The sequence below is a fragment of the Streptomyces sp. NRRL B-1140 genome (assembly GCF_001280065.1).
In the GTDB taxonomy this organism is placed as follows: domain Bacteria; phylum Actinomycetota; class Actinomycetes; order Streptomycetales; family Streptomycetaceae; genus Streptomyces.
The window spans coordinates 168343-209231 of record NZ_LGEA01000002.1; the positions used below are offsets into that span (position 1 = coordinate 168343).

39 protein-coding genes (1 of these 39 running past the window's edge) are annotated in these 40889 nt (G+C 71.7%); 26 read left to right on the forward strand and 13 right to left on the reverse strand.

Annotated features, from left to right (window positions below):
* On the reverse strand, window positions 1-1044 hold the 5' portion of the coding sequence (locus tag ADK65_RS02730) for an LLM class flavin-dependent oxidoreductase (RefSeq protein WP_053668156.1). It extends 117 nt beyond the left edge of the window; 1044 of the gene's 1161 nt are visible here — the first part of the coding sequence; it begins with the start codon at window positions 1042-1044; the stop codon falls past the left edge of the window.
* A gap of 564 nt (window positions 1045-1608) precedes the next feature.
* Between ADK65_RS02730 and ADK65_RS02735 the strand changes: the two genes are divergently transcribed.
* The 4 genes from ADK65_RS02735 (at window position 1609) to ADK65_RS39565 (ending at window position 4779) form a co-directional block, all read left to right on the forward strand.
* Window positions 1609-2634, forward strand: a complete 1026-nt coding sequence (locus tag ADK65_RS02735; RefSeq protein WP_078955777.1) for an amino acid ABC transporter permease — start codon at window positions 1609-1611, stop codon at window positions 2632-2634.
* A 117-nt stretch (window positions 2635-2751) separates the two neighbouring features.
* Complete coding sequence (locus tag ADK65_RS02740) at window positions 2752-3981, forward strand: acyl-CoA dehydrogenase family protein (RefSeq protein WP_053668157.1); 1230 nt, start codon at window positions 2752-2754, stop codon at window positions 3979-3981.
* A 111-nt stretch (window positions 3982-4092) separates the two neighbouring features.
* Window positions 4093-4614 (forward strand): DUF6174 domain-containing protein, encoded by a 522-nt coding sequence (locus tag ADK65_RS02745; protein WP_053668158.1) that lies wholly within the window; start codon window positions 4093-4095, stop codon window positions 4612-4614.
* 42 nt (window positions 4615-4656) lie between these two features.
* Entirely contained in the window at window positions 4657-4779 is a 123-nt protein-coding gene (locus tag ADK65_RS39565) for a hypothetical protein (protein ID WP_267889702.1), read from the forward strand.
* Between the two features lie 16 nt (window positions 4780-4795).
* Here the strand turns inward: ADK65_RS39565 and ADK65_RS02750 are convergent, their stop codons facing one another.
* A complete protein-coding gene (locus ADK65_RS02750; protein ID WP_053668159.1) occupies window positions 4796-5890 on the reverse strand; it encodes a carboxylate-amine ligase in 1095 nt (364 codons plus the stop codon).
* 330 nt (window positions 5891-6220) lie between these two features.
* On the opposite strand from ADK65_RS02750, the gene ctaD reads away from it, so the two are divergent.
* Entirely contained in the window at window positions 6221-7933 is a 1713-nt protein-coding gene (gene ctaD / locus ADK65_RS02755; RefSeq protein ID WP_078955782.1) for a cytochrome c oxidase subunit I, read from the forward strand.
* A gap of 23 nt (window positions 7934-7956) precedes the next feature.
* The gene (locus tag ADK65_RS02760; protein ID WP_234352778.1) at window positions 7957-8304 is read left to right on the forward strand and encodes a hypothetical protein; all 348 of its coding nucleotides are present in this window, start codon (window positions 7957-7959) and stop codon (window positions 8302-8304) included.
* Between the two features lie 67 nt (window positions 8305-8371).
* Here the strand turns inward: ADK65_RS02760 and ADK65_RS02765 are convergent, their stop codons facing one another.
* A complete protein-coding gene (locus ADK65_RS02765) occupies window positions 8372-8980 on the reverse strand; it encodes a hypothetical protein (RefSeq protein ID WP_053668160.1) in 609 nt (202 codons plus the stop codon).
* Between the two features lie 143 nt (window positions 8981-9123).
* Here ADK65_RS02765 and ADK65_RS02770 point away from each other — a divergent pair, with 143 nt between their 5' ends.
* Complete coding sequence (locus ADK65_RS02770) at window positions 9124-10290, forward strand: serine hydrolase domain-containing protein (RefSeq protein ID WP_053668161.1); 1167 nt, start codon at window positions 9124-9126, stop codon at window positions 10288-10290.
* 59 nt (window positions 10291-10349) lie between these two features.
* Here ADK65_RS02770 and ADK65_RS02775 read toward each other — a convergent pair whose 3' ends face one another.
* The gene (locus ADK65_RS02775) at window positions 10350-11762 is read right to left on the reverse strand and encodes a glycoside hydrolase family 43 protein (protein ID WP_107092201.1); all 1413 of its coding nucleotides are present in this window, start codon (window positions 11760-11762) and stop codon (window positions 10350-10352) included.
* A gap of 59 nt (window positions 11763-11821) precedes the next feature.
* Entirely contained in the window at window positions 11822-13465 is a 1644-nt protein-coding gene (locus ADK65_RS02780; protein ID WP_053668162.1) for a glycoside hydrolase family 27 protein, read from the reverse strand.
* A gap of 462 nt (window positions 13466-13927) precedes the next feature.
* On the opposite strand from ADK65_RS02780, the gene ADK65_RS02785 reads away from it, so the two are divergent.
* From ADK65_RS02785 to ADK65_RS02805, 5 genes are all read left to right on the forward strand, one after another.
* On the forward strand, window positions 13928-16018 hold the full coding sequence (locus ADK65_RS02785; protein WP_053668163.1) for a non-reducing end alpha-L-arabinofuranosidase family hydrolase: 2091 nt from the start codon (window positions 13928-13930) through the stop codon (window positions 16016-16018).
* Window positions 16019-16116: 98 nt separating this feature from the next.
* Entirely contained in the window at window positions 16117-17082 is a 966-nt protein-coding gene (locus tag ADK65_RS02790; RefSeq protein ID WP_053668164.1) for a glycoside hydrolase family 6 protein, read from the forward strand.
* 258 nt (window positions 17083-17340) lie between these two features.
* A complete protein-coding gene (gene dhaK / locus ADK65_RS02795) occupies window positions 17341-18333 on the forward strand; it encodes a dihydroxyacetone kinase subunit DhaK (RefSeq protein WP_053668165.1) in 993 nt (330 codons plus the stop codon).
* A 49-nt stretch (window positions 18334-18382) separates the two neighbouring features.
* Window positions 18383-18982, forward strand: a complete 600-nt coding sequence (dhaL, locus tag ADK65_RS02800; RefSeq protein WP_053668166.1) for a dihydroxyacetone kinase subunit DhaL — start codon at window positions 18383-18385, stop codon at window positions 18980-18982.
* Entirely contained in the window at window positions 18975-19385 is a 411-nt protein-coding gene (locus ADK65_RS02805; protein ID WP_053668167.1) for a PTS-dependent dihydroxyacetone kinase phosphotransferase subunit DhaM, read from the forward strand. The genes dhaL and ADK65_RS02805 overlap by 8 nt, the downstream gene beginning before the upstream one ends.
* 67 nt (window positions 19386-19452) lie before the next feature.
* Here the strand turns inward: ADK65_RS02805 and ADK65_RS02810 are convergent, their stop codons facing one another.
* Window positions 19453-20175 (reverse strand): glycoside hydrolase family 75 protein, encoded by a 723-nt coding sequence (locus tag ADK65_RS02810; RefSeq protein ID WP_053668168.1) that lies wholly within the window; start codon window positions 20173-20175, stop codon window positions 19453-19455.
* A gap of 167 nt (window positions 20176-20342) precedes the next feature.
* On the opposite strand from ADK65_RS02810, the gene ADK65_RS39570 reads away from it, so the two are divergent.
* From ADK65_RS39570 to ADK65_RS02820, 3 genes are all read left to right on the forward strand, one after another.
* Window positions 20343-20471, forward strand: a complete 129-nt coding sequence (locus ADK65_RS39570) for a hypothetical protein (RefSeq protein WP_267889703.1) — start codon at window positions 20343-20345, stop codon at window positions 20469-20471.
* A 126-nt stretch (window positions 20472-20597) separates the two neighbouring features.
* On the forward strand, window positions 20598-21578 hold the full coding sequence (locus ADK65_RS02815) for a fibronectin type III domain-containing protein (protein ID WP_053668169.1): 981 nt from the start codon (window positions 20598-20600) through the stop codon (window positions 21576-21578).
* A 170-nt stretch (window positions 21579-21748) separates the two neighbouring features.
* Window positions 21749-22288: a hypothetical protein gene (locus ADK65_RS02820; protein ID WP_053668170.1), complete on the forward strand. Its 540-nt coding sequence runs from the start codon at window positions 21749-21751 to the stop codon at window positions 22286-22288.
* A gap of 111 nt (window positions 22289-22399) precedes the next feature.
* Here the strand turns inward: ADK65_RS02820 and ADK65_RS02825 are convergent, their stop codons facing one another.
* From ADK65_RS02825 to ADK65_RS02835, 3 genes are all read right to left on the reverse strand, one after another.
* Window positions 22400-22951, reverse strand: coding sequence for a PadR family transcriptional regulator (locus ADK65_RS02825; protein ID WP_053668171.1), 552 nt, complete (start codon window positions 22949-22951; stop codon window positions 22400-22402).
* Between the two features lie 28 nt (window positions 22952-22979).
* Window positions 22980-24995, reverse strand: coding sequence for an NADPH-dependent 2,4-dienoyl-CoA reductase (locus ADK65_RS02830; RefSeq protein WP_053668172.1), 2016 nt, complete (start codon window positions 24993-24995; stop codon window positions 22980-22982).
* A 187-nt stretch (window positions 24996-25182) separates the two neighbouring features.
* Window positions 25183-25551 (reverse strand): hypothetical protein, encoded by a 369-nt coding sequence (locus ADK65_RS02835; protein ID WP_053668202.1) that lies wholly within the window; start codon window positions 25549-25551, stop codon window positions 25183-25185.
* Window positions 25552-25799: 248 nt separating this feature from the next.
* On the opposite strand from ADK65_RS02835, the gene ADK65_RS02840 reads away from it, so the two are divergent.
* Complete coding sequence (locus tag ADK65_RS02840) at window positions 25800-27878, forward strand: SpoIIE family protein phosphatase (protein WP_053668173.1); 2079 nt, start codon at window positions 25800-25802, stop codon at window positions 27876-27878.
* A 6-nt stretch (window positions 27879-27884) separates the two neighbouring features.
* Here ADK65_RS02840 and ADK65_RS02845 read toward each other — a convergent pair whose 3' ends face one another.
* A complete protein-coding gene (locus tag ADK65_RS02845) occupies window positions 27885-28688 on the reverse strand; it encodes a putative protein N(5)-glutamine methyltransferase (protein WP_053668174.1) in 804 nt (267 codons plus the stop codon).
* Window positions 28689-28960: 272 nt separating this feature from the next.
* Between ADK65_RS02845 and ADK65_RS02850 the strand changes: the two genes are divergently transcribed.
* The 6 genes from ADK65_RS02850 (at window position 28961) to ADK65_RS02875 (ending at window position 34004) form a co-directional block, all read left to right on the forward strand.
* On the forward strand, window positions 28961-29437 hold the full coding sequence (locus ADK65_RS02850; protein ID WP_053668175.1) for a MarR family winged helix-turn-helix transcriptional regulator: 477 nt from the start codon (window positions 28961-28963) through the stop codon (window positions 29435-29437).
* Window positions 29438-29502: 65 nt separating this feature from the next.
* Window positions 29503-30108 (forward strand): sulfite oxidase-like oxidoreductase, encoded by a 606-nt coding sequence (locus ADK65_RS02855; protein ID WP_053668176.1) that lies wholly within the window; start codon window positions 29503-29505, stop codon window positions 30106-30108.
* The gene (locus ADK65_RS02860; RefSeq protein ID WP_053668177.1) at window positions 30101-30856 is read left to right on the forward strand and encodes a ferredoxin reductase; all 756 of its coding nucleotides are present in this window, start codon (window positions 30101-30103) and stop codon (window positions 30854-30856) included. The genes ADK65_RS02855 and ADK65_RS02860 overlap by 8 nt, the downstream gene beginning before the upstream one ends.
* A 201-nt stretch (window positions 30857-31057) precedes the next feature.
* Entirely contained in the window at window positions 31058-31639 is a 582-nt protein-coding gene (locus tag ADK65_RS02865; RefSeq protein ID WP_053668178.1) for a hypothetical protein, read from the forward strand.
* A gap of 117 nt (window positions 31640-31756) precedes the next feature.
* A complete protein-coding gene (locus ADK65_RS02870; protein WP_053668179.1) occupies window positions 31757-32725 on the forward strand; it encodes an acetylxylan esterase in 969 nt (322 codons plus the stop codon).
* Window positions 32726-32837: 112 nt separating this feature from the next.
* Window positions 32838-34004, forward strand: coding sequence for a serine hydrolase domain-containing protein (locus ADK65_RS02875; protein WP_053668180.1), 1167 nt, complete (start codon window positions 32838-32840; stop codon window positions 34002-34004).
* Between the two features lie 178 nt (window positions 34005-34182).
* Here the strand turns inward: ADK65_RS02875 and ADK65_RS02880 are convergent, their stop codons facing one another.
* On the reverse strand, window positions 34183-34914 hold the full coding sequence (locus tag ADK65_RS02880) for a class I SAM-dependent methyltransferase (protein ID WP_053668181.1): 732 nt from the start codon (window positions 34912-34914) through the stop codon (window positions 34183-34185).
* A gap of 4 nt (window positions 34915-34918) precedes the next feature.
* Window positions 34919-35482 carry a PadR family transcriptional regulator gene (locus tag ADK65_RS02885; RefSeq protein WP_053668182.1) on the reverse strand — a complete coding sequence of 188 codons (564 nt, stop codon included), beginning with the start codon at window positions 35480-35482 and terminating at the stop codon, window positions 34919-34921.
* 73 nt (window positions 35483-35555) lie between these two features.
* Between ADK65_RS02885 and ADK65_RS02890 the strand changes: the two genes are divergently transcribed.
* The 4 genes from ADK65_RS02890 to ADK65_RS02905 all read left to right on the forward strand — a co-directional run bounded on the left by ADK65_RS02890 (window position 35556) and on the right by ADK65_RS02905 (window position 39492).
* Window positions 35556-35954 carry a nuclear transport factor 2 family protein gene (locus tag ADK65_RS02890; protein WP_053668183.1) on the forward strand — a complete coding sequence of 133 codons (399 nt, stop codon included), beginning with the start codon at window positions 35556-35558 and terminating at the stop codon, window positions 35952-35954.
* A 68-nt stretch (window positions 35955-36022) separates the two neighbouring features.
* Window positions 36023-36850, forward strand: a complete 828-nt coding sequence (locus ADK65_RS02895; RefSeq protein ID WP_053668184.1) for a class I SAM-dependent methyltransferase — start codon at window positions 36023-36025, stop codon at window positions 36848-36850.
* 245 nt (window positions 36851-37095) lie between these two features.
* Complete coding sequence (gene rho / locus ADK65_RS02900) at window positions 37096-38238, forward strand: transcription termination factor Rho (RefSeq protein WP_199825561.1); 1143 nt, start codon at window positions 37096-37098, stop codon at window positions 38236-38238.
* Window positions 38239-38322: 84 nt separating this feature from the next.
* The gene (locus ADK65_RS02905; protein WP_053668185.1) at window positions 38323-39492 is read left to right on the forward strand and encodes a D-alanyl-D-alanine carboxypeptidase family protein; all 1170 of its coding nucleotides are present in this window, start codon (window positions 38323-38325) and stop codon (window positions 39490-39492) included.
* 347 nt (window positions 39493-39839) lie between these two features.
* On the opposite strand, the gene ADK65_RS02910 is transcribed toward ADK65_RS02905, so the two are convergent.
* A complete protein-coding gene (locus ADK65_RS02910; RefSeq protein ID WP_107092202.1) occupies window positions 39840-40763 on the reverse strand; it encodes a glutaminase in 924 nt (307 codons plus the stop codon).
* Window positions 40764-40889 lie beyond the last annotated feature (126 nt).

The window sequence follows — 40889 nt, forward strand, 5'->3', positions numbered from 1 at the left end:
CCGGCCGAAGTCGATGGCGTCGCCGAGCAGGTCGTAGCCACGGGCGGAGAGGATGTCCACGCCGAGGTCGTAGTAGTCCAGGAGGGCCTGGGCGACCGTCTCCGGGGTGCCGACCAGGGCGTTGGAGTTGCCCGCACCGCCGGTCGCGGCGGCGGTGGGGGTCCACAGGGCGCGGTCGTAGCGCTCCCCCGCCTCGGCGATGGCGATCAGTCGCTGCGAGCCGGTGTTCTGCGGCTGCGCGGCGCCGTTGTGGCGCTTGGTGATCGCCTCGCCACGCTCCCTGCGGGCCTTGATCAGGCCGACCGTGCGGTGGGCCTTCTCCCAGGCCAGTTCCTCGGTGGGCGCGATGATCGGCCGGAACGCCGCCTGGATGCGTGGCACATCGGTGCGGCCCGCGGCCTGTGCGGCGGCCTTCACCTTCTCGATCTGCTCGGCGGTCTTCTCCAGGGGCTCTCCCCAGAGGCAGTAGATGTCGGCCTCGGCACCGCCGGCGGCGTAGGCGGCGGGCGAGGAACCGCCGAACGACACGTTCGGGCGCGGCTGCTGGACCGGGAAGACGTCGCTGACGAAGTCGTGGAAGCGGTAGTGCTCGCCCTCGTGGTCGAACGGCTCGTGCGTGGTCCAGATCTTCTTGACGATCCGGATGTACTCGCGGGTGCGGGCGTAGCGCTCGTCCTTGGTGAGGGTGTCGCCCTCGCGACCCTGCTCCCGGTCGTTGCCGCCGGTGATGAAGTGGACGGTCAGGCGTCCTTCACTGATCCGGTCGAGGGTGGCGAAGGTCTTCGCGGCGAACGTCGGGTACGACACGTTGGGCCGGTGGGCGAGGAGGATCTGGAGCCGGTCCAGCCTGCTCGCGATGTACGCGGCGGCCGGTGCCGGGTCCGGCGATCCGGAGCCGTAGGCGAACAGCACCCGGTCCCAGCCGTGTTCCTCGTGGGCCCGGGCGAGCCGGAGTGTGTAGTCCTTGTCGAAGGCGGCGCCGGAGCGCGGCGTGGTTTCGGATCCGTCGTGGGTGGCGGCGATGCCGAGGAACTCCACGGGCATGGGTTCTGGCCTTTCCTCAAGTCGTCCGGAGCCGTGCCGGGACAGCACCGGGGCACGGCGCGCCCGCGGCACGGTCGGGTCCGACGGCGCTTCAGGGCGTGGCGATGGGGGGGTCGTGAAAGGAGTGGTGCAGTGGGGTGATGGCGCGTGGGCCTGGGCCTGGGGCAGGGTGGAGCGGCGGCAGCGCGTGTCAGGAAGGGGACTCGGCCCGCGACGGGGACACCGAGGGAGGGAAGGGCCGGTCAGACGGCCCGCTGCCGCGTCAGACGCAACACGCCGCGGACCACACCCGACCGAAGTCGATGTGGCCACGGGTGACCAGGCGCTGCTCGGCGTTCATGCGACTACTTGAGCAGGGCGACTCGCGTCTCGTCAACCACAGCCCGGATGCCGGACGGGAGTTGGGGCGAGTCGGCCCGCGGTTCTGGGTGTGGTTGACACCTGTGTGTGTCGGCGCCGTACGATCGGGCGCACCGCGTTGAGGGACGCGGCGAGCGTGATGACGCCGAAGCCTGGCTCCGGTCCCCACCCGTGCCGCGCCTCCCTCCCTTGGAGAGCCTTCTGATGGCCTCGCCTTCCGATCTCACCGCATCCTCGCCTTCCGACCTCACCGCGCCCGCTCCCGACCTGTCCGCGACCGGTCCGAAGACCCCCGGCCGGGCCCCTGCCCCGAGGGCGGACGACGACGTGCCGCGCATCGTGCCGCGCCGCAACATCGGCCGTCTGCTGGCCGCCGCCGTCGCCCTGTCGCTCTTCGCGCTGCTGGTCGACTCGGTCGTCCGCAACCAGGCCTTCCAGTGGGGCGTGGTCGCCGGGTACTTCACCAGTGCCGCCGTGCTCGACGGACTGCTGCTCACCCTCTGGCTGACCGGCGTGGTGATGGTGCTCGGCTTCCTCCTCGGCATCCCGCTGGCCGTGATGCGACTGTCCGCCAACCCGGTTCTGAGCAGCCTGAGTTGGGGGTACGTGTGGATCTTCCGGTCCACTCCGCTGCTGGTGCAGCTGCTGCTCTGGTTCAATATCGGAGCCCTCTATCCGACGCTCGGCCTAGGCATCCCGTTCGGCCCGCAGTTCGTCACCGTCAAGACGGTGAACCTGCTCGGCCCCGCCCTGACGGCCGTCATCGGCCTGACCCTGCACGAGGCCGCCTACGCAGCCGAGGTGGTGCGCGGCGGCATCCTCTCCGTGGACTCCGGGCAGACGGAGGCCGCGCAGGCGCTCGGGATCGGCAGGGCGCGGGCCCTGCGCAGGATCGTCGTGCCGCAGGCGATGCGCTCCATCGTGCCGACCGCGGGCAACATGCTGATCGGCACCCTCAAGGGCACGAGCATCGTCAGTGTGCTGGCCGTGCACGACCTGCTGTATTCGGTGCAGCTGGTCTACAACCAGACGTACCAGGTCATTCCACTGCTGCTGGTCGCCACGTTCTGGTACATCGCCGTCACGACGGTGCTCAGTGTGGGCCAGTTCTATGTGGAGCGGCGCTATGCGCGCGGCGCCGCCCGTGCGTTGCCGCCCACCCCCGCGCAGCGTCTGAGGGCCCGGCTGGCCGCGCGCCGCCATTCCCTACGTTCCCTATCGAATTACTAGGAAAGTATTGACGGGGCCTTGCGCTCCTGCGCAGGATGATGCGGATGGCCCACACATCTTTCCCATCCGTGATGCTCAACACCCCGTTCCGCATACGAACTTGAGGAGATCCCAGCGATGGGCGTTGCCATGGCGCCGTCCGGCCCCGCCGCGGAGTTCGACCAGCCGGGGGCCGGCAGCGCGCACTGGTCGCGCGTGGCACGCGAGACGGCGGAGGACCTGGCAACGGACGCCGTCGCCCGGGATCAGGCGGGCAAGCCTCCCTTCGACGAGGTGTCCCGGCTGCGCGAGTCCGGGCTTCTGACCCTCCTGCTCCCCGCCGAACTCGGGGGCGGCGGCGCCGACTGGACCCAGGCGTACGCCGTGGTCCGGGAGATCGCGGCGGCGGACGGCGCCATCGGGCAGCTCCTCGGCTGTCACTACTTCACGTCCTGGAGCGTCCGGTCGTTCGCCGATCCCGCCCTCGCCGCCCGGCTGGAGCGGCGGTCCGCAGCGGAGCGGTGGTGCTGGGGCGGCGGCCTGGCCCGCCAGGAGCCGGCGCTGACACTCACTCCGGACACGCGCGGGTACGTGCTGAACGGGCGGCAGAGCTACGCCGCGGGCGTTCTGGTCGCCGACCGACTCGTCGTGCGCGCGGTGCGGGCCGGAACTGGTGAGCCCTTCGCGCTCGTGGTCGATCCCGCCCTCGCGGGTGTGGTCGCCGACGGTGACACCGACCCCTTCGGCCAGCGGCTGGCGGCGGGCGGCAGCGCGGAGTTCGACGCCGTGCCCATCGCCGCCGCGGACGTGCTGGGCTCCCTGTCGGCGGACGAGGACGTCCTGTCGCCCCTGACGGCCCTGGTGTCACCGGTCGGTCGTCTGCTGTCGGCGCAGCTCCGGCTCGGCATGGCGGAGGGCGTGCTCGCCGAGGCCCGTGAGTACAGCAGGTCCGGGCACTCGCACTGGCATCCGGACTGGCCGGTCGGTTCCCCCCGGGATCCACAGGTGCTGACGGCGTACGGGGAGCTCACCGTGCTCACCCGCTCGGCGTCCGCACTCGCCGACGAGGCACGCCGGGCCGTGCAGGGCGGGCTGGACCGCGGCGAGGACCTCACCTACGAGGACTACGCGGAGATCTCGGTCCTGGTGGCCATGGCCGAGGCCGCCGCCTCCAAGGCCGCCCAGGAGTCCACCGCTCGCGCCCTGGACATCATCGGCGCCCGCTCCGCTTCGGCCCGGCTCGGCTTCGACCGGTTCTGGCGCAACGCCCGGACGCACACCCTCTACGAGCCCGTCGGCCACCGGCTCCAGGACGTCGGGGACTACTTCCTCAACGGGGCGCACCCACCGTTCGTCCTTCCCGTCTGACCACGCGGCGACCGAACGGACGCGCTGCGTGTCGCTCGGTGGTCGAGGCCGCCGAACGTTCCCCGAGTGGCCGGCGTCATAGCGGTAACCGTCGTCGAAGGGACGTCCGCCATGACCACCCCAGCCCGAGCCGTTTCCGGTGCCGTACTGGTCGGAGGGATCGTCTGCGCGGTCGCCGCCTGCGGCACCGCGACATCGACGTCCCCCGAGGCGGAAAGCGCACCCGGACATGTTCGGGGCGCCTGGCGGGAGCCCGCCTCCTACACCTACATGCTCCGGTCGAGCGAGGGGGAGCGAAGCCTGCTCGGCACCTTCCGGATCTCGGTCCGCGACGGCGCTGTCGTGAGGGCGGTGGGCCTGGACGACTCCGCGCGCAGGGCGGTCGAGAGCGCACCCGACGCCGTGCCCACGCTCGGCGAGCTCCTCGCGGAACTGGAGCAGGCGCGCCGGGACGACGCGGCCACGGCCGAGGCGAGATACGCGGCCGACGGACACCCTGTGCGCATCGTCCTGGACTGGGAGGAGAACGCAGTCGACGACGAGGCGCGCTACGACATCACGGCCTACGAGCCGGCGAACGCCAAGGGCACGGGGAGCACCGGGGACACGGCCGACGCCCGGCGGACCACCTGACGCCGGCCGGCTCCGCGCGGGTTCATGGGCACACTGATGTCGGTGGCCACGCACAGTGCGCCCGTCCGCCGGGCGCTCGAGGCGGACGCCGACACCGGCGGTACGCGGCTGGTCGTACACGCCCGCGCGGACATCGCTGTCGCCGCCTACGCCGCGGTGGCCTGACGAGCCGATCCGGGCGTCACGGCATCGTGCTCTGGGCGCTGATCAGCTCGGTGACCGCGCGGAGACCGCCGTGCGCGAGGGCGGCGCGCTGCCGGTCCGCGCCGGTCCCGTCCTGCAGCAGCCGGTGGACCAGGGACGTGACCTGCCGGGAGTCGCCGGATGCCTCGAGGGCGGGAGCGACGTGCCGCAAGAACTCGTAGAGCACGTCGCCGGCCCGGTGCGGGGCGCCGCCGGGGTCGAGAAGGGTGTCTCCGAGACCGTGCCGGGCTGCGTGCCACATGGCGGCCTGCAGCAGCTCGGGCGCGGTGTCGGGCAGGGGCGCGTCGGCGGCCGCTTCCGCCAGGGAGGTCTCCACGAGGGCCCGGATGAGCGCGGCGAGCATCACCGCCTCGTCCGCGCGCAGCTGGACGTCCAGGCACCGGACCTCGATGGTGGGGTACGTGGCCGAGAGGCGGGCTTGCCAGTAGAGCTGCCCGACGTCCGAGATCAGACCCGACTCCAGCAGCCGTTCCACGCGCCGGTCGTAGTCGGCGGCGTCCCGGAAGTGCGGCGGCGTGCCGCTGACCGGCCACCGGCTGAAGATCACGGTGCGCCAGCTCGCGAACCCGGTGTCGTGACCGTCCCAGAGCGGTGAGTTCGCCGCCATGGCCGTCAGCGTGGGCAGCCGGGAGCGGATCCGGTTCAGCACCTGCACACCCGCTTCCCGGTTCGGCACGGCGACGTGCACGTGCGTGCCGTTGACGAGTTGTTCCGCCACGAGCTGGGGTGCCTGGGTGACCATGGCCCGGTAGCGAGCCTGGTCGGTGACGGCGATGGGGCGGCCGTGCCGCAGCGGCGGGGTGCCGCAGACCCCGATCCGGCAGCCGTGCTGCTCGGCGGCGCCGCCGACGGCGTGCCGCAGCCTCAGCAGGTGGCCTCCGACCTCCTCCAGGGTGTCGCAGACCGGGGTGGCCACCTCGACCTGCGCCTGGAGCAGCTCGTACTGCACCTCCTGGTCCGTCACGAGGTGCCCCACGCCCGCAGCGGCGCGTACTTTGTCCGCCTGAGGTACCGGCAGGCCCGTGACCGGGTCGAGCAGCAGGTATTCCTCTTCCACGCCGATCGTCGTCATCGACCACCCTCTGTTCCGCCCGGAGGCCGGGCCGGATCCCGGCGCGCGTCCGACGCACCAGAGAACGAAGGTCACCTCTCGGAGGCCCGCTCGTGCGTGACCGAGTGCCGCGCCCGTGCCGTAACAAAACATGACACAGACGTAGAAAACGCTTGCACGAGGAAAGGCGCCGCCCACGCCCCGAGGATCTCTGACCCACCCCCTGACAAATGGATCATTCCGCCGTTCGGAGCAGGGACACCGAGAACAGGCAAAGGGATTGAACCGCACCGAATAGGTTGCCCCCGGGGGGTGACCGTCCGTGCACCGTTGCTGCTGATCGAGGACCTGATGGCGACACACACCGAACCGGTTTCCCCTGCACCCGCGGTCGAGCGGCATGGCAGAGGGAAAGTGGTCGTCTCCTGGCTGACGACCACCGATCACAAGAAGATCGGGCACCTGTATCTGATCACGTCGTTCGGGTTCTTCCTGGTCGCCGGGGCTCTGGCGATGCTCATCCGGGCCGAACTGGCCCGGCCGGGGCTGCAGATCGTCTCCAGCGAGCAGTACAACCAGGCGTTCACCATGCACGGCACGATCATGCTCCTGCTGTTCGCCACGCCCACTTTCGCCGGCTTCGCCAATGCCGTCATGCCCTTGCAGATCGGCTCACCCGACGTGGCGTTCCCGCGGCTGAACATGCTCTCGTACTGGCTGTTCCTCTTCGGCGGGCTGATCGTGCTCGGCAGCTTCCTCACCCCGCAGGGCTCGGCCGACTTCGGCTGGACCGCGTACACCCCGCTCAGCGGTGGGGAACGCACCCCCCAGGTGGGCGGTGACCTGTGGATCATGGGGCTTGCGCTGTCCGGCTTCGGCACCATCCTCGGCTCCGTCAACTTCATCACCACCATCATCTGCATGCGCGCACCGGGGATGACGATGTTCCGGATGCCGATCTTCACCTGGAACGTGCTGCTCACCTCGCTGCTGGTGCTGCTGGCCTTCCCGGTCCTGGCCGCCGCGCTGCTGGTGCTGGAAGCGGACCGGCACTTCGGCGCGCAGGTGTTCAACGCGGAGAACGGGGGCGCTGTGCTGTGGCAGCACCTGTTCTGGTTCTTCGGCCACCCCGAGGTGTACATCCTCGCGCTGCCGTTCTTCGGCGTGATCACGGAGATCATCCCCGTCTTCGCCCGCAAGCCGATCTTCGGCTACACCGGTCTGATCGGCGCCACCGTCTCCATCGCCGGTCTGTCGGTGACGGTGTGGGCGCACCACATGTTCGCCACCGGCGCGGTGCTGCTGCCGTTCTTCTCCTTCATGACGTATCTGATCGCCGTGCCCACCGGTGTGAAGTTCTTCAACTGGATCGGCACGATGTGGCGGGGTTCGCTGTCGTTCGAACCGCCCATGCTCTGGGCGATCGGCTTCCTGGTCACCTTCCTCTTCGGCGGCCTGACCGGCGTCATCCTGGGCTCCCCGCCGCTCGACTGGCACGTCACCGACAGCTACTTCGTGGTCGCCCATTTCCACTACGTGCTGTTCGGAACGATCGTGTTCGCGATGTTCGGCGGATTCAGCTTCTGGTGGCCGAAGATGACCGGCACGATGCTCGACACGCGGCTGGAGAAGATCCACTTCTGGACGCTGTTCGTCGGCTTCCACACCACGTTCCTGGTCCAGCACTGGCTCGGCGCCGAGGGCATGCCCCGCCGCTACGCGGACTATCTGGCCGCCGACGGGTTCACCACGCTCAACACCGTCTCCTCGATCGGCGCCTTCCTGCTCGGCCTTTCCACCCTGCCGTTCCTGTACAACGTGTGGCGGACGGCCCAGAAGGGCGAGAAGGTCGAGGTCGACGACCCCTGGGGTTACGGCCGCTCGCTGGAATGGGCCACGTCCTGCCCGCCGCCCCGCCACAACTTCCTCACCATGCCCAAGATCCGCTCCGAGTCGCCCGCCTTCGACCTGCGCCACCCGGACGTGGCGAGCCTGGACGAGGCGGAGAACACCGGGCAGCGCGATGTGGTCGATGCCGAGGGGCACAAGGGCGAGCGGCTGTGAGACGGGGCAGGCAGCAGGTTCCCGTGGGCGAGCCGCGCAGCGCCCTGGCCGACGAGACCGAGGGCTTCCTTCTCGCCCATTCTCATCGCGACCAGGCGCAGCAGGAGGCCGAGGAGCTCTGCGCACGCATGCCGTGGCTGACCACCGCCCAGGTCGAGGAGATCACCGGCCACTACGTCCGACGGCGTCTCGACGTCACCCGGCAGCTGATGCTCGGCACCGTGCGGCGTGCCGACGAACTGCGGCAGGAGTACGAGAGCCGCTACATCCGCCTCCGGCGCGCCCTGCTGCGACGGCACGCGGCCGGTGCCTGCGCGGTCCTGGCCTGTGCCGCGGGGGCGGGGGCGCTGGCGGGTGTGCTGACCCGCTGAGCCGAGGGCCGGGCTCAGCGGCCGAAGCCGTAGCCGTCCTCTCGGGGTGCCGAAGCCGTCGGCGGCCTCAGTGGCCGTAGGGCGGTTCCAAGCAGCCCGTCTCCGGGTACGGGCCGTGCGCCCGCACCTCGAAGTCCGGCTTCTGCACGAACCCCGACACGCAGGCGTCGTCGTGCACGCGCAGGGCGACCCGTGTCCCCTCGGGCGTGACGTAGCCGTCGTCCTTCCAGCGCGGGGACATCGCCGTGACGGTGAGCGTGCCGCCGAGGCGCTTGCCGTCCTGCGTGACGCGCTCCTCCTCGTAGCCGAGCCGGAGCAGGGCAGTCCGCACCGTCTCGGGGTCCCACTTCCGCCGCTCCCACAGCCGTTCGAGCACCGGCCGGAGGCGGTCGGCCTCCCGCTGGGCGTCCTTCGCGTGAGCCGCAGTCATGTCACCCTCACGGCGGTAGGCGTTGTTCTCGTTGTAGTGCGGGGCGCCGTCCCCGGCGCCCGGCTCCACGTACGGCGACGCTCCCGGGGCACTGGACGAGGACGTGTCCGACGGCGTGGAACCGGTGGAGGCCGCCCCGGCGCGCGCGTCCGGAGCGTGCACCTCACCGCAGGCCCCGAGGGACGCGACGAGCGCGGCGGCCAGAGCGAGAGAAGTGACCGGACGGGCGAACAGTGAAGTGGGCATGCAGCCGACCCTCTCATCGGCGCGGCCTTCCTGGGGGCCGTTCTCCTGCGCTGGGTGGTCCTGAGGGAGTCGGGGTGCGGTCGGGGATCCCTCGGGGGCGTCCCCGATGCGCGGTCACACCCCTCACTGGAAACGTGAGGTGCATGACCTCGACCCCCATGTCACGAAGGGCCTTCGCGGGCGCCGCCCTGACGGGAGCGACCGCGCTGGCCGCCCTCACCGTGCTGCCCGCCGTCGCGTCCCCCGCTTCAACCACTCCTCTCCCCCCACTGGACACCGCCGCGCTGCGGGCGGCGATCGATGATCTGGAGCATCCGCCGTCCACCGCAGCCCAGTTACGCGTCGGCGGCGCGGCCGGCTCCTGGCAGGCCTCCTCGGGTGTGGCCGACATCAGGACGCGGCGGCCGGTGACGGGGCACGACAAGGTCCGCATCGGCAGCATCACCAAGGTCTTCGTGGCCACGGTGATGCTGCAACTGGTGGCCGAGGGCCGGGCCGCTCTGGACCAGCCGGTGCGGCACATCCTGCCGGGACTGCTGCCGGCCCGCTTCTCGCCCGTCACCGTAGGCCATCTGCTGGACCACACCAGCGGGTTGCCGGACCACGTGGGCATTCCCGAACCGACGAGCGCGGAAGAGGTGTTGCAGCACCGCTTCGACCACTGGACACCACAGGAGTGGGTGGCGACAGCGACGCACGGAGCACTGAAGTTCACCCCGGGCACGTGGCAGGAGTACCGCGGCGTCAACTATGTACTGTCCGCACTGATCATCGATGAGGTGACCGGACGCCCGTACGGCGAAGCCGTGGCCGCCCGCATCCTGCGCCCGCTGCGCCTGGCCGGCACCGTCGTACCGGGCGACGATCCCCGCATCCACGGCCGGCACGTGCGCGGCTACCTGGCGACGGCCGACGGTCGCCTGAGGGACGTCACCGTGTACGACCAGTCGTCCGGCCGGGGCGAGGGCGACATGATCTCCACCACCGGCGACCTCGACCGCATGCTCACCGCCCTGTTCTCCGGCGAACTGCTCCCGCCGGAGCTGCTGCGACTGATGTTCACACTGCCGGAGGACGTGCGCATGCTGGACGGCTCACCGGCCCGCTACAGCACCGGGCTTCAGCGGGCCGACGTCAACGGCGTGACGTTCTGGGGCAAGACCGGCGAGACGTACGGCTACAAGAACGCCGCGTTCTCCACTCGTGACCGGCAACGCAGCTTCGTGCTCACCTACAACCCGACGACCGCCCGCAACGGTGAGGAGAGCCGGATGATCGCCCGGGTCGCGGACCTGCTCACCCGCGGCTGAGCGGATCCTCGTGTCGTGGAGAGATCCCGCGGTGTGGTCGCGGCGGCGGCCGGGGTGCGTCAGGCGCCGGGGGTGAACTGCCACCAGTTCATGTTGAGGAGGTAACCGCTGCCCCCGCTGAAGCGCAGGTAGAGGTCCTGGGTTCCGGTCGCGCCGGAGACCGGGCAGGTCACCGTCGTCCAGGTCTGCCAGCCCCCGGTGTTCGGCACACCGCACCGGCCGGCGACCGTCCCGCTCGGCGAACCCAGGCGCAGTTCGACGGTGCCGCCGCCGCTGCCCGAGGCCACGCGGGCGGTGAAGGAGGACGCGCCCGGCCCGAAGGCCACGCCCTTGACCTTGAGGTAGTCGCCGTTGTCGATCCAGCCGACGTTCATCCCGCCTTCGGCGGCCGGTTCGGTCTCGATCCCGGATCCCCACGCGAGCGTCTCGGCCTCCTGGCGTACGTACGGGTTGAGCGTGCCGTTCTGGGGGGCGCCGCCGCTCGTCATGTTGATCGACGGGATGGTGCCGTCGGCGTTGTAGGAGAACCTCTCCACCGCCACCGAGCGGGTGAAGCCGCCGCCGCCCGGGAGTGCGCCGTTGTGGTAGAAGAAGTACGAACTGCCGTTGAAGTCCACGATCCCGGGGTGGTTGGTGAAGCTGCTGCCCTGGGTGGGCATGACCGTCCCGCGGTAGGTCCAGGGCCCGGTCGGGCCGGGCGCCGTGGAGTAGGCGATGAACTCCGAGCAGCACCTGGCCGCGAACACCATGTAGTACAGGCCGTTCCGCTTGTAGACCCAGGGTCCTTCCTCGTACAGCGTGGGACGGTTGGGGTCACCGGTGCGGGTGCCGAACCCCGCGGTGGTGAGCGGGATCCTGGTGGGGCTGCCCGAGTAGGACGTCATGTCGGCGTTGAGCCTGACGTAGGTCAGGTTCGGGTTGCCCCAGTAGAGGTAGGCCTGGCCGTTGTCGTCGATGAAGACGGTCGGGTCGATCTCCCCGTTCTCCACTAGCGGACGGCCGAGGGCGTCCCGGAACGGGCCGGTGGGGCTGTCGGCGACCGCGACGCCGATGGCCATCCGGCCGGTCGCCCGGTTCTTCACGGGCACGTACCAGTAGAACCGGCCGTTGCGCTCGACGGCCTGTCCGGCCCACGCGTCGGCGGACGCCCAGCTGAAGGTGGCCAGGCTGAGCGGTGAGCCGTGGTCGGTCCAGTTGACCATGTCGGCGGAGGACCACACCCGCCAGTCCTTCATGGTGAAGTAGGTGGAGCCGTCCTCGTCGTGCCCGGTGTAGAGGTAGACCCGCCCGTTGTGGACCAGTGGGGCCGGGTCGGCGGTGTAGACGTGCTGGACGATGGGATTGTCGGCGCGGGCGGCGGTGGGGCCGACCGCGGCGGGAACGACGGTGAACGCCAGCAGCAGGCCCAGGGTCCAGGCGACGGCCCGGACGAGCCCGGTGGCGGGCGTGGGTGAGGGCCGGGCCAGGGTCATCGTGACCTCCGGGGAGCGTCGAGGGGTGGACGAGCCGCGCGCCGGGTGCGCTGCGTCCCTCATGTGCGGCTCCACTTCTGGGTGGTCTGACCGGTGCAGCTCCACAGGACCAGCCGGGTTCCGTTGGCGGTGCCGGCGCGGTCGGCATCGAGGCACAGCCCCGCGTGGACATTGCGGATCGTCCCGTCGGAGCCGACGGTCCACTTCTGGTTGTCCTGGCCGTTGCAGGGCCAGGTGATGACCCGGGTTCCGTTCGTCGTGCCCTGGTTGTAGGCGTCCAGGCACTTGTCGCCGAAGACACGGATCTCGCCACCCGCCCACGTGGTCCACAGTTGGTTGGCGGCCGTATGGCAGTCCCAGAGCAGTACGGTGGCACCGGCCGCGGTGGAGGCGTTGTCCACGTCCAGGCAGCGGCCGGATGCGTTGCCGCGCAGACGCGAGGTGGTGGCGGCCAGCGGGCTGCCACCACTCACCCGGAACGCGGCCACACCGTGCGCGGGGACGCTCGCGGAGATCTGCCCGGAGGTGCTCGACGTGCCGCCGGTCCACAGGTCGGTGAGGGTGAACGAGCCGCCGGACAGTCCGACCTGCGCGGCCGTGGTGGTGATGGTCGCGGTGCTGCTCCCCCGGTTGAACAGGCCCACCGCGACCGAGCCGTCGGAGAGGGCCTTGGCGAACACCTCGGTGCCGCCGTCGTCGCGGACCCGGCGCCCGCCCGCGGCCAGCGGGTCCTGGTTCACCGCCAGCAGACGCGGGTTGCGCAGGATCGCGCTCACGTCGGCGGACATGGAGCGGATGTCGTTGCCCGCGATGAGAGGGGCGCCCATCAGCGCCCACAGGGCGAAGTGGGAACGCGACTCCGTCAGTGACAGGCCGGGGCGGCCGACGACGAGCATGTCGGGGTCGTTGAAGTGTCCCGGGCCCGCCTGGGCCGCCAGTGGCGCGGTGATGTCCAGGACGTTGCCGACGCCCATGGGGTAGCTGTTGGTGTTGCCGTTCTGCCAGATGTCGAGCAGGTCCTCGGTCGTCCGCCACAGGTCGGCGACCTGTCCCCAGTCGTAGGTGGCGCCGGTGGGGGCGTGGAAGCTGTTGGGATTGATGCTGTAGACGATCGGACGGCCGGTGGCACGCAGGGCGTCGCGCATCAGCGTGAACCGCGCGATCTGCTCGCTGAGGGTGCCGCTGCCGGAGCACCAGTCGTACTTGAGGTAGTCCACGCCCCAGGAGGCGAACGTGGCGGCGTCCTGGGCCTCATGGCCCTTGCTGCCGGTGGAGCCGGGGTAGGTGCCCACGCCCTGGGCACACGTTTTCTCGTTGGGCGCCTGGTAGATGCCGAACTTCAGGCCCTTGCCGTGGATGTAGTCCCCGAGCGCCTTCATGCCGCTGGGGAACTTGGCCGTGTTGGCCCGCAGGTTGCCCGCCGCGTCGCGCTGGGGGTCGAACCAGCAGTCGTCGACGACGACGTACTGGTAGCCCGCGGCCTTCATGCCCGAGGACACCATCGCGTCGGCGGCCTGACGCACCTGGGCCTCGGTGATCTGGCATCCGAAGCTGTTCCAGCTGTTCCAGCCGAGCGGCGGGGTGAGCGCCGGGCTGCCCGGCGCGGCCGCTGCGGGGGACTGCGCGGAGGCCACCAGGGCGGTGGCCGTCAGCACGGTGGTCGCGAGAAGGCGGAGCAGTCGTCCGCCTGATCGTCTGGGCACCAGGGCCTCCTCAACCGGATGGGTGTCATGAGCGGTGACTTTGGTGTCACGTGCATGACATCCCATGGGTTCGAAATTTCGCACGCCATTCCGAAACTCGTGATGCCAGGGATGGTAGACGGAGGCCCGGACATGTCAACAGCGCGAGCATCGATATCGAGCAAGCGGCGGACCTGCGGTGATTCCACCCCCAGCACGTCGAATGTTTCGAAGTGAAAATCGAATAATGCGAGAAGGATTGACGGAAGTCACAGGCCTCCTATCATCCAGGATGCTCGACCCAGCGACTTACGTCCGGTATGTCGAACCACTGCAGTGCTCCACCTGTACGAGGCGCAGCTCCTCCAGGCACATGAGCTCCCGATTCACCTTCTCCACCACGCCCACAGGCGCTCGCTGCCCCGCGCCCTGAAGCGACCCGATCGCACCATGCAACCCCCCACCCCCTCCCAGAGGAACACCATGAATCCACTGAAACGGCTCGGCTGTCGCCGGGCCTCCGTCCTGGGCCTGCTGGCCGCGACCGTCCTGGTGACACCGGGGACCGCGACCGGTGCGCCCGACGCCGTGCAGGCCTCCACCCTGGGCGCCCAAGCGGCCCAGTCCGGACGGTACTTCGGAACCGCCGTGGCCTCCGGACGGCTCGGCGACGGCACGTACACCCGCATCCTGGACCGAGAGTTCAACTCGGTCACTCCCGAGAACGAGATGAAGTGGGACGCGACCGAGCCCTCACGTGGCTCGTTCACCTTCAGCCGCGCCGACCAGATCGCCAATCGCGCCCAGGCCCGCGGTCAGCGCCTGCGCGGCCACACCCTGGTCTGGCACTCCCAACTGCCCGGCTGGGTCAACTCCATCAGGGACGCGAACACGCTGCGCGGCGTGATGAACAACCACATCACCACCGTGATGAACCGCTACAAGGGCCGGATCCACTCCTGGGACGTCGTGAACGAGGCCTTCGCCGACGGCGGCAGCGGCCAGATGCGCAGCTCGGTCTTCCGGGACGTACTGGGCACCGGCTTCATCGAACAGGCCTTCCGCACGGCGCGATCGGCGGACCCGGCGGCCAAGCTCTGCTACAACGACTACAACATCGAGAACTGGAGCGACGCCAAGACCCAGGGCGTCTACCGCATGGTGCGCGACTTCAAGGCGCGCGGGGTGCCCATCGACTGCGTCGGCCTCCAGGCCCACTTCGGCGCCGGCGGCCCGCCCGGCAGCTTCCAGACGACGCTGTCGAGCTTCGCCGCCCTCGGGGTGGACGTCCAGATCACCGAGCTGGACATCGCGCAGGCACCGACGGCGGCCTACGCGAACACGGTGCGGGCCTGTCTGAACGTCGCGCGCTGCACCGGCATCACGGTCTGGGGCATCCGCGACAGCGACTCGTGGCGCAGCGGCGAGAACCCGCTGCTGTTCGACCGCAACGGCAACAAGAAGCCGGCGTACAACGCGACCCTGACGACGATGGGCGGCACACCCGCCGCGAGCCGCGGTACGCCTCCCGCCACCCGGGGCACGCCCGCCTCCGGCCGCGGCACACCGGCCGTCACGGGCAGCACGGCCACCGGCTCACGGGGCGCCGGCAACGCCGCCGCGCTGCCCAGCCGTTACTCGTGGAGCTCCAGCGGACCGCTGATCTCGCCGAAGCCGGACGCCACCCACAACATCGCCGGAATCAAGGACCCGACGGTCGTCCGGTACAACGGCAAGTACCACGTGTTCGCCAGCACCGCCAGCTCCTCCGGCTACAACCTGGTCTACCTCAGCTTCAGCGACTGGTCCCAGGCCGGCTCGGCCACCCACCACTATCTCGACCGCACCGCCATCGGTCGCGGGTACCGGGCCGCGCCACAGGTCTTCTACTACGCGCCGCAACGCCTGTGGTACCTCGTGTACCAGACCGGCAACGCCTCGTACTCCACCAACCCCGACATCACCAACCCGAACGGATGGAGCGCGCCGCGCAACTTCTACTCGTCGATGCCGGACATCATCCGGCAGAACATCGGCAACGGTCACTGGGTCGACATGTGGGTGATCTGCGACAGCGGCAACTGCTACCTGTTCTCCTCCGACGACAACGGACACCTGTACCGCTCACAGACGACCACCGGTCAGTTCCCCAACGGGTTCGGCAACACCGTCATCGCCGCCCAGGACTCCAAGTACGCGCTGTTCGAGGCGAGCAACGTGTACAAGGTGCAGGGCAGTAACCAGTATCTGCTGCTCGTCGAAGCCATCGGGTCGGACGGCCGACGCTACTTCCGGTCCTGGACCTCGGGCAGCCTGGCCGGTTCCTGGACCCCCCTGGCCTCGTCCGAGAGCAACCCCTTCGCACGCGCCGGCAACGTCTCCTTCCCCTCGGGCGCCTGGACCCGGGACATCAGCCACGGCGAGATGATCAGGGCCGGCTACGACCAGACCCTGACCATTCCCGCCTGTCGGCTCCAGTACCTCTACCAGGGCATGAACCCCAACGCGGGCGGTGACTACAACCTGCTCCCGTGGCGGCTCGGCCTGCTCACCCAGACGAACTCGACCTGCTGACCGAGCGTGTCGCGGGGAGCGCTTCCGATGGGAGCGCTCCCCTCCCGGCCCGCCGTCGCCCCTCGCACGCCCCCTGCCAGAAAGCCGAGGTACCCGTCATGCGCCGCAGACTTCTCGCCCTGGCGGCAGCGCTCTCCTCACTGCCGCTGGCGCTCGCCGCCGCCCCGACCGCTCACGCGGCCGACCCGACGACCATGACCAACGGGTTCTACGCCGACCCCGACTCCAGCGCGAAGCGATGGGTCGCCGCCAACCCCGGCGACGGCCGTGCCTCCGCGATCAACGCCTCGATCGCCAATACTCCGACGGCCCGCTGGTTCGGCTCCTGGAGCGGCAGCATCTCCGCCGCCACCGGCGCGTACACGAGCGCCGCGGACGCCCGGGACAAGCTGCCCCTCCTCGTCGCCTACAACATCTACAACCGTGACTACTGCGGCGGACACTCCGCGGGCGGAGCCTCCTCGCCGTCCGCCTACGCGAACTGGATCGCCCAGTTCGCGGGCGGGATCGCCGGCCGCCCGGCCGTCGTCGTCCTGGAACCGGACTCCCTCGGGGACTACGGCTGCATGAACCAGGCGCAGATCGACGAACGCGAGAGCATGCTGACCGGCGCGCTCGCCGAGTTCAACCGCCGAGCCCCCAACACCTGGGTCTACCTCGACGCCGGCAACCCGGCCTGGGCGAGCGCGGAGACCATGGCCCGGCGGCTTCACGAGGCCGGTGTCCGGCAGGCCCACGGATTCTCGCTCAACGTCTCCAACTACCTCACCACGGCCGAGAACATCTCGTACGCCGCCGCCGTCAACAGGGAACTGAGCGCCCGGTACGGCTACACCAAGCCGTTCGTCGTGGACACCAGCCGCAACGGCAACGGCTCGAACGGCCAGTGGTGCAACCCCTCGGGCCGCCGCATCGGCACTCCCACCCGGCTGGGCGGTGGCGCCGAGATGCTTCTGTGGATCAAGGTTCCCGGCGAGTCCGACGGCAACTGCGGCGTGGGCGGCGGCTCCTCGGCCGGGCAGTTCCTTCCCGAGGTCGCCTACAAGATGATCTACGGCTACTGACCCCGGCCCCTTCGGGCGCTTCCTGTGTTCCGTGCTCGGCCGGTCCGGCGGCGGCAACCCGGTCGGCACGGAGGCTGATCCGGCACCACGGCCGAGGCCGCCCGCGCCCTCCATGGGTGCGGCCGGCCTCGGCCCGTTGGGCGTTGCGGTCCGGGACGGACCGAAGCGATCAGTCAAGATCGACAACTGGTCAAACGTGGTGTGGGCTGCGAAGCTGGAGTTCGAGGGCTCATCTACTAGGTTGTCTAGGAGGTACCCGTGAAGATGCTGATCAACGTCCCGGAAAGCGTGGTCGCGGATGCGCTGCGCGGTCTGGCGGCTGCCCACCCGGAGCTGACCGTGGACGTGGAGAACCGGGTGATCGTGCGGCGGGACGCTCCCGTCGCCGGGCAGGTGGGGCTGGTCTCGGGCGGGGGCTCGGGGCACGAGCCGTTGCACGGCGGTTTCGTGGGCCCCGGCATGCTGTCGGCGGCCTGTCCGGGCGAGGTCTTCACCTCCCCCGTGCCCGACCAGATGCTGCGCGCTGCCGCCGCCGTGGACAGCGGGGCCGGCGTGCTCTTCATCGTGAAGAACTACACCGGGGACGTACTCAACTTCGACATGGCCGCAGAGATGGCCGAGGACGAGGGCATCCGGGTCGCGAAGGTGCTCGTCAACGACGACGTGGCGGTGACCGACAGTCTGTACACGGCGGGACGTCGTGGTACGGGCGCGACCCTGTTCGTGGAGAAGATCGCGGGCGCCGCCGCAGCCGAGGGCATGCCCTTGGAGCGGGTCGAGGCCATCGCCCGGCAGGTGAACGAGCACTCCCGCAGCTTCGGGATCGCACTGAGCGCCTGCAGCACCCCGGCCAAGGGCAGTCCCACCTTCGATCTGCCGCCCGGCGAGCTGGAGTTGGGCATCGGCATCCACGGCGAGCCCGGCCGGGAGCGGCGCGCCATGATGACCTCCGGGGAGATCGCCGAGGCCGCCGTCGAGGCGGTGGTGGAGGACCTCCAGCCGCGCAATCCGGTGCTGGTCCTGGTGAACGGCATGGGCGCGACTCCGCTGCTGGAGCTGTACGGCTTCAACGCCGAGGTGCACCGGGTGCTCGCCCAGCGCGGTGTCCCCGTGGCCCGCGTCCTCGTGGGCAACTACGTCACCTCCCTGGACATGGCGGGCGCCTCGCTCACGCTGTGCCAGGTCGACGAGGAACTGCTGCGGCTGTACGACGCGCCGGTGAAGACCCCGGGGCTGCGCTGGGGCGTGTGACCCACAGGGGGCAGAGGATCACCACGTACCTACCAGGCAAGGAGAGCCAGTGCTCGACGCCGATTTCTTCCGCCGTTGGATGACGGCGACCGCCGCGTCCGTGGACCGCGAGGCGGAACGGCTCACCGCCCTCGACTCCCCCATCGGGGACGCCGACCACGGCAGCAATCTCCAGCGCGGGTTCACGGCCGTGGCGGCCGCGCTGGAGGAGGAGGCCCCCGGCACGCCCGGCGGCGTTCTGACCCTGGCCGGACGCCGGCTGATCTCGACGGTCGGCGGCGCGTCGGGGCCGCTGTACGGGACGCTGCTGCGCCGTACCGGCAAGGCGCTGGGCGATGCCGAGGAGGTCAGTGCGGAGCAGCTGGCCGAGGCCTTGCGGGCGGGGGTGGACGCGGTCATGACGCTCGGCGGCGCCGCCCCGGGCGACAAGACCATGATCGACGCCCTGGTGCCCGCGGTGGACGCGCTCGGCGACTCGTTCGCCGCGGCCCGCACCGCGGCGGAGGAGGGCGCGGTCGCGACGACGCCGTTGCAGGCGCGCAAGGGCCGGGCGAGTTACGTGGGCGAGCGCAGCATCGGCCACCAGGATCCGGGCGCCACGTCGTCGGCGCTGCTGATCGCCGGACTCGCGGAGGCCGCCGGTGAGTGACGAGCAGCTGGTGGGAATCGTGCTGGTGTCGCACAGCGCGGAGGTGGCCGCGTCGGTCGCCGAGCTGGCGAAGGGGCTCGCGGGCGGCGGCCCTGCGGTACCCGTGGCTCCCGCGGGCGGTACCGAGGGCGGCGGGCTCGGCACCAGCTCCGAACTGATCGCCGCGGCGGCCGCGTCCGTCGATCGCGGTGCCGGAGTCGCGGTCCTGACCGATCTGGGCAGCGCCGTGCTGACCGTGAAGGCGCTGCTGGCGGAGGGCGACGAACTGCCCGAGCGGACACGTCTGGTGGATGCCCCCTTCGTCGAGGGGGCGGTGGCCGCGGTCGTCACGGCGTCCACCGGGGCGGACCTGGCGGCGGTGGAGGCGGCCGCCACGGAGGCGTACACCTACCGGAAGGTGTAGCGCCGCCCGCGGCCGGGCACGCCGAAGCGACGGTGTGCCCGGCCGCAGGCGTGCCGGTGAGGTGCCGTCAGCCGATCGGTCCCCGCCGTCCACCCGGCCCGCCCACCCGGCTCCCGACGGCGAACCGCCTCGCCACCCTCTCCCCTTCCGTCACGGCGACGGCCGGGTCCTCGATGGGCGACACCTTGGTGTTCTTGAAGACGATGTAGGTGACACCGGAGGGTGCGCCGCCGCCGTGCGGATCGGCACGGATGCCGAGGGCCTTGGCGGTCGCGTAGGACGCCTCTCCGATGATGCCCTTCGGGCCCGCGTCGCCGACGACGGCGTACTGCACGCGGTCGCGGTACACGACGGCCACCACCGAACCCCCACCGATGCCGTGGTCCCGGTAGTCCCAGAGGCGGCTCGGCGCGGGTACGACGATGAAAGGCAGGCGTTCGGCGCTCAGCGGGCGGCCGTCCGACTGGGAGTAGGCCGTGCTCGCGGCGAAGTACGGGTCGGTGCGGACGTTGCAGCGGGTCCCGGGCCGGCCGTCGCAGTCGATGTCCATGTCGGCTTTCCAGAACACGACGTCGCGGGTGCCGCAGACGGGGATGGTCGCGGGTGCGCCGCTGTCGCTGCGGAAGCGGCCCCGGGAGACGGGAGTGCAGTCGCGCACCTCGGCGAGCAGCTCTGCGGCGGTCACGGTGCTTTCGCGCCATACCGTGGGCTGGGGGTGGGCGGTGGGGGGTGTCGTCGGGGCGAGCAGGGCGGCGCTGGCCGCGGCCAGGGTGAGCGACTGGATACGCACGATACGGGAGCCTCTCATGGGGGACCTGACGGGCACTCAGCCCAATCTGTTCCCGCGATGATCATCCGGCCACCGCTTGAGGGCCGGACGGCGCACGTCCTCAACCCCCGACAGGGACCGGGGGCCTGAGTCCGCGTAAGACACCGGCAGGCCCGCCGCCCCGCGGCATGCACGGGTTCCGCTACGACAGCGGACCGAGCGACGAGGCCGAACTCATCATCCAGGAAGCCGAGTTCTGCCGTGAGGGCTTCGGCATCCGCAACTCCCCGGGGGGTCACGCGCGACCGGCGGAGTGACGCCTGTCCTGGCCGGCACCCCCGCTCGACCGGACGCCCTCTTGATGCGGTCCCGCCAACGGCGTCATATTGGTCCGGACCATTCCCGTGTGCCGGTCGGCCGACCACCCCCGCGGAGGCAGTGTCGTGCGAGGACGTTCCATTCCCCCACCCCTCCTCCGTCGGCTCGCCCTCTGCGGCACCCTCGTGCTGGTCGCCTCCTGCGGCCCGCCCGGTCCGGAGGAGGGGGACGGCGGTCTGGTGCCGGGTGCGCCGACGGGTGTCACCGCCGCGTCGGGCAGCGCGACGAGCGTGCATGTCATGTGGAACACGACCGATCGGGCCGATGTCTACGAGGTGTATCGCGGCACCACCAAGGTCGAGGAGGTTGCGGGTTCGCAGCACATGGTGGATGTCACCAGGCTCCGGCCCGCCACGCTGTACGTCTTCTGCGTGCGGGCACGCGGCGCCGACGGGCGGCTCGGGCCGCCCAGCCGCCGGGTGCGGGCGAGGACGCCCGCGGCCGTGGCGGACGACCGCTCCGCACCGAGCCGGCCGTCGGCGCCGCGCGGCCGGGCGGCGGGAAGCCGCGCGGTTCAGCTGTCCTGGTCCGCCTCGACGGACGACCGGGGTGTGGTGTCCTACGACATCCACCAGGGCGATACGAAGATCCACAGTGTGGGCGGGGGCCTGACTGCCACCGTGCTGACGGGACTGCGGCCGGGCACGCGCTACGCGTTCACCATCCGGGCCCGGGACGCGGCCGGCAACGTCTCCCCCGCTTCACCCGGCGTCCGCCTCACCACTCCGGGCACCGACGACGGCCGGGCCACCGCCCCCACCGGCTTCCGGGCGACGAGCCGCCGTGCGGACGGGGCGTACCACCTGGACCTGAGCTGGGTGCCGCCCCGTGTGGACGGTGAGGTCACCGAGTACCGGATCGAGCTGGACGGCCGGCCCGCCACGTCCCTCGTGTTCGGCGGCGGCGCCCCGCACGGCCGGGCCACCTACAGCTTCTACGTGGGGCGGAGTGCCGGTGTCACCCACCGGGTCCGCATCAGGGCGATGCTGCCGGACGGCACCTGGGGAGGCCTCTCGGCAGAACGGGCGGTGACGACGGGGCCCTGAGGTGCTGTACGGCATCGGCCGGGCGGTGGAACCCGTCACCTGCACGGGGGCGCTCGGGGTGCGGCCGTGGCCGGGGAGGCCTTGGCTGACTCCGAGGCAGCACGGGCGTTCCCCGACCCTCGGCGGCGCAAGGGATGTACCGCCGACCGTGCCGCCGGAGGGCAGTCCACATGCGCAACTCATCGTCAGTTCTCCGCTCCGGCCTGACCGTGGCAGTCGCCGCGCTGCCCCTCGCCCTGGCCGCGGTGCCCGCCGTCGCCGGCCCCGGTATCTCCGTGAGCACCACGGGCTCCACGGTGTCCGTCACGACCAGCTCGTGCACCCAGATCAACGGCAGCTGGGGCACCGCCTCACTCCTCACCAGCAGTCAGGGCAGCTTCGCCCAGGGCCGCCAGGTGACACTGTCGGGGACGTCCACGAGCCAGTCCGCGGCCTGGTCGAACGTCTCACCGGGCACGTACACGGTCATCGTCGTCTGCTCGGACGGCACCACCGCGGGCACGCAGTCCGTGGTGGTCTCCACCGTCCCCTCCCCCTCGCGGACCGCGTCTCCCTCGGTGTCGCCGTCCCGCGGTGTGATGGGCGGTACCGGCGGCAGCACCACGGACTACGGGACCGTCACGCTGGTGGCCGGCGGCACGCTGGTCGGGGCGGGCCTCATCGGGACGGCCTGGTACCTGCGCCGGCGCAACAAGCCGTACCGGCTCTGACCCGGTACGGACGGCGGCCCGCTCCCCCGAAGCGCTCCGGGCGGGCGGGCTGCCGTCATGCCGTGCCCGGGGCGGGTCGGCCGGGGTGGTCGGGGCAGGCGGGCCGGCCGGTCAGGCGGGTTCGCCGTCCGGGAGGTCGGCGACCTCCGTCAGGGCGCGCCGGAGCCACTGGGTCCAGAAGGTCTCCAGGTCGATGCCGGCCCGCAGCACGAGATGCCGCAGCCGGTCCTCGGTGCCGCCCCGGCCGGGCGGGAAGTCCCGCTTCTCGATCTCCTGGTACTCCGCCAGCTGCCGCTCGTGCAGCTCCAGATGGCGCCGCAGATCGGCCTCCAGGCCCGCCGTGCCGACCACGGCCGCCGCCCGGAGCCGCAGCAACAGGGCGTCGCGGTGGGGCTTGGGGTCCTGGGAGGCGGAGGTCCAGCGGGCCAGTTCGGCGCGGCCCGCGGGCAGGACCTCGTAGCTCTTCTTCTGCCCGCGGGCCGGCTGCTCGGACGGCAGGGCCCTGATGAGGCCGTCGGCCTCCAGTCTCCCGAGGTCGCGATAGATCTGCTGGTGCGTCGCCGACCAGAAGTAGCCGATGGACCGGTCGAAGCGGCGGGTCAGCTCCAGGCCCGACGACGGCTTCTCGAGCAGGGCGGTCAGAATCGCGTGCGGGAGTGACATGGCCTCATCCTAGGGACGCGTATCCGCACTACAGGGCGGCTGCCAGCTCCGTGCCCTGCTTGATGGCGCGCTTGGCGTCCAGCTCGGCGGCCACGTCGGCACCGCCGATGAGGTGCGTGCTGCGGCCGGCGGCGAGCAGCTCCTCGTACAGGCCGCGGCGCGGCTCCTGGCCGGTGCACAGCACGATCGTGTCGACTTCCAGGACCGTGCTCTCCTCGCCGACGGTGATGTGCAGTCCGGCGTCGTCGATCCGGTCGTAGCGCACGCCCGGGACCATGGTGACGCCGCGGTGCTTGAGCTCGGTGCGGTGGATCCAGCCGGTGGTCTTGCCGAGGCCGGCGCCGACCTTGGAAGTCTTGCGCTGGAGCAGGTGGACGGTGCGCGGCGGGGCGGGCCGCTCGGGCGCGGCGAGGCCTCCGGGGCCGCTGTAGTCCATGTCGACGCCCCACTGGCGGAAGTACGTGGCCGGATCCTCGTGGGCCTTGTCGCCGCCGTCGGTGAGGAACTCGGCGACGTCGAAGCCGATGCCACCCGCGCCGAGGATCGCGACCCGGTCGCCGACCGGTGCACCGTCGCGCAGGACGTCGAGGTAGCCGACCACGCTCGGGTGGTCGACGCCGGGGATCTCGGGGGTGCGCGGGGTGACACCGGTGGCGACGACGACCTCGTCGAAGCCGTCGACGTCCGCGACTGTCACGGGCGTGTTCAGCCGGACCTCGACGCCGTGCCAGTCGAGCTGGGTGCGGAAGTAGCGGAGCGTCTCGTCGAACTCCTGCTTGCCCGGGACCCTGCGGGCGACGTTGAGCTGACCGCCGATCTCGCTCGCCGCGTCGAACAGCGTCACCTCGTGCCCGCGCTCGGCGGCGGAGACCGCGCAGGCCAGGCCCGCCGGTCCGGCGCCGACGACCGCGACGCGCTTGCGCAGCCGGGTCGGGGAGAGGACCAGCTCGGTCTCGTGGCAGGCGCGTGGGTTGACCAGGCAGGACGTGATCAGGCCGCTGAAGGTGTGGTCGAGGCAGGCCTGGTTGCAGCCGATGCAGGTGTTGATCGCCTCGGGGCGGCCGGCGGCGGCCTTGGTGACGAAGTCGGGGTCGGCGAGCATCGGACGGGCCATCGACACCATGTCGGCGGCGCCCTCGGCGAGGAGTTCCTCGGCGAGTTCGGGGGTGTTGATGCGGTTGGTGGTGACGAGCGGAACGGACACCTCGCCCATCAGCCGCTTCGTCACCCAGGTGTACGCGCCGCGCGGCACGGAGGTCGCGATGGTGGGAATGCGGGCCTCGTGCCAGCCGATACCGGTGTTGATGATCGTCGCCCCGGCGGTCTCGACGGCCTTGGCGAGGCTGATGACCTCCTCCAGCGTCGAGCCGCCCGGGACGAGGTCGAGCATGGAGAGCCGGTAGATGACGATGAAGTCCTCGCCGACGGCCTCGCGCACCCGGCGCACGATCTCCAGCGGGAAGTGCGTGCGGTTCTCGTACGAGCCGCCCCAGCGGTCGGTGCGGTGGTTGGTCTGCCGCGCGATGAACTCGTTGATGAGATAGCCCTCGGAGCCCATGATCTCGACGCCGTCGTAGCCGGCCTGCCGGGCGAGGCGGGCGGCGCGGGCGTAGTCGTCGATGGTGCGTTCGATGTCGGCGTCGGTGAGCTCGCGGGGCGGGAAGGGGCTGATCGGCGCCTGGACCGGGCTCGGGGCGACGAGGTCCTTGTGGTAGGCGTACCGGCCGAAGTGCAGGATCTGCATCGCGATCCGCCCGCCCTCACGGTGCACGGCGTCCGTGATGACCCGGTGCTGCCCGGCCTCCTCCTCGGTGGTGAGCTTGGCGCCGCCCTCGTAGGGCCGCCCCTCGTCGTTGGGGGCGATGCCTCCGGTGACGATCAGACCCACTCCCCCGCGGGCGCGGGCGGCGTAGAAGGCGGCCATGCGGGCGAACCCGCCCTCGGCCTCCTCCAGGCCGACGTGCATGGAGCCCATGAGGACCCGGTTGGGCAGGGTCGTGAAGCCCAGGTCGAGGGGGGTCAGCAGGTGCGGGTATCGGCTCATGGGGCCCTCCGTGCGCGGTGTCGTGCCTCCTAGTTGTAGAGGAGCACCGCCCGTTTATGCAACTAGTTGCATAAGGTGATGGAGGGCACAGCGGAGCCGGGACCCCGGGGCCCTGGTAGGGCCGAACCGATCCGCCGCCCGGCTCGGGCGCTCGCGCCGGGGACCTGGCCGGGGGCGGAGTGGGCGGTCAGCGGCTCAGCAGACGCACATGCAGCTCCGTCTCCTGGTCACCGGAGACCGTGCTGAGATCGTGCACGTCGAACAACGAGTCCAGGGTCGTGCGGAACCGTTCGATCGCCCAGTAACCGCCGTGCAGATCGGCCTCGACGGAGGACGACAGGTGAACCGGCCGCGTGCCCTCGTGCTCGTCGGCGACGTCGAAGGTGCCGAGCCACACGGTCGGCCGGGTCTCGTGCAGTTCCTCGGGCACGTCGTCGGCACACCGGTCCGACTCGTAGCAGGAGCACAGTGCGTCGAACACGATCCGCGCGTCGTGCTTGCTGCACCCGCTGATCTCCACCGAGACGGAGTGCGGGTGCGGTCGCTCGTGGTCCATCGCCATCGTGATCGCTCCTCTCGCGGCACCGGCCGCCGTATCCGCCCCTACCCCAGCAAAGCACCACCTTCCGGCCGGCACTACCGGCGGTGCCGTTCTCCCGGGGACGGCTTTGCGGGGCGGTCCGCGCCGCGCTGGGAGATGGTGGAAGGTGACGGAAGGGGCCTTCGGGATACGGCTCCGCGCGGTAGAACTGGGGTGTCGGCACACGACGGCGTGCCGCGAGGACGGCGAAGGCGGGGCGTGGGATGAGTGCAGCCGGGTCTCCCGAATCCGCAGGCGTCGGTCCGGTGCGCGGGTCGGCGCGCCCGAGCGGGCTCCTGGACGTGCTGCGCGTGGCCTCGGTGGTCCTGGACGCCGAGGGCCGCATCGTGCTGTGGAGCCCGCAGGCCGAGGAGCTGTTCGGGTACGACGCCCAGGAGGCGCTCGGGCAGTACGCCGCCCGGATCATGGTCCACGAAGAGCACGTCGACCTGGTGGTCAAGTTGTTCGCCGACGTCATGGGCACCGGTCAGAGCTGGGCGGGAGCCTTCCCGATCCGCCGCAAGGACGGCGGCACCCGGCTCGTGGAGTTCCGCAACATGCGGCTGCTGGACGACCAGGGCGATGTCTATGCGCTGGGGCTGTGCGCCGACCAGAGGACCGTGCGCCGGCTGGAGCGCGAGGTGGCGCTGTCGACGCGGATGATCGCGCAGTCCCCGACCGGGCTGGCCGTGCTGGACACCGAGCTGCGGTACGTCTCGGTCAACAGGGCCCTGGAGCAGATCAACGGCGTACCGGCCGCGGACCACCTGGGCCGCACCCCTCGCGAGGTGGTGCCCGGGATGGACGTGGACGCCCTGGAGTCCGCGACGCGCCGCGTGCTGGAGACGGGCACGCCCGTCGTCGACCAGTCCACGATCGGCCGCACCCCGGCCGATCCGCACCAGGACCACGCCTGGTCGGTCTCGCTGTACCGGCTGGAGAACGCCTTCGGGACCGTGCTGGGCGTGGCCGTCTCGATCGTCGACGTCACTGAGCAGTACCGGGCGGGCATCGAGGCCGAGGCGGCGCGCCGTCGCCTGGCCCTGATCGCCGACGCCTCGGGGCGGATCGGCACCACGCTGGACCTGGACCGCACGGCCCGTGAGCTGGCCGACGTGGCCGTGCCGGAACTCGCCGACGTCGCGGCCGTCGACCTGCTGGACGCGGTGGTGCAGGGGCGGCGCACCAGCCTGGGCCCCGCCGAGTCGGCCGTGATCCGCGCCCTGGCGGTCCAGGGGTACGACTCCGCCGAGGCCCTGGCCGCGGCCGACACTCCCGGGCAGGTCGCCCGGTACGCGCCCGACCGGCTCGTCACCCGGTGCGTACGCACGGCGAGCCCGGTGATGCTGCCGGAGGTCAAGGACGAGGACCTGGTGCGCATCGCCCGTTCCCCGGAGGCGGCGGAGCTGCTGCGCCGGGCCGGGGTGCACTCGTATCTGGCGGTGCCGCTGATCGCGCGCGGCGAAGTGCTGGGGGCCCTGGACCTCAAGCGCACCCGCAATCCGCTGCCGTTCAGCGAGGACGACCTGCTGCTGGCGCGCGAGCTGGCCGCCCGGGCCGCCGTGCAGATCGACAACGCCCGCTGGTACCAGGGCGCCCGTGAGACCGCGCTCACCCTGCAGCGCAGCCTGCTGCCCAGCCATCCGCCGGTGACGGGCGGGCTGGAGGTCGCCTCCCGCTACCAGCCGGCCGGGACCACCAGCGAGGTCGGGGGCGACTGGTTCGACGTGATCCCGCTGGACGGCGAGCGGACGGCACTCGTCGTGGGCGATGTGATGGGCAGCGGCATCCCCGCGGCGGCGGCGATGGGACGGCTGCGCACGGCGACCCACACCCTGGCCTCCCTCGGCCTCGAGCCGAACGTGCTCCTAGAGCACCTCGACAAGATCACCGCAGGTCTCGATCAGGCCATCGCCACCTGTGTCTACGCCGTCCACGACCCGCATCTGCGGCAGTGCCGGATCGCCAACGCCGGGCACCTGCCGCCGGTGCGGGTCCGGGCCGGGCAGCCGCCGGAGCTGCTCGGCCTGCCGACCGGGGTGCCGCTCGGGGTGGGCGGTGTCGCCTTCTCCACGACGACCGTCGAACTCGAGCCCGGCGACCGGCTGGTGTTCTACACCGACGGTCTCGTCGAGACCCGGCGCGACCCGATCGACGAACGGCTCGAGACACTGGTGTCCCTGCTCGACGGGCCCGATCTGCCGCTGGAGGACGTCTGCGACCTGCTGCTGCGCACGCTGCACGAGCCGGACAACTTCGACGACGTGGCCCTGCTCATCGCCCGGGCGACCGCACCGGACTGAGGGGCACTACGGTGCGACACCGATCACCACATGGGCGTACAGCTCGTCGGACACGGCCAGGTGGGTCGTGAGGCCGTTGCGCTCGAAGGCCTCGACGGCGGCCGGTGCCTGGTGCCGGCTCGTCTCCACCAGGACGCAGCCGCCGGGGGCCAGCCAGCTGGGCGCCCGGGCGGCGACCCGGCGCAGGACGTCGAGGCCGTCCGTGCCGCCGTCGAGGGCGACCAGCGGCTCGTGGTCCCTCGCCTCCTGCGGCAGCAGTTCGATCTCGTCGCTCGGTACGTACGGCACGTTGGCCGCGAGGATGCCGACGCGGCCCCGCAGCGAAGGGGGCAGCGCCTGGAACAGGTCGCCCTGGTGGACCTGGCCGCCGACGGCGGCGATGTTGCCGCGGGCGCATCGCACGGCGGCCGGGTCGATGTCGGCGGCGTGGAGTTCGACGTGGCCGAGCGCGGCGGCCAGCGCCGCTCCCACGGCACCGGACCCGCAGCACAGGTCCACGACGACGGCGGCACCGGACGCCCGCTCCAAGGCCTGCTCCACCAGGAACTCGGTGCGCCGGCGCGGCACGAAGACGCCCGGGGCGACTGCGATGCGCAGGCCCCGGAACTCGGCCCAGCCGACGACGAGTTCCAGCGGCAGGCCCGCGACGCGGCGCTCGACCATGGCGGCGGCCTCGGCCGGGGTGCGCGCGGTGGAGAGGATCAACTCGGCCTCGGCCTCGGCGAAGACGCAGCCCGCGGCGCGCAGGGCGAGGACGACGCCGTCACGGGAGGACGGTGCGGAAGGGGGGACAGCGGACACGGACGGCATGGAAGCCCAGAGCCTTTCGGGAGCCGAAGGGCGCTCCGGCGATCGCCTACGACCGGCGATCCGCGCGACATCGAGAGGAGAGCACCCGAGCTGACACAGCGGTAATGGGTCTCACCTCCTCGGCTTCCGACGGCCGGGTCCTGACCGGCCGGACGGCAACCCTACCCGACGGCCGCACCCCTCGATGCGGTGATCATCACGGCTTCCGGTCAGGTGGTTGGGTTGTGCAACCATGGAGGGAGCCGAGCAGCACCGTGGTGAGGGAGGGCCCCGTGCACAGCGCAGACGCCGTGGAGACCATCCAGCGGGAGATGACGGTCTTCGCCCGCCGGGCCAGGGCCGCGGCGGGCCGGATGCACCCCGAGCTGTCGCTGGTGTCGTACACGCTGCTCGGGCACCTGGAGGAGAGCGGCGGGTGCCGGGCCACCGACCTGGCCGTCCACTACGCCCTCGACAAGTCCACCGTCAGCCGCCAGGTGACGGCGCTGGAGCGCGTCGGACTCGTCGAGCGCCGCCCCGACCCCGCGGACCACCGCGTCCAGGTGCTGCACCTGACCGGGGCCGGGCGGCGCATCCTGGCGCAGGTCACCGAGAGCCGCCGCGCGGCCTTCCGGGAGCGCCTGGCCGGCTGGCCGGCGGAGGACCTGAGCCGCTTCGCGGACTACCTCGTGCGGTACAACGCCTCGCCCGGTCCAGGACGGCAGGACCAGGGCAGCGGCGGCACCAGGACGCCCGGCACGTACGGTTGAATACGGAAACACTGAGCACAACCGGTCCGGCGGGCGCCGCCGGGCCGGTCCGGAGGCACCACCGCATGCACATCACCAGAGGCTTCACCGGGCGCCCACGCGTCGCCGACCCTGGCCTGCCGCCCGGTCAGTACGACGCGGGCGACGACTGGCCCGTCCTGTCCGCCGAGGTCACCCCCGAGCTGGCGGCCGCCGACTGGACCTTCCGTGTGGACGGGCTGGTGGCGGAGCCCCGCACCTGGGACTGGGAGGCGGCGCACCGGCTGCCGCCGTCGGCGTACGAGGGCGCCATCCACTGCGTGACGAGCTGGTCGAAGTTCGGGGTGCGCTTCGGGGGTGTGTCCCTGGACGCGTTTCTGGACGCGGTCCGGCCCCATGAGTCGGCCACCCATGCCGTCGCCTACTCGCACACCGGCTACACCGCGAACCTCCCGCTCGCGGACCTGACCGGCGGGCGCGCGTGGATCGCCTGGGAGTACGACGGCCGGCCGCTCGCCCCCGAGCACGGCGGCCCGGCGCGCCTTCTGGTGCCGCACCTGTACTTCTGGAAGAGCGCCAAGTGGATCGCGGGCCTGCGGATCCTCGACCATGACGAGCCGGGTTTCTGGGAGCGCAACGGCTATCACGAGCGGGGCAACCCCTGGGAGGAGCAGAGGTACTCCGGTGACTGAGACCTTCGTGCCGCCCACGCGGTTCGCCGTGCCCGGGCGCATCGCCGTGAGTGAACAGGCCGCGTCCGAGTGGCAGACCGCCACGCTCACCGAGATCCGCCGCGAGACCCCGCGCGTGTCCACCTTCCGGCTCGCCGTGCCGGGCTGGCCGGGGCACCTGCCCGGCCAGCACCTGATGGTGCGGCTGACCGCCGAGGACGGCTACGCTGCCCAGCGTCACTACTCGATCGCGTCCGCGCCGGACGACTCGGGGCAGGTGGAGCTGACGCTGGACCACGTCGAGGGCGGCGAGGTCTCGGGCTGGTTCCACACCGTCGCCCGGCCCGGCGACCGGGTCGAGGTGCGGGGCCCGGTGAGCGGCTTCTTCGCCTGGCCCGGCGACCGGCCCGCGCTGCTGGTCGGCGCAGGCTCCGGCATCGTGCCGCTGATGTCGATGATCCGGCACCACCGGGCGCGGAACCTGACCGTGCCGCTGCGGCTGGTGGTGTCCGCGCGCAGTCCCGAGGAGCTGGTATACGCCCGCGAGTTGGGTGCGGAGACCACCACCGTCTTCACCCGGAGCGCGCCGGAGGGTGTGGCGGTCGGACGTATGGCGGCCGCACATGTGGCGCCCCTCCTGGCCGAGCAGCCTTCCGGCGGGTGGGAGGCCTATGTGTGCGGCTCCAACTCCTTCGCCGAGCACGCCTCGCGCCTGCTGGTGACGGCAGGTCAGCCGGTGGACCGGATTCGCATCGAACGCTTCGGCTGACCCGGCTGTTTTCGCCCCGATCGGCCGGGCACCCAGCCGGAGGGTCGCGGCAGGCCGCTTCTGCGCTGGGCCGCCGGGCGATCGACGGACGCCGGACGGGGTACCTGCTCCGTGAGGGCACGCGTGCGCGTGACGTGAGGCGCAGGAGCTTCGTCGCACGGCCGGTCCGGCCCTCCCTGCGGTGACGGTGAGGAGGTGGGCATGCGCTCCCCGATGCACGGTTGGCGCCGGCGGCGCAGTCCGCTGCGGCGCCGGTCGGATGTGGTCGAGGCGTGGACGGTGCTGGTGGTCGCCGTCCTCGTCCTGGTGGGCGCGCCCCTGGCCGGGGCGGCCGCCGCCTGGTGGGCCCATGGCGAGGCGCGGAGGCTGTCGGTGGAGCAGCGGGCCGAGCGGCACCGGGTCCGGGCCGAGGTGATCGGCGGGAACGACGCGCTGCCGTCGGTGCGGGCCGGCGGGCAGCACGCGTACCGGGCCACCGTGCGCTGGACGGAGCCGGACGGAGCGACGCGCACCGCGTCGGCCCGCGTCCCCGCGGACAGCCGGCGCGGCGAGCAGGTGGACGTCTGGTTCGACCGCCAGGGGCGCAGTGTGCTGCCGCCGGTGGACGAGACGGGGGTATGGCAGCACACCCTGACCGTCGGCGCCTGCGCCACGGGGGGCGCGGTGGCCGTGGTGCTCTTCGGCCACCTTCTCGTGCGCCGGGTGGCGCTGCGCCGCCGGATGGCCGAGTGGGACCGGGCGTGGGCCCGTGTCGAACCGGAGTGGACGCACCGCGACGCGTGACGGCGTGCGCGGGGCGCCGGAACATCCGTGCGGACACCTGGCCAGTCCTTGCGCCACGCACGTAGTGTGATCATCCGCACTGCCCCTGTAGCTGCTTCTCACTCAAGGCGGTCCTGCATGGCCCTGTTCGACCTTCCGATCGACGAGCTCCGCGAGTACCGCAGCGCGGCCACCGAGCCCGAGGACTTCGACGCCTTCTGGTCCAAGACCCTGGAGGAGTCCCGAGTGCACGACCTGGACGTACGCTTCGAACCGGTCGACGCGGGGCTGTCCACCGTCGAGGTCTTCGACGTGACCTTCGCCGGCTTCGGCGGTCATCCGGTCAAGGGCTGGCTGACGCTCCCGGCCGGCGCGGAGGGCCCGCTGCCGCTGGTCGTGGAGTTCATAGGCTACGGCGGCGGGCGCGGGCTCCCGCACGAACACCTGCTGTGGGCGTCCTCGGGCCGGGCGCACTTCGTGATGGACACCCGAGGGCAGGGCAGCGCCTGGGGCGGGGGCGGCGGCACGGCGGACCCGGTGGGCGGCGCGCCCGCCTACCCCGGTTTCATGACGCGCGGCATCGACGCCCCGGAGAACTACTACTACCGCCGGGTCTACACGGACGCGGTGCGTGCCGTGGAGGCGGCCCGCTCCCACCCCCTCACCGACCCGGCGCGCACGGTGGCAGTCGGGTCCAGCCAGGGCGGCGGCATCACGATCGCGGTCGGCGGACTGGTGCCGGACCTTGCGGGCATCGCGCCGGACGTGCCGTTCCTGTGCGACTTCCCGCGGGCGGCGACGATCACGGACCGGCACCCGTACCGGGAGATCGGCCTCTACCTCAAGACCCACCGTGGCCGCACGGAGGACGCCCTGCGCACGGTGTCCTACTTCGACGGCGTCCACTTCGCCGCCCGCGGCCGGGCTCCGGCCCTGTTCTCGGCCGCCCTGGAGGACCAGACCTGCCCGCCCTCGACCGTCTTCGCGGCCTTCAACGCCTGGAGCCACGAGGACAAGACGATCGAGGTCTACGACTTCAACGACCACGAGGGCGGCGGCCCCTTCCAGCAGGCGGCCAAGCTGCGCTGGATGCGTTCGTACATCTGATCCGGCCGTTCACCTCCGCCGGGCTTCCGCTCGGTCCGACCAGTCGGTACGTTCATCGCGCCCGGGCCGCCACGCGGCTGTCCGGGCTTTGGACGGCAGGCGGAGGGGGCTCATGTCCGAGTTGGGGACACCGGTGCGCGGTCACTGCGACGCGGCGTTCAGGGCGGTACGCGAGGCGTTCGAGGAGAACTTCCGGGAGCGCGGTGAACTGGGCGCCGCGGTGGCCGTCACCGTCGGCGGCCGGACGGTGGTGGACCTGTGGGGCGGCTGGGCGGACGCTGCGCGCTCCCGGCCGTGGGAGCGGGACACCCTGGTGAACGTGTGGTCCACCTCCAAGGGGCCGGTGGCGCTGTGCGCGCACATCCTGGCCGACCGGGGGCTGCTGGACCTGGACGCGCCGGTGGCTCTGTACTGGCCGGAGTTCGCGGCCGCGGGCAAGGAGAAGGTCCTCGTCCGGCATCTGCTGTCGCACCGCGCCGGTCTGGCCGGTCTGCGGGAGCCGCACTCGCTGGAGCAGCTCTGCGACTGGGAGCTCACCACGCAGCGGCTCGCGGCGACCGAGCCCTGGTGGGAACCGGGCACCCGGTCCGGCTATCACGCGCTGACGTACGGCCATCTCGTCGGCGAGGTCGTACGCCGCGTGTCGGGGCTGCGGCCGGGGGCCTTCCTGGCGCGGGAGGTGACCGGCCCGCTCGGCATCGACTTCCGCATCGGCCTGCCGGAGCGGGACTTCGGCCGGGCGGCCGAACTGGTTCATGCGCCGGCCACGTCGAACAGTGAACAGGGGGCAGTCTTCGCCCAGTTGGCGCCGGCGGCCATGGCCGCGCTGACCAACCCGGCGGTGTCCGCCGCCGCGGCGAACAGCCCCCAGTGGCGGGCCGCCGAGATTCCGGCGGCGAACGGCCACGGCACCGCGCGTGCCGTCGCCGGACTGTACGGCGTCTTCGCGGGCCGCGGCTCCCTCGGCGGCCACCGCGTGCTGTCCCCCGAGGCGGCCGAGCGGGTGCGCGAGGGGCAGGGCGGCTGCCGGGACCTGGTGCTCGGCGCAGGATTCGAGCACGAGACGGAGGTCGGCCTCGGGCTCTGGCTCAGCGGCCCCGACGGCTCGTACGGGCCCAACCCACGCGCTTTCGGACACGACGGCTTCGGCGGTTCCTGCGGGCTCGCCGACCCGGAGGCGGGAGTGTCCCTGGGCTATGCGATGAACCGGATGGGACCCCGTATCGCCAACGACCCGCGGAAGACGGCGCTGGTCGACGCCTTGTACGGCGCGCTGTGAGAAGCGGGCGCGGGCGGGGCCGGTTTCCGCCCGAACCACCCGGCCCGCACCACCCGCACGACCCCCCGTCGGCCGAGGGAGCCTCTGTACCGCCGGGTCACGACGGAATTGCCCGGCGACCTGCGCGACGGCACCGTCCCGCCCGGTGATCGGCTGCCCGGGAAAGGCGGTTGGCCGGTCACTTCGGGGCCGGCAACCGGGCCATGACGAGCCGCACCCGGGGGCTGCCGTCCGGCCGCCGCCCGAACTCCGGGAGCGGCTGGAGTTCCACCCCGAAACCGGCTGCCTCGAGTCCCCGCTGTACGTCCGGGAGGCGGAACACGCGGTAGTACATGACGAACGGAGGCCGCCAGAGCGCGTTGCGCACCCGCATCACCGTGTCGAAGCCGAGCAGCGCCCAGTAGCCGGGCGAGCCCGGGCGGGGCGGGGCGACCAGCGGGAAGGCGAAACAGCCACCCGGCCGCAGGACGGAGCGGACCTGCGCGAACAGCCCCGGCAGTTCGCGGGGCAGGAAGTGCCCGAAGGCCCCGAAGCTCACCACCAGGTCGAAGGCCGGCGCGAAGGGCAGCGCTCGGGCGTCGGCCCGGACCCAGGAGACCGGCGGGCCCGGCGGCCTGACCTGCTCGCGCGCGACGTCGAGCATGCCCGCGCTGAAGTCGACGCCGGTGACCCGCTCGCGGCACACCCGGGCCAGCACACCCACGCCCGCCCCGGTGCCGCAGCACAGATCGAGGCCGGAGGCGAAGGGCCCGGTCCGCCGCAGCGCCGAGCCGACGGCGTCGAGGACGGCGTCGGGTGTCCGGAACGGCGTGTGGTCGAACTTCGGCGCGAGGAGGTCGTAGCCGCGCTCGACGGACGACAGCGCCTGGACGGCGAGCTCGCGCAGACTGGGGCCTTCGGGGCTGAACATCGGCTCAGCCTAGGGGAGCCCGCTGCTTGAGAACGGCCAGGACGCGTTCGCACCAGCGGAGGTTCTCCTCCTCGAAGCCGATGCCTCCCATCAGGGTGAGGTAGGGGCCGACGCGGTCGGCCTCCCGCAGGTACTCCTCCTCGCTGCGGCCGGCCAGGAGACGCTCGCGCACGCGCCGGTAGCGGGCGAGCTTGCCGCGGGACCACGCCTCGCGCTCCTCGACCAGCGCACGCGTCGCATCCGGGTCCACCCCGTCCATGGCCTGGATCTTGATGAGGAGTTCGTCGCGGATGGCGGTGGGCCGCCGGGGTGGCGTGGCGGCGAACGTGCGCAGGTCCTGTCGGCCGGTTTCGGTCAGCGTGAACATGCGCTTGTCGGGCCGCCGGTCCTGGCGCACCACCCTGGCCTCGATCAGTCCGTCCTGCGCGAGGCGCTCCAGTTCCCGGTAGAGCTGCTGCGGGGTCGAGGCCCAGAAGTTGGCCAGCGACACATCGAACACCTTGGACAGCTCGTACCCCGAGGCCTCGCCCTCCAGGAGGGCCGCCAGAACGGCGTACTTGAGAGACATGTGGACACCGTATCAACGGGTGATTATTCTAATCCGCACCTACTCAATAAATTGACTAAGCAAGGCGGGTTCGATGCGTGCATTCCGTGAGGCGATCGAGAAGCTGGACCTCGACGCCGCCGAGGCGCTGCTGGCGCCCGACGTCGTCTTCACCAGCCCCGTCGTGTTCAAGCCGTACCCCGGCAAGGCGATCACGGCGGCGATCCTGCGTGCCGTCTCCGGGGTTTTCCAGGACTTCCGCTACGTGCGCGAGATCAACGACGCGGACGGGCGCGACTCCGCCCTGGTCTTCACCGCACGGGTGGGCGACCGGGAGATCAACGGCTGCGACTTCATCCATGTCGACGAAGACGGCCTCATCGACGAATTCACCGTGATGGTCCGCCCGTTGTCGGCGGCCCAGGCTCTCGCGGCCGCCATGGGCGAGCAGTTCGAGCGGATCGCCGAGGAGGCGCGCTCCCGCTCGGTCTGAGCGCCACGTCCCGGTTCCGTTCCCGCGTTCTCCGGGCAACGGCGGCCGGTTCGCGGTTGGATGTCCCCATGACGTCCGTGGAGCACGACCGGCTGATGCGGGCCAACCAGGCGAACTGGGACGCCCGCACGCCCGTCCATCTCGCCAGCCGCTTCTACGGTCTCGACCAGGACCTCGAACCCGAGCGCTGGTTCGCCCCGTTCGAGTGGGAGGACCTCGGCGAGCTCGCCGGGCGTGACGTGCTGCATCTCCAATGCCACCTCGGCACGGAGACGATCGCCTTCGCGCGGCGCGGCGCCCGGGCCGTCGGCCTCGACTTCTCCGCGGCATCGGTGGCGGCCGCCCGGGACATCGCGGCCAAGGCCCAAGCGGGCGTGACGTACGTCCAGGCGAACGTGTACGACGCGGTCGAGGCGCTGGACGGACGGCGGTTCGACGTCGTCTACACCGGCAAGGGTGCCCTGTGCTACCTCCCCGACCTGGACCGGTGGGCGGAGATCATCTCCCGGCTCCTGCGTCCCGGCGGTCTGCTGTACCTCGTCGAATTCCACCCTTTGCTCAACGCGCTCGGGCCGAAGCCCGCCCCGGGCGAGGGGCCCGAGCTGCTGTTGCGCCACGACTACCTGGGCGGCGCCGGCCCGATGCACCGCGACGGGACCCACACCTACACGGACGGCCCGGCCGTCGAGGGCGCGACGGACAGTTACGAGTGGCCGCACGGAATGGGCGAGGTCGTGAACGCGTTGACGGGTGCGGGACTCACCGTGCGGCGGCTCCGGGAGGGCGACGAGCTTCCCTGGCCGCGCTGGCCGCAGATGGTGCGCACCGAGTGCGGCTGGTGGCGGCTGCCCGAGCCGCGCGTTCCGTTGCTGTACGGGCTGCTGGCCACGCGCTGACGTAACTGCTTGCCTCCACCGTTGTCGGTGGTACAGTGCGAACAGCACTCGTGCCCGCCCCCGTTGAGGGGCGCCGGTGCCGTTTCTTCTCTTTCTCCTTTTTTCCTTCCAGCACCACGACGTGTTCGTCGTATCGAGGTGCTGTTCCCCGCCGCCCGGAGGCGTGCCACAGGCCCTCCCCTCGCGGCTCTCCCCCCTTCCTCGCATGTCCCACGCCTGCCGTCCGTGAAAGGACACACATCATCATGACCACCACACTCGACCACCCACCCGTCCGGCAGCAGTCCCCGGACCGGACCGTGTCCGGTGTCCTCGACGTCGACACGAACGGGAAGGGGCACCTGCGCGCCGGGCACTGCCTGCCTTCGCCAGCCGACGCCGCGGTCTCCCCCGCGCTCATCCGCCGGTACGGCCTGCGCAAGGGCGACCTCGTCGAGGGCGTGACGGGAGACCGGCGCGCCCTCGACGACGTCACACGCGTCGCAGGCCGTGCGCCCGGGGACCTGCGCGGCCGGCCCGACTTCCGGGATCTGACGCCCCTGCACCCGCACGAGCGGCTGCGCATCGAACACCCGGCCGCCGGCCTCGCCGGCCGCGTCGTCGATCTGATCGCGCCCGTCGGCAAGGGTCAGCGCGGGCTCATCGTGGCCCCGCCCAAGAGCGGCAAGACCGTCCTGCTCCAGCAGCTCGCCGCCGCCGTCACCGGCAACCACCCCGAATGCCGGCTGATGATGCTGCTGCTCGACGAGCGGCCCGAGGAGGTCACCGACATGCGGCGCTGTGTACGGGGCGAGGTGTACGCCTCGCCCTTCGACCGCAGCGCCCGGCAGCACATCGCGCTCGCCGATCTGGTGATCGAGCGCGCCAAGCGGCTCGTCGAGGCCGGCGAGGACGTCGTCCTCCTCCTCGACTCGCTGACCCGGCTGTGCCGGGCGCACAACAACGCGGCCGCTTCCGGTGGCCGCATCCTCACCGGGGGCGTCGACGCGTCCGCGCTGACCGGGCCCAAGCGGTTCTTCGGCGCCGCCCGGTCGGCCGAGGAGGGCGGGTCCCTTACGATCCTCGCGACCGCCCTGGTGGAAACCGGCTCCCGGGCCGACGACCTCTACTTCGAGGAGTTGAAGAGCACCGGCAACATGGAGCTCCGCCTGAGCGGGGATCCGGCCTCCCGCCGGGTGTTCCCGGCCGTCGACATCACGTCCTCGGGCACGCGCCGCGAGGAACTCCTGCTCGGCCGAGCGGAGTTGGCGGCGGTCCGCAGTCTGCGGCGCGTCCTGCGGGACCGGGACGGTCAGGGCGGCCTGGAGACCCTCCTGGAGCGCATGCGCGAGACACCGGACAACGCGGCGTTCCTGCGGCGCATCCAGCCGACTCTCCCCGCGGGCTGACCGGATCATCCATCCGGGTGCCAGCGCGCGGAAATGCGGCCCCGTCGTCGCCGTGCGGAACAGGACCGTTCCTACGTTGATCATATGATCATTGGACTCTCATCCAGGGTGGCCGCGTCGGCCGGTGCGCTGTGCGTGGCGGGGCTCCTGGCTCTGACACCCGCGGCGGTGGCCGACGCCGGTGGCACGGAGCCCACGCCCCCGGGCGGACCGAGGGCCGCGGCCCCGCACCCGTCGCTGCTGTACCGTCCCGGCACCCAGGTCCGGTTGCGCGCCGGGGCCTCCCGTGTTCCGGCGGTCTCCGCGCTGTCCTGGCTGGTGGCCGACGCCCGGACCGGGGAGGTGCTCGCCGCCCACAACGCGCACCGCAGGCTGCCCCCGGCCAGCACCCTGAAGACCCTGTTCGCCCTCACCGTGCTGCCCGGGCTGCCGGCGGGTGTCCGGCACACGGTCAGCGAGCGGGAGCTGCGGGGCATCGGTGCCGGCAGCAGCCTGGTCGGGGTCACCGAAGGCCGCTCGTACCGGGTCGCCGACCTGTGGCGCGGTGTCTTCCTCAACTCGGGCAACGACGCCGTGCACGTCCTGGCCGAGCTCAACGGCGGCTGGCGGCTCACGGCCGAGCGGATGCAGGCCAAGGCCCGCTCCCTAGGCGCCCTCGACACCCACGTGGTGTCGCCCGACGGTTACGACGCACCCGGCCAGGTGTCGTCGGCGTACGACCTGGCCGTGTTCGGCCGGGTGGGGTTGCGCAACCCCGACTTCGCCCGGTACTGCGCCACCGTCGAGGCCACCTTCCCCTCCGACGGCACCTCGTCGTACCCGATCCTCAACACCAACCGGCTGCTGAGCGGCGCCAAGGGGGTGAAGCCGTACCGCGGGCTGATCGGCATCAAGAACGGCTACACCAGCAAGGCCGGCAGCACCCTCGTCGCGGCGGCGCGCCGGGACGGGCGCACTCTGGTCGTGACGGTGATGAACCCTCAGGAGGGCGGCGGGTCCGCCGTGTACGAGGAGGCCCGCTCGCTGCTCGACTGGGGCTTCAGGTCGGCCGGGAGGGTGGAGGCGGTGGGCTCGCTCGGCCCGCCGCCCACGTCCACGCGGCCGACGGTGGCGCCCGCCGTCGCGGCGGCCGTACCGGAGGAGCACGGCTCCGCCTGGACGGAGGCGGGGCTGATCGCGGGTGCCGCCGGTACGGGTGCGGCGGTCGTGGTGCTGGTGCTGCGGCTCCCGGTGCGCGGGCCGGACCGGAGCTGACCGACCGGCAGCCCTGCAGCGGCCCCGGGGTGGTCCAGGCGCCGGTGTTGCCGCCCGGGAACCCGTCGACGCCGGAGGCGTCGCCGGACCGCAGCCACACCACGCTGGTGCGCAGCACCCGGTACAGGGCGCCCCGCGATCCGGGGGCGCCCTGCCCGGGCCAGCACGGGGAAGGACGGGAGCAGCCCCGAACGGACGTGATCCCATGACCGGGTAGGACGACCTGCGCGCTCTGGCCGCACCCACCCTCCTGGTGCTCGTGGGCACGGACTTCCTGCGCGTCGAGCACGCCGCCGACATGCGCGACCTGATCCCCGACGCCCGGCCGGCGATGCTCCCGGACACGGTCAGAACACCGACAGACCCGTCAGGGTGGTGAAGCGGTCGAGCGCGGCCACGCCCGCCACCGAGTTGCCCCGCTCGTCCAGGCCCGGGCTCCACACGCACAGAGTGCAGCGGCCGGGCACGACCGCGATGATGCCGCCGCCCACTCCGCTCTTGCCGGGCAGGCCCACGCGGTAGGCGAAGTCCCCGGCCGCGTCGTACGTGCCGCAGGTCAGCATGATCGCGTTGATCTGCTTGGCCTGGCTGCGGGTGAGCAGCCGGGTGCCGTCCGCGCGGATGCCGTGCCGGGCGAGGAAGCTCGTGGCGAGGGCCAGGTCGGCGCAGGACGCGGCGATCGAGCACTGCCGGAAGTACTGCTCCAGAAGCGTCGGCACGGGGTTGTCGATGTTGCCGTAGGACGCCATGAAGTGGCCGAGCGCGGCGTTGCGGTCGCCATGGGCGGTCTCGGACGCGGCGACCTCCTCATCGAAGGTCAGGCCGGGGTTGCCGCTCTCGGCTCGCAGGAACGCCAGCAGCTCTCCCGAGGCGTCCCCGGTACGGGTGTGCAGCCGGTCGGTGACGACGAGGGCGCCCGCGTTGATGAACGGGTTGCGCGGGATGCCGTTCTCGTACTCCAGCTGGACGAGGGAGTTGAAGGGATTGCCGGAGGGCTCGCGGCCCACGTGCTCCCACAGGACGTCGCCCTCGCGGGCCAGGTCGAGGGCGAGGGTGAAGACCTTGGTGAGGGACTGGGCGGAGAACGGCTCCCGCCAGTCCCCCACCCCGTACACCGTGCCGTCCGGCTCGGCGACGGCCATGCCGAAGCTGCGCGCATCGCGGGCGGCGAGCGCCGGGATGTAGTCGGCGGGCCGGCCGCGGCCGGGGGTCCGCTCGACCTCCTCGGCGATGCGCTCCAGGACCGGCTGGAAGGTCGTCGACGACGTCATGATCGCTATTGTCCCTCCGCCGGTCCCGGTGCGCTCCGACAGGTCAGGCCGGTGCCTGACCGCTGTTGGCGAGGATCTCGGGGCGCAGCAGGCCGGTGAGGGTCTCGGCGGGGAGCAGGCCCTTTT

Coding starts and splice junctions, on each gene's coding strand:
- ADK65_RS02735 (WP_078955777.1), top strand. CDS start 1,609: ATGGCCTCGCCTTCCGATCTCACCGCATCCTCGCCTTCCGACCTCACC.
- ADK65_RS02740 (WP_053668157.1), top strand. CDS start 2,752: ATGGGCGTTGCCATGGCGCCGTCCGGCCCCGCCGCGGAGTTCGACCAG.
- ADK65_RS02745 (WP_053668158.1), top strand. CDS start 4,093: ATGACCACCCCAGCCCGAGCCGTTTCCGGTGCCGTACTGGTCGGAGGG.
- ADK65_RS02750 (WP_053668159.1), bottom strand. CDS start 5,890: ATGACGACGATCGGCGTGGAAGAGGAATACCTGCTGCTCGACCCGGTC.
- ctaD (WP_078955782.1), top strand. CDS start 6,221: ATGGCGACACACACCGAACCGGTTTCCCCTGCACCCGCGGTCGAGCGG.
- ADK65_RS02765 (WP_053668160.1), bottom strand. CDS start 8,980: ATGCCCACTTCACTGTTCGCCCGTCCGGTCACTTCTCTCGCTCTGGCC.
- ADK65_RS02770 (WP_053668161.1), top strand. CDS start 9,124: ATGACCTCGACCCCCATGTCACGAAGGGCCTTCGCGGGCGCCGCCCTG.
- ADK65_RS02775 (WP_107092201.1), bottom strand. CDS start 11,762: ATGACCCTGGCCCGGCCCTCACCCACGCCCGCCACCGGGCTCGTCCGG.
- ADK65_RS02785 (WP_053668163.1), top strand. CDS start 13,928: ATGAATCCACTGAAACGGCTCGGCTGTCGCCGGGCCTCCGTCCTGGGC.
- ADK65_RS02790 (WP_053668164.1), top strand. CDS start 16,117: ATGCGCCGCAGACTTCTCGCCCTGGCGGCAGCGCTCTCCTCACTGCCG.
- ADK65_RS39570 (WP_267889703.1), top strand. CDS start 20,343: ATGCACGGGTTCCGCTACGACAGCGGACCGAGCGACGAGGCCGAACTC.
- ADK65_RS02820 (WP_053668170.1), top strand. CDS start 21,749: ATGCGCAACTCATCGTCAGTTCTCCGCTCCGGCCTGACCGTGGCAGTC.
- ADK65_RS02825 (WP_053668171.1), bottom strand. CDS start 22,951: ATGTCACTCCCGCACGCGATTCTGACCGCCCTGCTCGAGAAGCCGTCG.
- ADK65_RS02830 (WP_053668172.1), bottom strand. CDS start 24,995: ATGAGCCGATACCCGCACCTGCTGACCCCCCTCGACCTGGGCTTCACG.
- ADK65_RS02835 (WP_053668202.1), bottom strand. CDS start 25,551: ATGGACCACGAGCGACCGCACCCGCACTCCGTCTCGGTGGAGATCAGC.
- ADK65_RS02840 (WP_053668173.1), top strand. CDS start 25,800: ATGAGTGCAGCCGGGTCTCCCGAATCCGCAGGCGTCGGTCCGGTGCGC.
- ADK65_RS02845 (WP_053668174.1), bottom strand. CDS start 28,688: ATGCCGTCCGTGTCCGCTGTCCCCCCTTCCGCACCGTCCTCCCGTGAC.
- ADK65_RS02855 (WP_053668176.1), top strand. CDS start 29,503: ATGCACATCACCAGAGGCTTCACCGGGCGCCCACGCGTCGCCGACCCT.
- ADK65_RS02865 (WP_053668178.1), top strand. CDS start 31,058: ATGCGCTCCCCGATGCACGGTTGGCGCCGGCGGCGCAGTCCGCTGCGG.
- ADK65_RS02870 (WP_053668179.1), top strand. CDS start 31,757: ATGGCCCTGTTCGACCTTCCGATCGACGAGCTCCGCGAGTACCGCAGC.
- ADK65_RS02875 (WP_053668180.1), top strand. CDS start 32,838: ATGTCCGAGTTGGGGACACCGGTGCGCGGTCACTGCGACGCGGCGTTC.
- ADK65_RS02880 (WP_053668181.1), bottom strand. CDS start 34,914: ATGTTCAGCCCCGAAGGCCCCAGTCTGCGCGAGCTCGCCGTCCAGGCG.
- ADK65_RS02885 (WP_053668182.1), bottom strand. CDS start 35,482: ATGTCTCTCAAGTACGCCGTTCTGGCGGCCCTCCTGGAGGGCGAGGCC.
- ADK65_RS02890 (WP_053668183.1), top strand. CDS start 35,556: ATGCGTGCATTCCGTGAGGCGATCGAGAAGCTGGACCTCGACGCCGCC.
- ADK65_RS02895 (WP_053668184.1), top strand. CDS start 36,023: ATGACGTCCGTGGAGCACGACCGGCTGATGCGGGCCAACCAGGCGAAC.
- rho (WP_199825561.1), top strand. CDS start 37,096: ATGACCACCACACTCGACCACCCACCCGTCCGGCAGCAGTCCCCGGAC.
- ADK65_RS02905 (WP_053668185.1), top strand. CDS start 38,323: ATGATCATTGGACTCTCATCCAGGGTGGCCGCGTCGGCCGGTGCGCTG.
- ADK65_RS02910 (WP_107092202.1), bottom strand. CDS start 40,763: ATGACGTCGTCGACGACCTTCCAGCCGGTCCTGGAGCGCATCGCCGAG.